The 57671-nt window shown below is 55.6% G+C and carries 46 protein-coding genes (2 of these 46 cut by a window edge); 30 read left to right on the top strand and 16 right to left on the bottom strand.

All coding sequences use genetic code 11. From position 1 onward, the window contains the following. The 7 genes from V6942_RS05310 to V6942_RS05280 all read left to right on the top strand — a co-directional run. Positions 1–58, top strand: partial view of a hypothetical protein gene (locus V6942_RS05310; RefSeq protein ID WP_333500887.1) — the end only. The gene continues 944 nt to the left of window position 1, outside the view; 58 of the gene's 1002 nt are visible here — the last part of the coding sequence; its start codon lies off the left edge, out of view; it ends in the stop codon at positions 56–58. Positions 59–63: 5 nt separating this feature from the next. Continuing rightward, the gene (locus V6942_RS05305) at positions 64–1182 is read left to right on the top strand and encodes an FAD-dependent oxidoreductase (protein WP_182929206.1); all 1119 of its coding nucleotides are present in this window, start codon (positions 64–66) and stop codon (positions 1180–1182) included. Position 1183: 1 nt separating this feature from the next. Next, positions 1184–2122, top strand: coding sequence for an alpha/beta hydrolase (locus V6942_RS05300; RefSeq protein ID WP_106924472.1), 939 nt, complete (start codon positions 1184–1186; stop codon positions 2120–2122). Further along, positions 2119–3057, top strand: coding sequence for an MBL fold metallo-hydrolase (locus V6942_RS05295; protein WP_182929205.1), 939 nt, complete (start codon positions 2119–2121; stop codon positions 3055–3057). Before V6942_RS05300 ends, V6942_RS05295 begins: the two co-directional genes overlap by 4 nt. Then, positions 3054–4790: a CocE/NonD family hydrolase gene (locus tag V6942_RS05290; RefSeq protein ID WP_333500886.1), complete on the top strand. Its 1737-nt coding sequence runs from the start codon at positions 3054–3056 to the stop codon at positions 4788–4790. Before V6942_RS05295 ends, V6942_RS05290 begins: the two co-directional genes overlap by 4 nt. 410 nt (positions 4791–5200) lie before the next feature. Continuing rightward, positions 5201–6370, top strand: coding sequence for an MFS transporter (locus V6942_RS05285; RefSeq protein WP_197974840.1), 1170 nt, complete (start codon positions 5201–5203; stop codon positions 6368–6370). A 156-nt stretch (positions 6371–6526) separates the two neighbouring features. Beyond that, the gene (locus V6942_RS05280) at positions 6527–7630 is read left to right on the top strand and encodes a hypothetical protein (RefSeq protein WP_106924469.1); all 1104 of its coding nucleotides are present in this window, start codon (positions 6527–6529) and stop codon (positions 7628–7630) included. Positions 7631–7695: 65 nt separating this feature from the next. Here V6942_RS05280 and hcr read toward each other — a convergent pair whose 3' ends face one another. The 4 genes from hcr to aqpZ form a co-directional block, all read right to left on the bottom strand. Next, entirely contained in the window at positions 7696–8664 is a 969-nt protein-coding gene (gene hcr / locus V6942_RS05275) for an NADH oxidoreductase (RefSeq protein ID WP_106924468.1), read from the bottom strand. Positions 8665–8674: 10 nt separating this feature from the next. Next, positions 8675–10327, bottom strand: coding sequence for a hydroxylamine reductase (gene hcp, locus V6942_RS05270; protein WP_106924467.1), 1653 nt, complete (start codon positions 10325–10327; stop codon positions 8675–8677). Between the two features lie 145 nt (positions 10328–10472). Next, complete coding sequence (locus tag V6942_RS05265) at positions 10473–11372, bottom strand: lysine exporter LysO family protein (RefSeq protein WP_182929201.1); 900 nt, start codon at positions 11370–11372, stop codon at positions 10473–10475. A 190-nt stretch (positions 11373–11562) separates the two neighbouring features. Continuing rightward, a complete protein-coding gene (gene aqpZ, locus V6942_RS05260; RefSeq protein ID WP_182929200.1) occupies positions 11563–12255 on the bottom strand; it encodes an aquaporin Z in 693 nt (230 codons plus the stop codon). Positions 12256–12629: 374 nt separating this feature from the next. Between aqpZ and V6942_RS05255 the strand changes: the two genes are divergently transcribed. Next, complete coding sequence (locus tag V6942_RS05255) at positions 12630–14288, top strand: ATP-dependent endonuclease (protein ID WP_106924464.1); 1659 nt, start codon at positions 12630–12632, stop codon at positions 14286–14288. On the opposite strand, the gene V6942_RS05250 is transcribed toward V6942_RS05255, so the two are convergent. Then, the gene (locus V6942_RS05250; protein WP_182929199.1) at positions 14285–15241 is read right to left on the bottom strand and encodes a VirK/YbjX family protein; all 957 of its coding nucleotides are present in this window, start codon (positions 15239–15241) and stop codon (positions 14285–14287) included. The genes V6942_RS05255 and V6942_RS05250 overlap by 4 nt on opposite strands. Positions 15242–15414: 173 nt before the next feature. Further along, positions 15415–16368: a VirK/YbjX family protein gene (locus tag V6942_RS05245; RefSeq protein ID WP_106924462.1), complete on the bottom strand. Its 954-nt coding sequence runs from the start codon at positions 16366–16368 to the stop codon at positions 15415–15417. 162 nt (positions 16369–16530) lie between these two features. On the opposite strand from V6942_RS05245, the gene macA reads away from it, so the two are divergent. After that, a complete protein-coding gene (gene macA / locus V6942_RS05240; RefSeq protein WP_106924461.1) occupies positions 16531–17646 on the top strand; it encodes a macrolide transporter subunit MacA in 1116 nt (371 codons plus the stop codon). Beyond that, on the top strand, positions 17643–19583 hold the full coding sequence (gene macB, locus V6942_RS05235) for a macrolide ABC transporter ATP-binding protein/permease MacB (protein WP_333500885.1): 1941 nt from the start codon (positions 17643–17645) through the stop codon (positions 19581–19583). The genes macA and macB overlap by 4 nt, the downstream gene beginning before the upstream one ends. A 77-nt stretch (positions 19584–19660) precedes the next feature. Here macB and cspD read toward each other — a convergent pair whose 3' ends face one another. Then, positions 19661–19882 carry a cold shock-like protein CspD gene (gene cspD / locus V6942_RS05230; RefSeq protein ID WP_064548719.1) on the bottom strand — a complete coding sequence of 74 codons (222 nt, stop codon included), beginning with the start codon at positions 19880–19882 and terminating at the stop codon, positions 19661–19663. A gap of 394 nt (positions 19883–20276) precedes the next feature. Here cspD and clpS point away from each other — a divergent pair, with 394 nt between their 5' ends. The 3 genes from clpS to V6942_RS05215 all read left to right on the top strand — a co-directional run bounded on the left by clpS (position 20277) and on the right by V6942_RS05215 (position 23317). Beyond that, positions 20277–20597 carry an ATP-dependent Clp protease adapter ClpS gene (gene clpS / locus V6942_RS05225; protein WP_035896358.1) on the top strand — a complete coding sequence of 107 codons (321 nt, stop codon included), beginning with the start codon at positions 20277–20279 and terminating at the stop codon, positions 20595–20597. A gap of 29 nt (positions 20598–20626) precedes the next feature. Then, positions 20627–22903 (top strand): ATP-dependent Clp protease ATP-binding subunit ClpA, encoded by a 2277-nt coding sequence (clpA, locus tag V6942_RS05220; protein WP_106924459.1) that lies wholly within the window; start codon positions 20627–20629, stop codon positions 22901–22903. A gap of 183 nt (positions 22904–23086) precedes the next feature. Beyond that, on the top strand, positions 23087–23317 hold the full coding sequence (locus V6942_RS05215) for a DUF2554 family protein (protein ID WP_106924458.1): 231 nt from the start codon (positions 23087–23089) through the stop codon (positions 23315–23317). A 110-nt stretch (positions 23318–23427) separates the two neighbouring features. Here the strand turns inward: V6942_RS05215 and infA are convergent, their stop codons facing one another. From infA to trxB, 5 genes are all read right to left on the bottom strand, one after another. Further along, positions 23428–23646, bottom strand: a complete 219-nt coding sequence (gene infA / locus V6942_RS05210) for a translation initiation factor IF-1 (protein WP_001040187.1) — start codon at positions 23644–23646, stop codon at positions 23428–23430. 284 nt (positions 23647–23930) lie between these two features. Beyond that, positions 23931–24635 carry a leucyl/phenylalanyl-tRNA--protein transferase gene (gene aat / locus V6942_RS05205; protein ID WP_182929195.1) on the bottom strand — a complete coding sequence of 235 codons (705 nt, stop codon included), beginning with the start codon at positions 24633–24635 and terminating at the stop codon, positions 23931–23933. Positions 24636–24676: 41 nt separating this feature from the next. Further along, positions 24677–26401 carry a heme ABC transporter ATP-binding protein/permease CydC gene (gene cydC, locus V6942_RS05200; protein WP_182929194.1) on the bottom strand — a complete coding sequence of 575 codons (1725 nt, stop codon included), beginning with the start codon at positions 26399–26401 and terminating at the stop codon, positions 24677–24679. After that, complete coding sequence (cydD, locus tag V6942_RS05195; RefSeq protein WP_106924454.1) at positions 26402–28168, bottom strand: heme ABC transporter permease/ATP-binding protein CydD; 1767 nt, start codon at positions 28166–28168, stop codon at positions 26402–26404. Between the two features lie 123 nt (positions 28169–28291). Then, the gene (trxB, locus tag V6942_RS05190; protein ID WP_106924453.1) at positions 28292–29257 is read right to left on the bottom strand and encodes a thioredoxin-disulfide reductase; all 966 of its coding nucleotides are present in this window, start codon (positions 29255–29257) and stop codon (positions 28292–28294) included. Positions 29258–29808: 551 nt separating this feature from the next. Here trxB and lrp point away from each other — a divergent pair. The 9 genes from lrp (at position 29809) to V6942_RS05145 (ending at position 43510) form a co-directional block, all read left to right on the top strand. Further along, on the top strand, positions 29809–30303 hold the full coding sequence (lrp, locus tag V6942_RS05185) for a leucine-responsive transcriptional regulator Lrp (RefSeq protein WP_000228469.1): 495 nt from the start codon (positions 29809–29811) through the stop codon (positions 30301–30303). 120 nt (positions 30304–30423) lie between these two features. Continuing rightward, on the top strand, positions 30424–34491 hold the full coding sequence (gene ftsK / locus V6942_RS05180) for a DNA translocase FtsK (RefSeq protein ID WP_333500884.1): 4068 nt from the start codon (positions 30424–30426) through the stop codon (positions 34489–34491). 123 nt (positions 34492–34614) lie between these two features. Beyond that, positions 34615–35226, top strand: a complete 612-nt coding sequence (gene lolA, locus V6942_RS05175; protein WP_106924451.1) for an outer membrane lipoprotein chaperone LolA — start codon at positions 34615–34617, stop codon at positions 35224–35226. A 9-nt stretch (positions 35227–35235) separates the two neighbouring features. Then, positions 35236–36579, top strand: coding sequence for a replication-associated recombination protein RarA (gene rarA / locus V6942_RS05170; RefSeq protein WP_182965746.1), 1344 nt, complete (start codon positions 35236–35238; stop codon positions 36577–36579). A gap of 92 nt (positions 36580–36671) precedes the next feature. After that, positions 36672–37964, top strand: a complete 1293-nt coding sequence (gene serS / locus V6942_RS05165; protein ID WP_106924449.1) for a serine--tRNA ligase — start codon at positions 36672–36674, stop codon at positions 37962–37964. Between the two features lie 197 nt (positions 37965–38161). Further along, positions 38162–40606, top strand: a complete 2445-nt coding sequence (gene dmsA, locus V6942_RS05160) for a dimethylsulfoxide reductase subunit A (RefSeq protein ID WP_333500883.1) — start codon at positions 38162–38164, stop codon at positions 40604–40606. A 10-nt stretch (positions 40607–40616) separates the two neighbouring features. Next, positions 40617–41234: a DMSO/selenate family reductase complex B subunit gene (locus V6942_RS05155; RefSeq protein WP_182929191.1), complete on the top strand. Its 618-nt coding sequence runs from the start codon at positions 40617–40619 to the stop codon at positions 41232–41234. A 1-nt stretch (position 41235) separates the two neighbouring features. After that, positions 41236–42099 carry a dimethyl sulfoxide reductase anchor subunit family protein gene (locus V6942_RS05150; RefSeq protein WP_106928851.1) on the top strand — a complete coding sequence of 288 codons (864 nt, stop codon included), beginning with the start codon at positions 41236–41238 and terminating at the stop codon, positions 42097–42099. Between the two features lie 259 nt (positions 42100–42358). After that, a complete protein-coding gene (locus tag V6942_RS05145; protein WP_333500882.1) occupies positions 42359–43510 on the top strand; it encodes an MFS transporter in 1152 nt (383 codons plus the stop codon). Between the two features lie 134 nt (positions 43511–43644). Here the strand turns inward: V6942_RS05145 and pflA are convergent, their stop codons facing one another. The 4 genes from pflA to ycaO form a co-directional block, all read right to left on the bottom strand. Next, positions 43645–44385, bottom strand: coding sequence for a pyruvate formate lyase 1-activating protein (gene pflA / locus V6942_RS05140; protein WP_106928848.1), 741 nt, complete (start codon positions 44383–44385; stop codon positions 43645–43647). A gap of 206 nt (positions 44386–44591) precedes the next feature. Further along, positions 44592–46874 carry a formate C-acetyltransferase gene (gene pflB, locus V6942_RS05135; RefSeq protein ID WP_106928846.1) on the bottom strand — a complete coding sequence of 761 codons (2283 nt, stop codon included), beginning with the start codon at positions 46872–46874 and terminating at the stop codon, positions 44592–44594. A 55-nt stretch (positions 46875–46929) separates the two neighbouring features. Beyond that, positions 46930–47787 (bottom strand): formate transporter FocA, encoded by an 858-nt coding sequence (focA, locus tag V6942_RS05130; RefSeq protein WP_106928845.1) that lies wholly within the window; start codon positions 47785–47787, stop codon positions 46930–46932. A 406-nt stretch (positions 47788–48193) separates the two neighbouring features. Beyond that, on the bottom strand, positions 48194–49954 hold the full coding sequence (gene ycaO, locus V6942_RS05125) for a 30S ribosomal protein S12 methylthiotransferase accessory factor YcaO (protein ID WP_106928843.1): 1761 nt from the start codon (positions 49952–49954) through the stop codon (positions 48194–48196). A 128-nt stretch (positions 49955–50082) separates the two neighbouring features. On the opposite strand from ycaO, the gene V6942_RS05120 reads away from it, so the two are divergent. The 8 genes from V6942_RS05120 to V6942_RS05085 form a co-directional block, all read left to right on the top strand. Then, positions 50083–50775: a DUF421 domain-containing protein gene (locus V6942_RS05120; RefSeq protein WP_182929189.1), complete on the top strand. Its 693-nt coding sequence runs from the start codon at positions 50083–50085 to the stop codon at positions 50773–50775. Between the two features lie 200 nt (positions 50776–50975). After that, a complete protein-coding gene (gene serC / locus V6942_RS05115; protein WP_106928840.1) occupies positions 50976–52064 on the top strand; it encodes a 3-phosphoserine/phosphohydroxythreonine transaminase in 1089 nt (362 codons plus the stop codon). 72 nt (positions 52065–52136) lie between these two features. Further along, positions 52137–53420: a 3-phosphoshikimate 1-carboxyvinyltransferase gene (aroA, locus tag V6942_RS05110; RefSeq protein ID WP_182965738.1), complete on the top strand. Its 1284-nt coding sequence runs from the start codon at positions 52137–52139 to the stop codon at positions 53418–53420. Positions 53421–53556: 136 nt separating this feature from the next. Then, positions 53557–54324: a M48 family metallopeptidase gene (locus V6942_RS05105; protein ID WP_333500881.1), complete on the top strand. Its 768-nt coding sequence runs from the start codon at positions 53557–53559 to the stop codon at positions 54322–54324. A 169-nt stretch (positions 54325–54493) separates the two neighbouring features. Next, complete coding sequence (gene cmk, locus V6942_RS05100) at positions 54494–55177, top strand: (d)CMP kinase (RefSeq protein ID WP_106928836.1); 684 nt, start codon at positions 54494–54496, stop codon at positions 55175–55177. A gap of 113 nt (positions 55178–55290) precedes the next feature. Continuing rightward, entirely contained in the window at positions 55291–56964 is a 1674-nt protein-coding gene (gene rpsA / locus V6942_RS05095) for a 30S ribosomal protein S1 (RefSeq protein WP_106928835.1), read from the top strand. Positions 56965–57116: 152 nt separating this feature from the next. Continuing rightward, positions 57117–57401: an integration host factor subunit beta gene (gene ihfB, locus V6942_RS05090; protein ID WP_015965094.1), complete on the top strand. Its 285-nt coding sequence runs from the start codon at positions 57117–57119 to the stop codon at positions 57399–57401. Positions 57402–57616: 215 nt separating this feature from the next. Further along, positions 57617–57671, top strand: partial view of a ComEC family protein gene (locus V6942_RS05085; protein ID WP_333500880.1) — the 5' end (the start) only. The gene runs 2207 nt beyond the window's last position; the window shows 55 of its 2262 coding nt (coding positions 1–55); it begins with the start codon at positions 57617–57619; its stop codon lies off the right edge, out of view.

Genomic DNA, 57671 nt, shown 5'->3' with positions numbered 1-57671 from the left:
GTTTCTTACCCTACAGCCGTTCAGCGATGCGACACCACAGCCACACCCGGGAGTGTAAACCTCATGACGCCACAAATAATAAAAAATCTGAACGTTGCCGTGATTGGCGCAGGCTATGCGGGCGCGACGGCGGCCCACGCGTTGAAGCTGCTGGGGGCCAACGTGACGGTCTATGAACAGGCGCAAGAGTCGCGAGAAGTGGGCGCGGGTATTGGCCTGCGGCCCTCCACGATGGCGCAATTTCAAAAGCTCGGCATTGTTGAGGTGATTAAGGCCGTCACCTCCGCAAGCGACTATTTCGAAATTTTAACCAAGGACGGGCAGCGTATTGCGATGGAAGAGTGGCCGGAAAAGCACACGTACGGCGCCTCAACGCATTTCGTGCATCGCGGTGACTTTATTCAGGCGCTGTTAAGCGTACTGCCGCCGGAGATGGTGAAGTTCGATCACCGCCTGACGCGTATTGTGGATAACGGCACGGGGGCTCGCGTGGAATTCGCCAACGGCGTCGCCATCGACGCTGATCTGGTGATCGCCGCCGACGGTATTCGTTCGCAGGTCCGCCAGCAGCTGTTCAGCGATAAACCGCCGGTATTCGCCGGTGAACATGCCTATCGCGTGGTGATCCCGGCGCGCGATACCTTCGGAATGGTGGACGACGGCAACCTGCGCATGTACGTGGGAATGGGCACCAAGATTTATCTGCTGCCGCTGCTGCACCGCCATGAAGTGTCGTTTGATGTGACCTGCCTGTCAGCGGATGCGTCGCCGGTGCCGGTTCTGAATAAAGCGGAGCTGCTCAGAGTCGTACAGGGGTTCGATCCGCGGCTTATTCACATCACCGAAGGGCTGGATATGGCGCAGGTGAACCTGCGCGCGGTGTATGACATCGACCCGGTGGATACCTGGAACAGCCGCTGCGTGGTGCTGATTGGCGATGCGGCGCACGCCATGTGCCATCACCAGGGGCAGGGGGCAAACTCGGCGGTGCTGGATGCCGGAATTCTGGCCGATTGCATTGCGCAGGAACCGTCCCTCGCCCAGGCGCTGGCGAACTTTACCGCGAAACGTAAACCGATGACCGATGAATTACAGCGCTTATCCCGCCAGGGGTGGAGCGAAGATGAAATTCAGAGCGTATTTCCAAATCAGCACGAAGGCGAGATTGCCACCTGGGGATAATATGACACTGCACACGACAATTGCCGATTTTCTCAGCACCCTCCCGCCGCCACCGCCGGGGCCGTTAAACCCACAGGCGATGCGCGCGGGGGAAGAGCAGCAGGCGGCGCGGCAGGAGAACCGTCTGCCCATGGCGTCGGTTGAGGACCGCACGCTGCCAACACAGGCCGGTGAAGTTAACGTACGTCTCTATACGCCAGACCACCAGGCGACGCACGGCGCAGTGGTTTATTTTCACGGCGGTGCCTTTTTCCTCGGTAGCCTGAATACCCACGATCACGTCGCCCGTGAGCTCGCCCGCGCCACGCAGTGCGTCGTCGTGGCCGTGGACTACCGGCTGGCGCCTGAACATGCTTTCCCTGCCGGTCTGCAAGACTGCTATGCGGTCGTAAAATGGCTGGCGCAATACGGCGCGCAGGCGGGAACGGGAATGGGCTGGGACGGTCAGACACTGGCCGTGGCGGGCGATAGCTCGGGCGGCAACTACGCCGCTGCGGTCGCCGCCATGGCGCTTGATGACGGACTGCAGTGTATTACGCATCAGGTGCTTTACTACCCGTCCGTCGATCTGGATTTCGATAGCACGCGTTATGCATCACGGATAACCAACGCGGTTGGCTATGGTCTGGAAACCGCCATGCTCAAACCGTTTAATGCGTTTTACCTCGATAGCGGGGCCGATCCGCAAAACCCGCTGGTCTCGCCAATCAAACGGCAGAATCTGGCCGGGCTGCCTGCGGCCCTGATTGTTACCGCGCAGTACGATCCTTTGCGCGATGAGGGGGAACGGTATGGGCAAAAGCTGGCGCAAGCGGGTGTGGCGGTGAAGGTGCATCGCTATGAAGGGGCTGGACACGGCTTTATTCAGCACTTTTCCTGGCTGCCTGAATTTCAGGGCGTTTACGCTGAAACGGCGGCGTTCCTGCGGGGGACGCGATGAGCAAGGCTGTGGACATTCATCCGCTGTACTCCGAGTGGGGGCGCTTTGGCCTGTACAGCTTTTTTATTGATAGCAGCGAACCGGTGATTATCGATACCGGGATCGCCAGTTCGCCTTCGGTCGGGATTGCGCCGGGCCTCAGCGCACTCGGGCGGCGGGTGGAAGATATTCGCTGGATCCTGCTGACGCATGGCCATATTGATCACATTGGCGGCGCCTGTGCGCTGTGGGAAATGACCGGCCGAAAAGCGAAGGTCGTGATTCATGAAGCCGATGTGCCGTTCCTGCGCTCGCGGCGGACCCACGTCGAGGAGTATCTGCAGGGACGAGGGCGCTATATCAACGATCCGCAGGGTGAGGCCAGGCTCTCGGCGGCCTGTCTGGCCGCCATTTCCGGTGAAATGGAGCCCGACGTGATCGTTCGCGATGGCGACGAGCTGTCGCTGGGGGCGGATTTGCGCATCAGAGTGCACTCCGTGCCCGGCCATTCGGCGGGCTCGGTGGCTTATGAAGTCATCGGGCAGGGGGATGTTTTTGTCGGTGATGCGGTGCAGATCCACGGGGCGGCTAACGGTTTTCCGGGCTATGTGGATCCGGACGCCTATCGCGTCAGCCTGCGGCATCTGCGCGATACCGTCCAGCCGGAACGTCTGTTCCTCGGGCATCCCTATCGCAGCCAGGGGGAAGCGCCGCTTGGCGTGGTGCTCAATCGACAGCAGGCGGCGGATAAAATCCAGGAAAGTCTCGATATTGAAGCCCGGGTGCGTCATGCCGTCGTCGAAGTCGGGGCGGACGCCGGGGATATTGCCCAGGCCCTATGTTCGCCGTACTGCTGCATCGCCGAAGCGCTGTTATATGAAGGCGACCCGCGGCTTGAACCTTCTCCTTTTTTCACTACGATGCACGGCTATTTTAACCAAGGATATCGCTCATGATTGTTTTGAAAGACTTACGTGTCCCTATGCGTGATGGCGTTCACCTGGCCGCAGACGCTTATCATGCGGAAGGTGATGAACCGCGTCCGGCGTTAATCGCGCTGAGCCCGTATGGCAAAGAGCTGCAGGCCCTGGCGTTGACTATTCCTCCACAAAAACGTCCCTCCCCGCTGTGGGACGGCTGTATTGAAGCGGGTGATATTACGCGGGTCGTGAAGGAGGGGTATGTCCATGTGATTGGTGATGTGCGAGGCTCCGGGGCGTCTGAAGGTGAACACATCGGTAATTACAACGCGGGCGGCGTACCGCTGGGTCAGGATGCCTACGATTTTATCGAATGGGTTGCCGCGCAGCCGTGGTGTAATGGTTGCGTCGGGATGATCGGTATTTCCTACTTTGGTTCCATGCAGGTGTTTGCCGCCTCTGAGCGGCCGCCAAGTCTGAAAGCCATTTTCGTCAGCGGCGGTCACTTTGATTTTTATGAAACCACCTACCATGGCGGCATTATGTGGCTGATGCCGCGCGCGGCTCGCGAAGGGCGCGGAGGCGATTCCGGCTGGGCCTTTACGCACCGTCATAAGTCGCGGATGCTGGAAACCTATACCCCGGAAGAAATCAAGTCGCGCGTTGCCGCACGGCTTGCGGACCCTGACGTCGCCGCCTGGCCCAATATGGTGCACATTCTTCATTACCCTATTCACCATGAATCCTGGTTCGATATCATCACCAATGAGGTCGACGGCGAATGGTATGAAGAACAGAATCCGATTAACCTGGCAAAAAACATAGATATTCCCGTTTATCTGCAAATCAATCAGGGGCGTGGCTGGACCGTTGACGGCACGATTGCGCTGTTTGACCAGTTACAGTGCCCCAAAAAGCTGGAGATCGGGCCCTACCCGCCGATGCAAACGCGGCCGTGGGTGGATGAGCATGACACCATGTTCCGCTGGTATGACTATTGGCTGAAAGGGATCGATAACGGCATTATGGATGAGCCCGCCGTCAAGGTGCACGTTGAGGGAACCCGCCGCTGGAGTACCGGCGAGCAGTGGCCGGTGAAAGCGGTCGGCTATCAACCGCTTTATCTGCGTACGCGCGGCAAGCTGAGCCCTGAGCCAGAGGCTTACGGCGCCGATATTTCTTACCCGGAAGGTTTTTTCCAGGCGCCGCTCACCATTACCGACAAAGTCGAGAAATTGACGTGGTCCACCGATCCTTTTGACGCGGTGACGTCGGTACATGGCGTGGGGGCTGCGCATCTGTTTGTCGAGATCGACCAGCCTGATACCAACTTAATTCTGCGACTGTGGGATGAAGCGCCATCCGGCAAGCGTCAACTAGTTTCAACCGGTTTTCTCAAGGCGTCGCACCGCGAGCTGGACGCCCGGACGACGGAAGGCAACCCGCATCATCCGCATACCCGCAGCGTGCCCGTGGAACCGGGAACCATCAACGAATATGTGGTGCGCATTTATCCTTTTGCCAATGATTTTTGTATCGGGCACAAGCTGGTGGTCGAGCTGATGTGCAATGAGCCGATGGTGGATGAGCACAATTCTCTGCTGCCGCCTGACGCCTATCATCTGCCGGTAGGGCAGCCGGTCACGCATATCATTTATCGGGATGCCGCACACCCGTCGCGTTTAGTCTTGCCGTTTGTTGCCCAGCCGAAGGCGAATCACAGACCGCACGATAGCGTCGTTAACGAATATCACTTACTGAGAAAATAATAAAAAAACGATCCGACTTTTATTAACAATAAATAGAGCCCGTCAGGCGTTAATGATTAACGTCAGGTGAATCGTTGTCTTCAAAAAAGGAGTGTGAATGAAAGCCGTCCTCTGAGAGAGATGTAAATTTCATTGTAGTCATATATAAAACGTTATAGCTCAGGGTTAATTGCCGCCAGCGAAGGCTTTTGATGTCTGAGTTATAATGGCTTTCTTTACAAGGAAAGTTAATTTCCTTGGTTTTGCTGTGCGCTGTTTTTACGCGCTGCAGGAATATTTATGACGGTGGCCTGAGATATCCATTTATTATCGTTAAATACAACGGTAATAAATGTCGGTATTCATTATGGCTGCCTGATGTATGAGAAAAGAGGTTTATTCTAACGGTCTTAAATAAAGAGGGTTATATCGTGACATCCAGAGTTCATGTCAATAAACGCGGCATTGCCGCCATTATGCTCGCGCACTGCGCCGGGATGGTCGATCTGGTCGCGCTGCCGGTTTGGGTGGGGACGCTGGTCGGGCTGTATGGTTTCGACCCGCAGGCTTCCGGTGGGCTGCCGACGTTATTTCTGCTCGGCGCGTCTTTAGCGAGCATTACGATTGCCCCGCGGCTCAATCAGTTAAACGGCCGGCGGGTGGTGGTGGCCGGTTTTGGCTGCGGTGCGCTGCTGCTGATGGCCAGCGCGCTGACGCGGGATTATAGCCTGCTGGTGGCCCTGCATTTTGTCTGTGGCCTGGCGGTAGGGGCCGCGCTGAGCGTGACGCACGGCACGGTTGGGCACTGCGCTAACCCGCACCGACTATTCGGGCTGGCAGGGCTGGCTATCGGTATTCTGGGGATCGTGTTTCTCGGCGTGGCGCCGGGGATGATTGCCCGGTTCGGCGGGCCAACTTTGTTTCTGATGTTAAGCGGCCTGATGGCGCTGGCCGCGGTGGCATCGCTGCTCTTTTTCCCTATCGCCTTCGCCGTCAGCGAGACAAAAAACGCCGCCACCACCGCGCCGCTTGGCCGGGAAGTGTGGTTCTGCATCGTCGGGATAGCGCTACTCTGTACCGCACAGGCTATGACGTTATCTTTCTACGAAAGGTTGGGCATTGCCAGAGGTTTCGGCGTTGAGCTGGTTACCCTGGCTTTGGTGGGGTACGGCATCGTTGCCATTTTCCCCTCGCCGATTGCCGCGCTGCTCGAAAAACGGCTCAGCGCCACGGTGGTTATCTGTATTGGTCCGCTATTTCAGGCATTTTTCGCGATGATGGCGACCCACAGCGATAACTATCTGCTGTATGCGCTGAGCGGAGGGGGAATGGCGTTTACTATTCTGTTTACCCATACCTTCGCGTTTGGTCTGCTCGCGCGCCTGGATTTATCCGGCCGCGCCGTGGCGGGAACGCCGGCAATGATGATGGCCGGCGCCGCAGTAGGCCCCTTCCTTGGCGGAACCTTAGTGAAACTCTTTAGCTTTGAGGCCATTGGTATTGCCGCATGTTTTATTGCCGCAGTACAGGTCATTTTATTTAATGCGACACGGCTACGCGTGCGCAGCAAAACAATAGCGCTGCCGGAACCCGTCGAATAAACGCTATTTTATTTTTCGATTTATTTTATTCAGGCGTAAACGATAAACACAGACGGTACTTTTTTCTGATATTTCAAAAACCCTACTAATAATATTAATAGATGGCGACGACGTCTTGATAAGACGACGTACGGCATCATAAACGGAAATAAACAGATGAAAACGAAAACAAACACGCTGCTGGCAGTTATTGTTCTGATGATAATAAATAGTAAAGGCGCCTATGCTGAGGGGGCGGGTATGCCGCCACTGAGTCAGGGTGAGGCGATTATCTATAATCTGGCGCAGGCCGGGTTAATGTACGAATTTAACAGCTATGAAGATTATGGCACCGTACAGGCGCGAATTGGCCAGGCGCGGGCGGAAATAGAGGACTCGCGGGCAACGGGGCGAACCTCTGGTTATAAAGATTCCGCCAATGTCGGCGTGTTACCGGTCGATCTGTTTTATTCTCTCCCGGGAGACAGCAGCCATGGATTCCTGAAGCTGGGCGGGTTTGCCAACGTTAACTATCGCGATAAGAACCAGACTCAGGTTTATTCGCGCGCAGGCCGTATTGAGCTTGAGTATCTGAACGCGCCCTCTCAGGACACGTTGCTTGGGATTGGGGTCTTTACGGAGAAGCAGATCATCAACTTTATTCACAACGATGGTCAGACCCGCGACCTCGGGTACGGCGTACGCGGCGATATCGTGCAGAAGTTTAACGCCTGGTGGGGGCTTGCTGCCCGCGCAGAGTACTTTTGGGCCGACGGTGAGACGCATATCCCTCTGGGTGGTGGTATGAAATATGGCTACGATCAGGACTGGAACCGGGTTTACGCCCAGCTTAGCCTCGTGGGGACGTTTACCCGGCAGTCGTTAGGCTTTCTGCCACAAGGGTGGGCATTCCATCCGACGTTAAAAGTGGCCTATCAGGATAACCATTACAATGATGTTGAAGATACGTTCGGCAACACGGTGAACGGTACGGAAGGGCCAAATGACGCTTACGCCATGATAACGGCCAACGCGCGATTTGAGGATACCGACCTTCGCCCGGGAAACATTGCACCCATGCTGGAACTGGGCGTTAACCAGGAGGTTAAAAACGATCTCAATACGGTGGTAAAAGACCCGACCAGTCTGCATACGTCAATCGGGGCATCGGTTAACTTCGGCCATGGCGCCATGATGAACGTGGCCTATTCACGCAATGACGGTCTGAAGGGGGAACGGCGCGATCAGGCGTTAACCCTGCATTTCGGACTGCTGTACTGACGCCAACGGGCATAAAAAAAGCCGCCCGGTATGCGCGGGCGGCTTGTGGGGAAGGGGGCGTAGAATTACGCCAGCACCAGATCGCCCTGCGGATGACAGGAGCAGGCCAGTACATACCCTTCGGCGATTTCCGCGTCGGTCAGCGTCATGGTGCTGCTGACCGTGTAATTACCGGAAACCACTTTGGTTTTACAGCAGCCGCAAACACCCGCACGGCAGGCGGCGACAACCGGGACTTTATTGCTTTCCAGCGCGTCCAGCAGCGTGGTGCCCACCGGCGCATAGAACTGTTGCGCTGGCTGCAGTTTGGTGAACTTCAGGCCGCTGGTGGCGGCTTCGGCAACAGGTGTGAAGAACTGCTCTTTAAAGAAGCGCGTCACGCCCAGCGCTTTCACTTCTTTCTCGACCAGATCCATATACGGCGCCGGGCCGCAGGTCATCACGGTACGCGAAGTCAGATCCGGCACGCTTTGCAGCAGTGCGGTAGTGAGTCGGCCAGAAACAAAGCCGTGGGTGGCGTTGTTTTCAGCGACTAATGTCACCGGATATTCACGCCATTCGTCAGCAAAAATGACATCCTGCGGCGAACGCACGTTAAAGATCACCTGCACATCGGCCTGCGGGCGGTATTTTGCCAACCAGCGACGCATTGACATGATGGGCGTCACGCCGCAGCCGGCGGCCAGCATCAGGAACTTGTCTTCTGTTTTATCTTCACAGGTGAATTCACCCATGGCATCGGACAGCCAGATATAGTCGCCGCGCTTCACGTCGCGGGTCAGCCACTGTGAACCTGCACCTTCGTCAATCCGACGGACGGTCAGCGTAATGTATTCGCTAACGCCCGGCGTTGAAGAAATCGTGTAGGCACGCAGCGTGTCCGCTGAATTACGTACGCTGACCAGTGCATACTGCCCGGCGCGGTACGGATAATAGTCGTGGCACAGCAACGAAATTGTCCATACATCCGGCGTTTCCTGATGGATGTGGTGAACCTGCATCCGCCACGGGCACTGATGAGTTGGCATTGTCATTCTTTACTCCTTACGCGCTCAGCAGCTGCTTCATATCTTCTTCAACGGTGGTCACGGAACGCAGACCGAATTTCTCGTTGAGCACAGCCAGCAGGTCCGGCGTGAAGAAGCCAGGCGCAGTCGGGCCAGTGACGATGTTTTTCACGCCCAGCGACAGCAGGGTCAGCAGAATCACAATCGCTTTCTGTTCGAACCAGGAGAGCACCAGAGACAGCGGCAGGTCGTTCACGCCACAGCCCAGTTTTTCCGCCAGGGTGACCGCCAGGATGATGGCAGAGTAAGCATCGTTACACTGACCGGCATCCACCAGACGCGGCAGACCTTCGATATCGCCGAATTCCAGTTTGTTGAAACGGTATTTACCGCAGGCCAGGGTCAGGATCAGGCAGTCGTCCGGTACGCTGGTGGCGAAATCGGTGAAGTAGTTACGTTCACCGCGCGCGCCGTCGCAGCCGCCGACCAGGAAGATGTGACGCAGTTTTTCGCGGCTGACCAGGTCAATCAGGGTATCCGCAGCGCCCAGCAGGGTCTGGCGACCGAAACCAACGGTGATCAGATGCGGAATTTCGCTGTACGGGAAGCCCGCCATTTGCTGAGCCTGAGCGATGACCGGACCGAAGTTGTCGCCTTCAAGGTGGCTCACACCTGGCCAACCGACGATGCTACGGGTCCAGATACGGTCGTCGTAGGCACCCACGGTCGGGTCGATGATGCAGTTAGAGGTCATCACGATTGGGCCCGGGAAGCGGGCGAATTCAACCTGCTGATTCTGCCAGCCGCTGCCGTAGTTACCGACCAGGTGTTTGAATTTACGCAGCTCCGGATAGCCGTGCGCTGGCAGCATTTCACCGTGGGTATAGACGTTCACGCCAGTCCCTTCGGTTTGCTCCAGCAGGTTGTACAGATCTTTCAGGTCGTGACCGGAGATCAGAATACATTTACCTTCGGTTGCTTTAACGTTGACCTGAGTCGGGGTCGGGTGACCGTATTTGGTGGTTTCACCGGCGTCCAGGATGCTCATCACTTTGAAGTTCATCTGGCCGATTTCCATTGAGCACTCCAGCAGAGCGTTCATATCGGCAGGCCAGGTACCCAGCCACGCCATGATTTTGTGGTACTGCGCATAGATATCGTTGTCGTACTGACCGAGAACGTGGGCGTGCTCCATGTAAGCTGCCGCACCTTTCAGGCCGTACAGGCACAGCAGACGCAGGCCGAGGATGTTCTCGCCGATGGTCGCTTTGTCTTTATTCGGGGTAAATTCCGCAGCCTGCTTTTGCAGAGCGCCCAGGTCGTCGCTGGCGAGCTGCAGCTCTGCCATCGGGTTATCAACGGTGGCGTTAGCATCAACGGCCAGGCACTGCGCTTTCAGCGCTTCACGCATGGCGATGGCTTGACGGGCATAGCCAACAATACGCGGGGAATCGAAGTTAACGTTAGTCAGGGTAGAGAAGAACGCGCGCGGGGCGAAGTTATCGACGTCATGGCTGATAATGCCGTATTCGCGAGCTTTCACCGCCCATGCGGACAGACCTTGCAGGGAGGCAATCAGCAGATCCTGCAGATCGGATGTTTCAGCGGTCTTACCGCACATACCCTGTGCATAAGAGCAGCCGTTCCCTGCCGGAGTACGGATGGTTTGTTCACATTGCACACAAAACATGGTCACACCTTTTAAAGTTATATTTAATATACATGTTTAAGGGTAAGCCTGGTGCTAAGCCTTGAAAAGGGCTTTTTCGTGCAACTTAAAGGGAGGTTGATTTAGCGCAATTTTGGCGGCAGCCGTCGCTACCGCCAAGGAGGTATCAGGCGGTGAAGAAGGCCATCATCAGCGGCACCAGCAGGCTCAGAATAAAGCCGTGGACGATCGCTGGCGGCACCATTTCGACGCCGCCGGAGCGCTGCAGAACGGGCAGCGTAAAGTCCATCGACGTTGCACCGCACAGGCCGAGGGCGGTAGAGCGGCTGCGGCGAACCAGACCGGGAATCAGCATAATCGCCAGCAGCTCGCGTGCCAGGTCGTTAAAGAAGGTCGCACTGCCGATAACCGGCCCGTAGGCGTCGGTCAGCAGAATGCCGGACAGCGAATACCAGCCGAAGCCGGAAGCCATGGCCAGGCCGGTCTTAAGCGGTAGCCCAAGCAGAAACGCGTTTATCACCCCGGCGACCATCGAACTGGCGACGACGACCAGCGCAATCACCATACCGCGGCGGTTGAGAATAATTTGTCGGAGCGTCATGCCGCTATTTCGTAGCTGGATGCCGACAAGGAACAGCAGGAAGATAAGCGTATATTCGCTGGCGTCGGTGGCATGCTGCAAAAAGGATAATCCGCTCAGCCCAAGGACGAACCCGGCAATAACCACAAAGCACAGCTTTAATGATTCCAGCGTCATCGCGAGACGCGAGGGTAATTTTTCCTGATGGTGTGGGTGACCCCAGGGCAACACTTTTTCCAGCCACATTAGCGCCGCGATATTGCAGCATAAAATAACCACAATGCTAATAGAGGAATAGTGGAAGATGGCTAAGAGATTGGTCGCCAGATTATCCAGAAAGGCCAGGCTGATCCCCATAAAAAACAGAATCAGATAAACAATCCAGCTCAGCAGACGGTTGATTAGCTGCAGCGCGCTGCGGTGGGTGAGGGGAATAAGGTAGCCAATAATGAGTGGCACCAGAATGATTAGCAATCCCGATAACATGGCGTGCTCAGTTCCTTGCAGTGTTGAAATAGCGCACAGACACTACCGAAAACCCCATTCTGAGTAAAGCCACGAAAAAAGAAAGACCCGACAGAGTCGGGTCTTTGGAGGCCGGGTAAGGCTATGCCGTTATCCGGCAATGTGCCTGATACTGCCTGATGGCGCTATGCCTATCAGACCGGCAGGCGGCTTATTTCTTTTCCAGCAGGGTGCGATAAATCACACCACCCAGGATACCGCCGATGATTGGCATGACCCAGAACAGCCACAGCTGGTCAAGCGCCCAGCCGCCCTGGAAGATAGCTACCGCGGTGCTACGCGCCGGGTTAACGGAGGTGTTGGTGACCGGGATGCTGATCAGGTGAATCAGGGTCAGTGCCAGGCCGATGGCGATCGGCGCAAAGCCTGCCGGCGCGTTTTTATCGGTTGCGCCGTGAATAACCAGCAGGAAGCCGCAGGTCAGAACAATTTCAATCACGATAGCGGACAGCATAGAGTAGCCGCCAGGGGAGTGTTCGCCGTAGCCGTTGGAAGCAAAACCGCTGGCTGCCGCATCGAAGCCCGCTTTACCGCTGGCAATTAAGTACAGTACGGCTGCCGCAATAATCCCGCCGACAACCTGTGCGACAATATAGCCAATCACCTCTTTCGCCGGGAAACGGCCGCCGGCCCACAGGCCCAGCGTGACCGCCGGGTTAAAATGGCCGCCTGAAATATGGCCCACGGCAAACGCCATGGTCAGAACGGTTAAACCGAACGCCAGCGCAACGCCCACAAAGCCAATCCCTAATTCTGGAAACGCTGCCGCCAGAACGGCGCTACCGCAGCCACCAAATACCAGCCAGAAGGTGCCGAAGCACTCTGCAGCCAATTTTCTAAACATAACCACCTCGAATTAAAAAATATTATCGTCATAAAGGGTGACGACTGAATATATCCCTACCAAAATGGGTGGCAGGCATAGTCCTCATTATTTTAAAAACGAACGTCATCCCTTCACCAGTTAAATAAGTACCTGAACTTTGATACAAAACAATGTGGTGTTATTCCTTAAGCAATTCATTCTTTGATTTTGAGTGTAGTGCATTATTTTCAGAATAATCGGGGAAGGTGATAGCGAGCGCACTTTATTACTTTCAGTGGTTAATAAAACATCAGTCCGTCAGAAAGTGGGGGCCGCGCCGGGTGTCAAGCGCCGCGCATGCCGCTATACTGCCGATAACGAAAGGATGACCGCTATCGTGTTACGGAGGAGTTATGCTTCTTGAGCGCACCGAGATTGCAGGGTTTCGCGGCATTAACCGTTTGTCGTTAATGCTGGAGGAGAATAACGTCTTAATCGGCGAAAACGCGTGGGGTAAATCGAGTTTACTCGACGCGCTGACGCTGCTGCTTTCGCCGCACGATGCGCTGTACCACTTTGTGCATAATGATTTCTGGTTCCCGCCCGGCGACGTCCAGGGCCGTGAACACCATCTGCATATTATTCTCACCTTCCGCGAAAATGAACCTGGCCGCTACCGGGGGCGACGCTATCGCGGGTTATCCGACTGCTGGTCGCTGTGCGATGACGGCTATCGGCGCATTTTTTACCGCCTGGAAGGCGAGCTGGCCGCCGACGGCAGCGTGCTGACGCTACGCAGCTTTATTGATAGCGACGGCCAGGCGCTGGACATTGCGGATATTGACGCCCAGGCCCGCGAGCTGATCCGGCTGATGCCGGTACTGCGCCTGCGCGATGCGCGCTTTATGCGACGCATTCGCAGCGGCACCGTGCCGGATGTTCCCGACGTGGAAATCACCGCTCGTCAGCTCGATTTCCTTTCCCGTGAGCTGGTCACCAGCCCGCAGAATCTCAGCGATGGCCAAATCCGTCAGGGGTTGGCGGCCATGGGGCAACTGCTGGAACACTACTTTTCTGAGCAAGGCTCTGGCCCGGCGATTCAGCGTTTGATGCGCCGCCGCTCGCACGATGAGCAGCGCAGCTGGCGTTATCTGGATCTGATCAATCGGATGATCGACAAACCCGGCGCGCGCAACCACCGGGTGATCCTTTTGGGCATGTTTGCCACGTTGCTGCAGGCCAAGGGAGCGGTCAAGCTCGATAGAGATGCGCGTCCGCTGCTGCTGGTGGAAGACCCGGAAACGCGGCTGCATCCGATTATGCTGTCGGTGGCCTGGAGCCTGCTGAACCTGCTGCCTTTACAGCGGGTGGCGACCACCAATTCCGGCGAGCTGCTGTCGCTGACGCCGATGCAAAACGTCTGCCGGTTGGTGCGCGAGTCGTCCCGCGTGTCTGCATGGCGTCTGGGGCCCGAGGGAATGAATGCCGAAGACAGCCGGCGAATTTCGTTTCATATCCGCTTTAACCGCGCCTCATCGCTCTTTGCACGCTGCTGGCTGCTGGTCGAAGGGGAAACGGAGACCTGGGTTATCAACGAACTGGCGCGCCAGTGTGGTCATCACTTTGATGCGGAGGGGGTGAAGGTCATTGAGTTTGCCCAGTCCGGGCTGAAGCCGTTGGTGAAATTTGCTCGCCGCATGGGCATTGAATGGCACGTGCTGGTCGACGGCGATGAGGCGGGGAAAAAGTATGCTGCAACGGTGCGCGGTCTGCTGAACAACGATCGCGAGGCGGAACATCATCATCTGACTACGCTGCCCGCGCCGGATATGGAACACTTTATGTATCGGCAGGGATTCGCCACCGTCTACCATCGCGTGGCGCAGCTGCCTGACAATGTGCCGATGAATATGCGTCGGGTCATCACCAAGGCGATTCACCGTTCATCAAAGCCGGATCTCGCCATTGAGGTGGCGATGGAAGCCGGGCGGCGCGGCGTGGAGGCGGTGCCGCCGTTGCTGAAGAAAATGTTTTCCCGCGTGGTCTGGCTGGCGCGCGGGAAAGCGGATTAAGGCTGAACGGTCTGTGCAACCTGCTGCTGGAGCGCGTCCAGCAGCTCGTAGCGGCGTCGATACTCGGCGCGTTTCTTACTGGCTATCTCTTCCATGGTTTTACGCGGCAGTGCCAGCGGTAAAACGTAATCCCCTTCGCCATCGGCCGCCGCGCCCAGCGACTCCCAGAAGCTGTTGTAATCCGCATGCAGTTTACCGCGTTTCTTACGGCGGTAGCGCAGGCTGCGATAGATATGCGTTTCGTTACTGACCGCACGTACGTGCTCGACCGACAGCAGCGTGCCCAGCGTTAACATGGCATCCACCACCAGCCGTTTCGGGAACAGGCCGTGACAGGCTTTGGTCGCACTCTGGATAAGCTGATGCGGAACATCGGCCTTCGCACCCTGCAGGCCGCCGACGAAGAACGTATTCACGCCGTTGTACTGGCACAGGGTAAACGTCAGCTCCGCCAGTATGGTCTGGTTCTGGTCGTGGAAGGTCAGCGTAGCTTCGCCTTCTTTGTCGAGCATTGCGTCGGCGCACAGGCGAATGCTGTACTGCTGTTCATCTTTGCCGGTGAGCGTGGCCAGCAGCGCACCGTGCGTTGACAGATAGTCGCTGGCGACGTTTTCCGGCAGCGTATCCAGCATCTGCCGATAGTGCCAGCAAAGGGCATTGATGGTTTGCTGATGGCTCATGTGCGTGCACAGCCAGGGGCGGTGCAGACGGCACGGGAGGCCGGGCTGTACGCGAAGGATCTCCATCAGATGCGGCTGTTTTGCCAGGCTCCCCAGCAGTTTGCCGGTCATGCGCGGCGTGCTCAGCGATCGCAGCAGGAATTTACGTCGGTACGCCGGGTTTTTCCACGCGCGGCCCGGCGTTAATGCGCCGGTCGACAGCAGCCGAAAAAGCTGCCAGCTGGATTCTGGTTGCGGAAGAGTGGAGTGTGGAATTGCGGCAATGCTCGACATAAGAAAAATCTCATTTGGAGGTTTTGCCCATTTAATCAGCGGGATCTTCAATGAAATTTCAACAAATGCAAAGATTGTGAAGTTTATGCTTTGTTTATGAATTGTTTAGGTTTGGTCGTGTTCATTTTTGTTCATTTCCCGCGCGCCATGTTATCAGCGCGCGGGAAGGGACATTAAGGCTGGCTAAAAAGCCCCGACATCTGGCTCTGAATGGCATCCAGAAGCTCATAGCGACGGCGGTACTCTGCGCGTTTTTTACTTGCGATTTCAGCAATATCTTTACGCGCGATGGCAACAGGAATATGGAAGTACCCTTCTTTATCGCATTCGCCGCCCACGGCCTCCCAGAAGGTGTCATAATCTGAAAGGATCTTTTTGTTCTTATCCTGGTAACGTTCGCCGCGGAAAATGTGCACCTCGTTGCTGACGGCCAGAATTTGCTCCACGTGCAGGCGCTCGGCAAAGCGGCAAACGGCTTCCATGACCAGGCGTTTCGGGAACAAGCCGTGGCAGGACTTGGTGGCATTCTGAATCGCTTCGTGCGGCAGATTGCGCTTACCGCCCTGCAGGCCGCCAATAAACAGCGTGCGCTGGTTGTGGTAATTCAGCAGGGTGAAGGTCATTTCGGCCAACACGTCGCCGTCAGCGTTGCGGATAAGAATGGTGCTATCACCCTCTTTATCCAGATTAATCTGCATAGTCAGCTCAAGGGTAAAGATGTCACCATTTTTACCTTCAATTTGCGCCAGCGGCAGGGCCTGTGTATTCAGGTAGGTGGCAAACTCTTCTGAGGACATGGCCTCGGACAGCAGGGTATAGTGATAGCGCAGCGCATCCAGCACCTGATGGCGGCTAAAGTTAACCGCCAGATACGGGCGATGCAGGCGCACCGGCAGACGCGGCTGGCGCGTAAGCAGGGTGCTCAGATGAGACCAATGGGACAGCTCATTCATCCATTCACGACTCAGGCGCGGCATCAGTAAAGAACGCAGCATAAACTTCCGCCGGAAGCTGCGCTGGTGCCAGAATTCACCTGGGCGCCATTGGCCGCTGAACAGGCTGAAAAAGAGGCCGAGGGCGGTAGGTTGGCGGGACGTCTCGAATGAATTATCGCTGAGCTGTGACATGGTTAACTATCCAGAATTACATATGAATGATGATTTTAACATCACTCAATTGAATCAATTAGCAATACGCCAGTTTTAGCCAGGACTTTTCATCAGCCGTTTAACCATTGTTGAAGTTGGTCTGCACATTTTGTCGAAATATTTCTGGAATTCAGGATTTTTATGAACATTAAGGGAAAATTCAAAAAGCGGTATGGGATAGCGATCGTCGTTGCGGCAGTGGCGCTGATTGCCGTCTGGAAAATGCTGAACGCGCCGTTGCCCAATTACCAAACGCTGATTGTGCGTAAAGGCGCGCTGGAGCAGAGCGTGCTCGCCACCGGTAAGCTTGATGCGCTGCGCAAAGTTGACGTTGGCGCGCAGGTGAGCGGGCAGTTAAAAACGCTGTCAGTCAATATCGGCGATAAAGTGGTGAAAGATCAGCTTCTGGGGGTTATCGATCCTGAACAGGCGGAAAACCAGATTCGAGAAGTCGACGCTACGCTGATGGAACTGCGCGCGCAGCGCAGGCAGGCGGAAGCCGAGTGGAAGCTGGCGAGCGTGACCTACGCTCGCCAGCAGCAACTGGCAAAAACGCAGGCCGTTTCGCGCCAGGATCTGGATACAGCCGCAACCAATATGGCCGTTAAACAGGCGCAAATTGGCACCATTGATGCCCAGATTAAACGTAACCAGGCCTCGCTTGATACGGCGAAAACTAACCTCGACTACACCCGCATCGTGGCACCGATGCGCGGTGAAGTGACGCAAATTACCACCTTACAGGGGCAAACGGTGATTGCCGCGCAGCAGGCACCGAACATTCTGACGCTGGCGGATCTCAGCACCATGCTGGTGAAAGCGCAGGTTTCCGAGGCTGATGTGATCCACCTTAAGCCGGGGCAGAAGGCCTGGTTTACGGTGCTTGGCGATCCGCTGACGCGCTATGAAGGGACGTTGAAAGACATCCTGCCAACGCCGGAAAAAGTGAACGATGCCATCTTCTACTATGCGCGTTTTGAAGTGCCGAACCCGAACGGCGTACTGCGCCTGGAAATGACCGCGCAGGTGCATATCCAACTGGGCGGCGTGAACGACGTGCTGACCATTCCGCTGTCGGCGCTGGGCGATAACGTGGGCGACAATCGCTACAACGTCCGCCTGCTGCGCAACGGTGAAGTCAAAACCCGTGAAGTGGTGATCGGCGCGCGTAATGATACCGATGTGGAGATTGCCAAAGGGCTGGAAGCGGGCGATGAAGTGATTATCGGTGAGGGTAAAGCCGGGGCGGCAAAATGACCGCACTGCTTGAACTGACCGATATTCGGCGCAGCTATCCCTCCGGTGACGGCAGCGTGGAAGTGCTGAAAGGCATTTCGCTACAGATTAACGCCGGGGAAATGGTGGCGATCGTCGGGGCCTCCGGCTCGGGCAAATCAACGCTGATGAACATTCTGGGCTGCCTGGATAAACCCACCGGCGGCACCTACCGCGTGGCGGGGACCGACGTGGCGACGCTTGACGGCGACGCGCTGGCGGCGCTGCGGCGTGAGCACTTTGGTTTTATCTTCCAGCGCTACCATCTGCTGTCGCACCTGACGGCGGCGCAGAACGTGGAGGTTCCGGCAGTGTATGCCGGGCAGGATCGTAAGGCGCGGCTTGAGCGGGCAAAGCAGTTGTTGCAGCGTCTGGGGCTGGCGGATCGCGTGGACTACGCGCCGTCGCAGCTTTCCGGCGGCCAGCAGCAGCGGGTGAGTATTGCCCGTGCGTTGATGAACGGCGGTCAGGTGATCCTGGCCGATGAACCCACCGGCGCGCTGGACAGCCGTTCGGGTGAAGAGGTCATGGCGATTCTGCATCAGCTTAAAGAGCAGGGGCACACCATTATTATCGTGACACACGATCCGCAGGTCGCCGCGCAGGCGGAACGGGTGATTGAGATTCGCGACGGTGAAATAATTCACAATCCACCGGCGCGGCCGACGTCGGTTACGGCACCTGCGCCACCGCGGCAGGATGCTTCCGGCTGGCGGCAGTTCAACAACAGCTTTCGCGAAGCGCTGTCGATGGCCTGGCTGGCGATGGTCGCCAACAAAATGCGGACGCTGCTGACCATGCTGGGGATCATTATCGGCATTGCATCGGTGGTCTCGATTGTGGTGGTGGGCGACGCGGCGAAACAGATGGTGCTGGCAGATATTCGCTCCATCGGGACCAATACGATTGACGTCTATCCAGGCAAAGATTTCGGCGATGATGACCCACAGTATCAGCAGTCGCTCAAATATGACGACCTGCTGGCGATTGAAAAGCAGTCCTGGGTCAGTTCGGTAACGCCGTCGGTATCAAAAAACCTGCGCATTCGCGCGGGCAATATCGACGTAGCCGCCAGCGTGCAGGGCATCGGGCAGCACTACTTTAACGTTTACGGCATGACCTTCAGCGAAGGGAATACCTTTAATGATGTGCAGGCGGCCGAGCGCTCGCAGGTGGTGGTGCTGGACAGCAATACGCGCCGCCAGCTGTTCCCTGACAAAGCCCGCGTGGTCGGAGAAGTGATTCTGGTGGGTAACACGCCCGCGACGGTGATTGGCGTGGCGGATGAGAAGCAGTCGATGTTTGGCAGCAGCAAAATTTTGCGCGTCTGGATGCCCTATTCAACGATGGCCGGGCGGGTGATGGGCCAGGCGTGGCTCAATTCGATTACCGTCAGAGTCAAAGAGGGCTACGACAGCGGAATAGCTGAAGAGCAGCTGACCCGACTCCTGACGCTGCGCCACGGAAAAAAAGATTTCTTCGTCTGGAACATGGACAGCGTCTTGAAAACGGCGGAACGCACCACACATACATTACAGCTGTTCTTAACGCTGGTCGCGGTGATCTCGTTGGTGGTCGGCGGTATCGGCGTGATGAATATTATGCTGGTGTCGGTGACGGAACGGACGCGTGAAATTGGTATTCGGATGGCGGTAGGTGCGCGGGCGAGTAACGTGCTGCAGCAGTTTTTAATCGAAGCCGTTCTGGTTTGTCTGGTCGGCGGTGCGCTGGGGGTGACCCTCTCACTGATGATTGCGCTGCTGCTTCAGCTGGTGCTGCCGGGCTGGGAGATAGGCTTCTCGCCGCTGGCGCTGCTGACGGCATTTATCTGCTCTACCTTAACCGGCGTACTCTTTGGCTGGCTGCCGGCACGTAACGCCGCGCGGCTCGATCCGGTGGATGCGCTGGCGCGGGAATAAGGGCGAAAATAAATGAAAAAATGCCAGTCAGAAGGACTGGCATTTTGACAGCGGGATGTACACAATGGGGCAGTAAACTAGGCGGCTGTTTCTGCTTCCACGGGGATAATCACGCTGGCATGATTACCTTTCGGCCCCTCGTGGACATCAAACTGGACGGCTTGCCCGGCTTTTAACGTTCTGTACCCATCCATCTGGATGGTGGAGTAATGGGCGAAGATGTCCTCGCCACCGCCTTCCGGGCAAATGAAACCGAACCCTTTGGCATTGTTGAACCACTTAACAGTACCCATTTCCATACTTCGACATCCTTCGTAACACTATTATACGTTTATAAGTAGATGGAATGAACCGGTGGTGGAGTCAGGAGTTGTTCAAAACCTCACCAACTCTCGCCAGTACAATTTAGATATTTCGTACAGTGCGTCAAGCGTTTGAGGAGGAGTGAAGGGGGAAAATGCGCCAAAATTTGAAGCAGTTAACGCTATTGACGGGAATGTGACAGAGTTCGCGAATGACAGCTATAGGTGATAGTTATCTATGATCTACAGTAAATTGAGAAGCTGTATACACATGAACGATGGGTAACGTGATAAACGAGGGATGTGTCATTAATTCCGGTGATAAAACGGGCCCTGAAGTGTACGCAGCCTCGTCAGCAGCAAGTGATGATACCGACGATGATGACTGACAATGAGTAAGACCAGAGACTGGCTGGACTTCGACCAGCTTTCGGCAGACAAACTTCAGGATGGGCTTAAACCCCCGTCAATGTATAAAGTGATATTGGTCAATGATGATTACACTCCGATGGAGTTTGTTATTGACGTGTTACAAAAATTCTTTTCTTATGATGTTGAACGCGCAACACAGCTGATGCTAACGGTTCACTATCAGGGTAAAGCCATTTGTGGTGTTTTCACGGCAGAAGTCGCCGAAACCAAAGTGGCCATGGTGAACCAGTACGCGAGGGAGAACGAGCATCCGCTGCTGTGTACGCTGGAACAAGCCTGATACAGGCATGAAAATTGGGGGAGGTGCCTATGCTCAATCAAGAACTGGAACTCAGTTTAAATATGGCTTTCGCCAGAGCGCGCGAGCACCGTCACGAGTTTATGACCGTCGAGCATCTGTTGCTGGCTCTGCTGAGCAACCCATCGGCCCGCGAAGCGCTGGAAGCGTGTTCGGTCGACCTGGTGGCGCTGCGTCAAGAACTCGAAGCCTTCATTGAACAAACCACGCCGGTGCTGCCGGTCAGTGAGGAAGAGCGCGAAACGCAACCTACGCTCAGCTTCCAGCGTGTTCTGCAGCGCGCGGTTTTCCACGTCCAGTCTTCCGGGCGCAGCGAAGTGACCGGCGCCAACGTACTTGTGGCGATTTTCAGCGAGCAGGAATCGCAGGCCGCCTATCTGCTGCGTAAGCATGAAGTCAGCCGCCTCGACGTGGTGAACTTCATTTCTCACGGTACGCGCAAAGACGAGCCGAGCCAGTCTTCCGACGCCGGAAATCAGCAGCCTAACGAAGAGCAAGCAGGCGGGGAGGAACGTATGGAAAACTTCACCACCAACCTTAATCAGCTTGCTCGCGTCGGGGGGATTGACCCGCTGATTGGTCGCGACAAAGAGCTGGAGCGCACCATTCAGGTACTGTGCCGCCGTCGTAAAAACAACCCGCTGCTGGTGGGGGAATCTGGCGTCGGTAAAACGGCCATTGCTGAAGGGCTGGCATGGCGTATCGTGCGCGGTGACGTGCCGGAAATTATGGCCGACTGCACAATTTATGCGCTGGATATTGGCTCGCTGCTGGCGGGGACTAAGTATCGCGGTGATTTCGAAAAACGCTTTAAAGCGCTGCTCAAGCAGCTCGAGCAGGATACCAACAGTATTCTGTTCATTGACGAGATCCACACCATTATCGGTGCGGGTGCGGCGTCCGGCGGCCAGGTCGATGCCGCCAACTTGATCAAACCGCTGCTGTCGAGCGGTAAGATTCGCGTGATGGGCTCAACCACCTATCAGGAATTCAGCAATATCTTTGAGAAGGACAGGGCGCTGGCGCGTCGTTTCCAGAAAATTGATATTACCGAGCCGTCGGTGGAAGAGACCGTGCAGATCCTCAACGGTCTGAAGCCGAAGTACGAAGCGCACCACGACGTTCGCTACACCGCGAAAGCGGTACGGGCAGCGGTGGAGCTGGCGGTAAAATACATCAACGATCGTCATCTGCCGGATAAGGCCATTGACGTCATTGATGAGGCTGGCGCGCGCGCCCGTCTGATGCCGGTGAGCAAGCGTAAGAAAACGATCAACGTGGCGGATATCGAATCTGTGGTGGCACGCATTGCGCGTATCCCGGAGAAAAGCGTCTCCCAGAGCGATCGCGATACGCTGAAAACGCTTGGCAACCGTCTGAAAATGCTGGTATTCGGCCAGGATAAAGCCATCGACGCGCTGACCGAAGCCATTAAGATGAGCCGCGCGGGTCTTGGCCACGAGCATCGCCCGGTGGGCTCTTTCCTGTTTGCGGGCCCGACCGGGGTGGGTAAAACGGAAGTGACTGTCCAACTGGCGAAAGCGATGGGCATTGAGCTGCTGCGTTTCGATATGTCCGAATATATGGAACGCCATACGGTGAGTCGCCTGATTGGCGCGCCTCCGGGATACGTAGGCTTCGATCAGGGCGGTCTGCTGACCGATGCGGTCATCAAGCATCCGCACGCGGTGCTGCTGCTGGACGAAATCGAGAAAGCGCATCCGGACGTCTTTAACCTGCTGCTGCAGGTGATGGACAACGGTACGCTGACCGATAACAACGGGCGTAAGGCTGATTTCCGCAACGTCGTGCTGGTGATGACCACCAACGCTGGCGTGCGTGAAACCGAGCGTAAATCGATTGGGCTTATCCAACAGGACAACAGCACCGACGCGATGGAAGAGATCAAAAAGATCTTTACGCCGGAGTTCCGTAACCGTCTGGACAACATTATCTGGTTCGATCACTTGTCTACCGATGTGATCCATCAGGTGGTGGATAAGTTCATCGTCGAGCTGCAGGTACAGCTGGATCAGAAAGGCGTGTCGCTGGAAGTGAGCCAGGAGGCCCGCAACTGGCTGGCCGATAAAGGCTACGACCGCGCGATGGGTGCGCGCCCGATGGCGCGTGTGATTCAGGATAACCTGAAGAAACCGCTGGCTAACGAGCTGCTGTTCGGTTCGCTGGTGGACGGCGGGCAGGTCACCGTGGCGCTCGATAAAGAGAAAAACGAGCTGACCTACGGTTTCCACAGCGCGCAGAAACATAAGCCGGAAGCGGCGCACTGACGATCTAATTAGTCATGAAATAAAAACCGAGCGCTTAGCCGCTCGGTTTTTTTATGCGGTTTCTCTCGGCATTATCTCTGTATTTATCACTGACAATCCGTTTGCGCTAATTTTAACTGCCGAATAATAACCCGACGTAGCGACTGGCATGATGGCGGAAGAATATAACCAAACGGTGGCATGATGTTGACGAAAGCGTTGTCGGTGATTTTACTCACCTGTGCGTTATTTTCAGGACAACTGATGGCGGGTCATAAAGGTCATCAGTATCTGTGGGTAAAAAATGCCGATCACCAGCTACGCCATGAAGCTGATAGCGATGAACTACGTGCAGTGGCGGAAGAGTCGGCGGAAGGCTTGCGTGAACACCATCACTGGCAAAAATCGCGCAAACCCGAAGCGGCGTTACGCTAGTCACGCTATACCGTTTTAATACATAAAAAAATGCCCCGCATAAGCAGGGCATCAGTTTTCGGCAAATAGCGCTCGGCGAATAGGGCGCCAACGCTCATTATCTGCGGCGATTAGCGACTACGGAAGACAATGCGGCCTTTGCTCAGGTCGTACGGGGTCAGCTCGACAGTCACTTTGTCGCCCGTCAGGATGCGGATATAGTTTTTGCGCATTTTACCGGAGATATGTGCAGTAACCACGTGCCCGTTTTCCAGTTCTACGCGGAACATGGTATTAGGTAACGTTTCAAGAACGGTACCCTGCATTTCAATATTGTCTTCTTTGGCCATCTAATCCTCTGGGGTATCACTACCGTAATTTGAACCGGCAAGATAATGCCGAAGTTCATCATGTAAGTAAAGAATTGTGCGTATTAATCGGCGAAAGTCGTTTTTGCGCATTACCCTTTCACCACACCAAAACAGCATGTGATGGGCGCGAACCAGGCCGGAAACAGCAGGATAAACGTGGGCGTTATCTGACTCGAATGATTCCCAAACGGCGGCGGGGCAAAAGGCAGAAGCGACTCTCGTCGGCAATTATATCATCCTGATGGAAATTGTGCTGAAAACATTTACGTCTGGGGCGAAAAGAGACGCCTTGGTACCCAGAATTTATCATCCAGCCGCTGCGTGCGCAGAACATTCAGCTGTTCAAGGTAGTCGCGGCGAGGTATCTCAATTGCGCCCAGAGAAGCCGTATGGCCGTTTAACACCTGGCAGTCAATGAGTTTGCCGCCTGCACGGCTGAACGCCTCACAGAAGACGTACAGGGCCGTTTTAGAGGCATTTTCCGCACGGCTGAACATTGACTCGCCGCAGAACAGCTCGCCCATCGCCACGCCGTACATACCGCCGACCAGCGTTTCGCCCTGCCAGACTTCAATGGAATGCGCATGGCCAAGCTCATGCAGGCGCTGATAGGCCAGGCTGATACCGGTGGTGATCCAGGTGCCTTCATGGCGATCCTGGGCGCAGCCTTCGATCACATCACTGAATGCGTAGTTGAGGGTAACATGATAGGGCGACTGGCGATGAAAACGCTTCATACTGCGGCTGAGGTGAAACTGCTCGGGCCACAAAACGGCACGGGGATCCGGCGACCACCAGAGGATCGGGTCGCCGGGTGAAAACCACGGGAAGATCCCGCGTTGATAGGCCATCAACAGGCGCGCCGGGCCGAGATCGCCGCCTAACGCCAGCAGTCCGTTTGGTTCACGTAATGCGCCCTCAGGTGAGGGAAAAGCAATCGAATGACGAGAAAGCTGCACAAGGCGCATATCGCGATAACCCCACGAGACAAAGTTTACTCAATCATAGTCTACAGACGCTGTTTAAACTGGTAGTAACGACCTTGTTTTGCCAGCAGTTCTGTATGATTACCTTGCTCAATAATTTGCCCGTTGTCCATGACAATTATCTGATTAAATCGCGCCAGACCACGCAGGCGATGGGTGACCATCAGTAGCGTTTTGTTCTGCATCACGTCCGCCAACAGTTCGAGAATCTGATTCTCCGTCGTGGCGTCCAGCCCTTCAGTGGGTTCATCCAGCAGCATCAGCGGCGCATCGTGCAGCAGCGCGCGGGCAATGCCCAGGCGGCGCAGCTCGCCGCCGGAAAGCTGACGGCCACCTTCGCCCAGCCAGCTGTTGAGCCCGGCGTCTTCCAGCAGCTTTTCCAGACCGGTGCGGCGCAGCACGTTTGCCAGCTTTTCATCGCTGGCATCGGGTCTGGCCAACAGCAGGTTGTCGCGCAGCGTTGCGCTGAACAGATGTACGCGCTGCGGCACCAGGCTAATGGTCTGGCGCAGCGTGTGTTCGTCCAACTGGTTGAGAGGCGTATCGTTCAGCTGAATACGGCCGCGCTGCGGATCCCAGGCTCGGGTCAGTAGCTGCAGCAGGGTCGATTTACCGCAGCCGGTCCGGCCAAGGATAGCAATATGTTCACCGGCCGCGACGTGCAGCGTCAGATTATCCAGCGCCGGCTGCGACTGCTCCGGATAGGTAAAGGTAATCTGTTCAAGGGTGAGCGCCACCTGTTGATGAGGCGCGGCGGCGGCCTGCTGTGGGAAGGTGACTTCCGGCTGCTGTTCGATAATCTGGCTGACGCGCAGCGCCGAGGCGATAACCTGCCCCAGATGCTGGAAGGCGCCGGTCACCGGGGCGAGCGCTTCGAAGGCCGCCAGCGCACAGAAGACGAAGAGCGCGATCAGCGCGCCCGGCTGGGCATTATCGCCAACGCCGCCTGCTGCCAGCCACAGCATCGAGACGACCGCCACGGCACCGATCAGCAGCATCAACGCCTGAGAAAGCGCGGTCAGTTCTGACTGGCGACGCTGGGCATCGTGCCAGTTCAGCTCGGTTTGTTCCATTTGCTTACGGTAGCGGTCGCTGGCGTTGAAAATGGTCAGCTCGGCCTGGCCCTGGAGCCAGCCGGTTAACTGCTGACGGTACTGACCGCGCAGCGCCGTGAGCTGCTCGCCGGTTGGTTTACCTGCGCGATAAAACAGCGGCGGCAGAATCAGCAGCGTGGCAAGCATAATCCCGCCGAGCGTTAGCGCCAGGCTGACGTCCAGCAGGCTCAGACCGGCGGTGACCACCAGAATGACCACCAGCGCGCCCACCAGCGGCGAAATGACCCGCAGGTACAAATGGTCCAGAGTATCGACGTCTGCCACCATACGGTTGAGCAGCTCGCCCTGACGAAAGCGCGCCAGCCCCGCAGGAGAAAGCGGAAGCAGCTTGCTAAAGGTGAATACCCGCAGATGCGCTAACACCCGGAAGGTTGCATCGTGGCTGACCAGACGCTCAAAATAGCGCCCGGCGGTACGGATGATAGCCGCGCCGCGCACACCGGCAGCAGGCAGCATGTAGTTAAAACTGTAGGCGCCGGCAAAGCCGACCACCGCCGAGGCAGAAAGGAACCAGCCTGACAGCGTCAGCAGGCCAATGCTCGCGAGTAAGGTAACGATCGCCAGAACCACGCCGAGGCTTAAGAGCCATTTATGGCGTTTATAGAGCGCCAGATAAGGCAACAGTGCGCGCATTTAGATCTCCTCCTGACGATGGGCCAGCAGGCTGGCAAACACGCCCTGCATGTCCAGCAGTTGCTGATACGTCCCTTGTTCGATAATCTGGCCGTTTTCCATGACCCAGATGGCATCCCATTCAGCAAGGCCTTCCAGCTGGTGAGTGACCATCAGCGTGGTTTGCTGGGTAGAGGCATCGGTCAGCGCCTGCATCACGCGCCTTTCGCTGTGCGCGTCCAGGCTGGCGGCCGGTTCATCCAACAGCAGCAGGCGGCAAGGCGCGAGTAGCGCACGGGCGACGGCAACGCGCTGCGCCTGGCCGACAGACAGACGCGCCGCCTGTTCGCCAACGGCGGTGTCGATACCCTCGGGCAACTGCGGCAGAAACTCGTTAACCCACGCTTTTTCCAGCGCCTGATGCAGCTGCTGTTCACTCGCGTCGGGGTTGCCCAGCAGCACGTTCTCGCGCAGCGTGGCGGCCGGAAGCTGCGGGTTTTGGCCCACCCAGCTCATCAGCTGACGCCAGCCTTCCGGCTGAAGATGGCGCAGTTCGACGCCGTTAACCTTGAGCGAGCCGCGGTAGGGCAGGAATCCGGCCAGGACGTTAAGCAACGAGCTTTTCCCTGAACCACTTTGCCCGACCAGCACCGCACGTTGCCCGGCATGGAGCGTGAAATTGAGCGGGCCGACGAGCATTTTGCCTTCCGGCGAGGTGATAAACAGATCCTGCGCGCTTAACGAAACCGGCTCGCTGGTATCCAGTATCTGGTCTCCCTGCTCCGGGTGCGCCAGCGGCGCTTCAAGGAAGGTCTTCAGGCTATCGGCGGCACCCACCGCCTGCGCTTTAGCATGGTAAAATGTGCCTAAATCGCGCAGCGGTTGAAAGAATTCTGGTGCCAGAATCAGCGCCAGGAAGCCGGAGGAAAGCGTTACCGCGGCGCCGTAGCTGCCGAAGTTCAGCTCGCCCAGGTAGGAGAAACCGAAGTACACCGCCACCAGCGCAATCGATAGCGACGTAAAGAACTCCAGCACGCCAGAGGAGAGAAACGCCAGGCGCAGGACTTCCATGGTGCGCTGGCGGAAATCCTGCGAGGCTTCGCGAATGCTGTCGGTCTCGGCTTCGCCGCGGCCGAAAATACGTAAGGTGTCCATCCCCCGCAGGCGGTCCAGGAAGTGGCCACTCAGGCGCGCCAGGGCAAGGAAGTTTCGGCGGTTAGCATCGGCGGCGCCCATCCCTACCAGCGCCATAAACAGCGGGATTAACGGGGCCGTGACCAGCAGAATGAGTGCGGCAGCCCAGTTCGAAGGGAAAATCGCCACGACGATCAGCAGCGGCACGCAGACGGCCAGCGCCATTTGCGGCAGATAGCGGGCGTAGTAGTCATGCATGTCGTCAATCTGCTCAAGGATAAGCGTTGCCCAGCTGCCGGCAGGTTTGCCCTGAATCCATGCCGGGCCAGCCTGCTGCAATCGGTCCAGCACCTGACGACGGATCTCAAAGCGAATTTGCTGCCCGGCATGGAAGCCCACACGCTCGCGCAGCCACACGACCCAGGCTCGCAGCACAAACACCAGCACAAGCTGAATAAACGGCATCAGCAGCGCCTCGCGCGGAATACTCTCCATGATCATGTGATGGAGTATGCGGGCCAGCAGCCAGGCCTGCGCAATAATCAGTACCCCACTGGCGAAACCGAGCAGGCGGGAGAGCATCAACCAGCGGCGCGACAGGACGCTTTGCTGTTTGAGCCAGCGGGTGAGTTCGTGTTGGCGACTTTTATTCATTGGGCGCTTAGCAGGTGGCTTATGGATAATGGTTTCTGTTATAGGCGCGGCAATGTTACATCGCAGAAAAAATAAAGGCGACTTATCGTCGCCTTTTTTACTTTTGTTACTGACTTGTAAAGATTATTTGCAGGCGTCAGCCAGACCGTCGAGGTAGCGTTCTGCGTCCAGCGCTGCCATACAGCCGGTGCCCGCAGAGGTAATTGCCTGACGGTAAATGTGGTCCATGACGTCGCCCGCGGCGAACACGCCAGGTACGCTGGTCTGGGTGGCGTTGCCGTGGATCCCGGACTGCACTTTGATGTAGCCGTTCTCCAGTTCTAACTGACCTTCGAAAATCGCGGTATTCGGGCTATGGCCGATAGCGACAAACAGGCCCGCGACGTCCAGCGACTCAATGTCATCGCTTTCCGTGTGACGCAAACGCAGGCCGCTCACGCCCATCTGATCGCCGGTGACTTCTTCCAGCGTGCGGTGGGTGTGCAGCACGATATTGCCGCTTTCCACTTTATCCATCAGACGCTTGATCAGGATTTTTTCCGCACGGAAAGCATCACGACGGTGAATCAGGTGTACTTCCGACGCAATGTTGGACAGATACAGCGCTTCTTCAACGGCGGTATTGCCGCCGCCGATGACCGCCACTTTCTGGTTGCGGTAGAAGAAACCATCGCAGGTGGCACAGGCGGAAACGCCGCGCCCTTTGAACGCTTCTTCTGACGGCAGGCCCAGATAGCGGGCAGACGCGCCGGTCGCGACGATCAGCGCGTCGCAGGTGTACTCGCCGCTGTCGCCGGTCAGGCGGAACGGACGGTTTTGCAGATCGACGCTGTGGATATGATCGAAAATAATTTCGGTATCAAATTTGGTCGCATGCTCATGCATCCGTTCCATCAGCAGCGGACCCGTCAGATCGTTTGGATCGCCGGGCCAGTTTTCCACTTCTGTGGTGGTGGTCAGCTGACCGCCTTTTTCCAGCCCGGTAATCAGAACCGGTTGCAGGTTTGCGCGTGCAGCATAGACCGCAGCGGTGTATCCCGCAGGTCCAGAACCAAGGATAAGCAGTTTACTGTGTTTGGCCGTGCCCATGAGATCCCCATAATTGTTTGGCAGACATGGTTTGGGATTGTAGGGAATTTGTAGACGTAAAAAAAGAGCACAGCGGTTTTGTTAACGATATGTGCAATAGAGTGAACCGATTGATTGCTTATTTTAACATCAAAAAATATAACTCTTTCTACTGTCCGCTGCCTAATTATAAGACGATTACATGTGAATCAGGCCCCGGTGATAATGAATATCTGGCATGTTGTACTAAAAAAAGATGTTTTGCTTTGACAATCCCCTGTGCTTTTGCGACAACATTCAAGGAAGAAGAAAAGCAGTGTTTCGCGTGCGGTGAATTTTCATGCACGCAAATGCCATTTTTACCCGGATCACTGAAATCTACGTATGGTGTGGACAGACACCATACGTGATGTCGGAGAGTTGCCGCGAGGCGCCGGGGCTTCTCATACGCAAACCCTGGGATATACGTCGTTGCAGCAACAATGGCGTATTGAAATCGGGAGAAGGCTCTGAACAGTGAAGTGCACAGAGTCAAGACAGGAGTAGGGAAGGAATACAGAGAGACAATAATAATGGTAGATAGTAAAAAACGCCCTGGCAAAGATCTCGACCGCATCGACCGCAACATTCTCAATGAGCTGCAAAAAGATGGGCGTATTTCGAACGTCGAGCTTTCCAAAAGAGTAGGACTTTCTCCGACCCCGTGCCTTGAGCGCGTACGTCGTCTGGAACGACAAGGGTTTATTCAGGGCTATACCGCGCTGTTGAACCCGCATTATCTGGATGCATCGCTGCTGGTTTTTGTTGAGATTACTCTGAATCGCGGTGCGCCGGACGTGTTTGAACAATTTAACGCCGCCGTGCAAAAACTTGAAGAAATTCAAGAGTGTCACCTGGTATCCGGTGATTTCGACTACCTGTTGAAAACCCGCGTACCGGATATGTCGGCTTACCGTAAGCTTCTTGGCGAGACCCTGCTGCGCCTGCCGGGCGTCAACGACACCCGTACCTACGTCGTGATGGAAGAGGTCAAGCAGAGTAATCGTCTGGTAATTAAGACCCGCTAAAACGGAACAGGTGCAAAATCAGCGTAGTTTGATTACACTCCTGTTAATCCATACAGCAACAGTGTCGGCGCAATCTGACACTGTTGTCCGTTTTAGCATTTGGCACCTGGAGAGCCTTTCTTGAGCCAGGAATATACAGAAGACAAAGAAGTCAAACTCACTAAACTCAGCAGCGGACGCCGGCTCCTTGAGGCGTTACTTCTCCTATGCGCCATTTTTGCCGTTTGGTTAATGGCAGCACTACTGAGCTTCAATCCTTCCGATCCCAGCTGGTCGCAAACGGCCTGGCATGAACCTATCCATAATCTGTGCGGCGCATCCGGCGCATGGCTTGCCGATACGCTGTTCTTTATCTTCGGCGTGATGGCCTACACCATCCCGGTGATTATCGTGGGCGGCTGTTGGTTTGCCTGGCGACACCGTGCCAGCGAAGATTACATCGACTATTTCGCCGTCTCCCTGCGCCTGATTGGCGTGCTGGCGATTATTCTGACCTCCTGCGGCCTGGCCGCTATCAACGCCGATGATATCTGGTACTTTGCTTCCGGAGGCGTGATTGGCAGCCTGCTAAGCACGGCGCTACAGCCGATGCTGCACAGCAGCGGCGGCACCATTGCGCTGTTGTGTATCTGGGCTGCGGGTCTGACGCTGTTTACCGGCTGGTCATGGGTGAGCATTGCCGAGAAAATGGGCAGCTGGATACTGAATATCCTCACCTTTGCCAGTAACCGTACGCGTCGCGATGATACCTGGGTTGATGAAGACGAATACGACGACGAAGACGAGTACGAGGATGAAGGTGAGCCTGCGCGCAAAGCCGTGCATGAATCCCGCCGCGCTCGTATCCTGCGCGGTGCGCTGGCCCGCCGTAAACGCATAGCCGAAAAATTCTCTAATCCGATGGGGCGCAAGACCGACGAAGCGCTCTTTTCCGGCCGCAGAATGGATGAGCCGGAAGCGGCGTCGCACTATGTCGCCGCAGCGGATCCTGATGACGTTCTTTTCTCCGGCGCCAGCGCAGCACGCGCTACGGAGTACGATGAATACGACCCGCTGCTGAACGGACATTCAGTGGCCGATCCGCTGTCTGCCGCAGCCGCTGCGGCATCGACACCTGCATGGGCCGCTGACCCGATGCAGACTGCAGCGCCTGCTGCCGAGCAACCTGGCGTTGAGTGGCAGTCTGTTCCCCATCCCGTTGCCGCGGAGCCGGTGATTGCGCCCGCGCCAGAGGGTTGGCCGCCAGCGCAGCAGCCTGTTTATGCCGACCCGCTGTTGGCACAACCGCAGCAGCCTGTTTATGCCGACCCGCAGTACGCGCAGCCGCAGCAGCCTGTTTATGCAGAATCGCAGTACGCGCAGCCGCAGCAGCATGATTATGTGGACCCGCTTTTCGCGCAGCCGCAGCAGCCCGCTTATGCAGAACCGCAGTACGCGCAGCCGCAGCAGCCTGCTTATGCAGAACCGCAGTACGCGCAGCCGCAGCAGCCTGTTTATGCAGAGCCACAGTACGCGCAGCCGCCTCAGCCCGCTTATGTCGAGCCACAGTACGCGCAGCCGCCGCAGCCCGCTTATGTCGAGCCGCAGTACGCACAGCCGCAGCAGCCGGTTTACGAGGAGCCGCAGTATATCGCTCAGCCTGAGCCGACACCTGTCGCTGAGCCAGAGCCGGTTGTGGAAGAAGAGGTTAAACCCGCACATCGCCCACCGCTTTACTACTTCGAAGAAGTGGAAGAAAAACGTGCGCGCGAGCGTGAGCAACTGGCGGCATGGTATCAGCCTATCCCTGAGCCTTTAGCGCCGGTAGAAGCGCGCGCGGCGTCAATGCCTGCTGCCTCAACGCCAGTGTCGATCCCTGAGCCAACAGCGCCGGTTGCCCCGGTGGCGGCGAGCGTTCGCCATGCGGCCGTTGCTGCGGGTGCCGCTGCGACAGCCGCGGCCTCAGCGCCGCTGTTTAGCCCGGCAGAAGGCCCGCGCCCGCAGGTGAAAGAGGGCATTGGCCCGAAACTGCCGCGTCCGAATCGCGTTCGCGTGCCGACTCGCCGTGAACTGGCATCCTACGGAATTAAGCTGCCTTCGCAGCGGATGGCCGAAGAGCGCGCCGCGCGTGAAGCCGAGCGCTATCAGCATGACGATCATACCCCGCTCAGCGATGAAGAAGCCGATGCGCTCGAGCAGGATGCGCTGGCACGCCAGTTTGCTGCCTCCCAGCAACAACGCTACGGCGAAGCGCACGTCGAAGAGGATGTCGTCGCGGAAGAGGATGCTGACGCGGTCGCTGAAGCCGAGCTGGCGCGCCAGTTTGCGGCTTCGCAACAGACTCGCTATGCCAGCGAACAGCCGGAAGGCGCTCATCCGTTCTCCCTCGATGATTTCGAATTTTCGCCAATGAAAACGCTGGTGGACGATACGCCAAAAGCGCCGCTCTTTACCCCTGGCGTGATGCCGGAGCCTGCGACACCGCAGCCTCAGCAATACGCGCAGCCGCAGGCGACGCAGCATGCGCAGAGCGTCCATCAGCCTCGGTATGGGCAGCCGCAGACGCCGCAGTATGCTCAGCCGCAGCAGGCACCTCAATATGCAGCGCAGCAGCCGCAGGTTCAGCAGCCGCAGTACGTGCCGCCGCAGCCGGCAACACCGCCGCAGGAAAGCCTGATTCACCCGCTGCTGATGCGTAACGGCGACGACCGTCCTCTGCAAAAGCCGACGACACCGCTGCCGTCGCTGGATCTCTTGACCCCACCGCCGACGGAAGTCGAGCCGGTAGACACCTTTGCGCTGGAGCAGATGGCGCGCCTGGTCGAAACTCGCCTGGCGGATTACCGTATTAAGGCCGATGTAGTGAACTACTCGCCGGGCCCGGTTATCACCCGCTTCGAGCTGAACCTGGCGCCTGGCGTGAAGGCGGCACGAATTTCTAACCTGTCTCGTGACCTGGCGCGATCGCTGTCGACCGTGGCGGTGCGCGTGGTGGAAGTGATCCCTGGCAAGCCTTATGTTGGCCTGGAACTGCCGAACAAAAAGCGTCAGACCGTGTACCTGCGTGAAGTGCTGGACTGCGATAAATTCCGCGATAACCCGTCGCCGCTGACCGTGGTGCTGGGTAAAGACATCGCCGGGGAGCCGGTGGTGGCCGATCTGGCGAAAATGCCGCACCTGCTGGTGGCCGGTACGACCGGTTCCGGTAAGTCGGTCGGCGTCAACGCCATGATCCTCAGTATGCTCTATAAAGCGCAGCCGGAAGACGTGCGTTTCATCATGATCGACCCGAAAATGCTGGAGCTGTCGGTCTATGAGGGGATTCCGCACCTGCTGACGGAAGTGGTCACGGATATGAAAGACGCCGCAAACGCCCTGCGCTGGAGCGTCAATGAGATGGAACGTCGCTACAAGCTGATGTCGGCGCTGGGTGTGCGAAACCTTGCTGGTTATAACGAAAAAATTGCCGAAGCCGCTCGTATGGGGCGTCCGATTCCGGATCCTTACTGGAAGCCGGGTGACAGTATGGACGCCACCCATCCGGTGCTGGAAAAACTGCCGTACATCGTGGTGCTGGTTGATGAATTTGCCGACCTGATGATGACCGTCGGTAAAAAAGTGGAAGAGCTGATCGCACGTCTGGCACAGAAAGCACGTGCGGCAGGTATCCATCTCGTTCTGGCGACCCAGCGTCCGTCGGTGGATGTGATCACCGGCCTTATCAAAGCTAACATTCCGACGCGTATTGCGTTTACCGTGTCCAGTAAAATCGACTCCCGTACCATCCTCGATCAGGGCGGTGCGGAATCTCTGTTGGGGATGGGCGATATGCTATACGCCGCGCCTAACTCAAACACGCCGATTCGCGTTCACGGCGCGTTTGTTCGCGACCAGGAAGTGCATGCGGTGGTTCAGGACTGGAAAGCACGCGGTCGTCCGCAGTATATCGACGGCATCACCTCCGACAGCGAAAGCGAAGGCGGCGGCGGTGGCTTTGACGGCGGCGAGGAGTTAGATCCGCTGTTCGATCAGGCGGTCAACTTTGTTACCCAGAAACGTAAAGCGTCTATCTCTGGCGTTCAGCGCCAGTTCCGTATTGGCTACAACCGTGCGGCGCGCATTATCGAACAGATGGAAGCACAGGGGATCGTCAGCGAACAGGGGCACAACGGCAACCGTGAGGTGCTTGCGCCGCCGCCGTTCGATTGATTGCAAAGATGGGTAAATAAGTCAAAATTCAGTATTTTCTTCTGTCGCCGCTCATAATGACGTTTTAGAGTGAGTGACAGAAGCTCTCCTGGCGGGAGCATGAGGCTATTTAAGGAAATAACAATGAAAAAGATCGCGATCACGTGTGCATTACTTTCCAGCTTTGTTGTCAGCAGCGTATGGGCTGATGCCGCCGGTGACCTGAAAAGCCGTCTGGATAAAGTCAGCAGCTTCCACGCCAGCTTCACGCAAAAAGTCACCGATGGCAGCGGTAATGCGGTGCAGGATGGTCAGGGCGATCTGTGGGTGAAACGCCCGAATCTGTTCAACTGGCATATGACGCAGCCGGATGAAAGCATTCTGGTTTCTGACGGTAAAACCCTGTGGTTCTACAACCCGTTCGTCGAGCAGGCGACCGCGACCTGGCTGAAAGACGCTACCGGCAATACGCCGTTTATGCTGATTGCCCGTAACCAGGCCAGCGACTGGCAGCAATATAACATTCAGCAAAATGGCGATGATTTTGTGTTAACGCCGCGCGGCAACAACGGTAACCTGAAGAAATTCACCATCAACGTTGGCCGCGATGGCACCATCCATCAGTTCAGCGCCATCGAGCAGGACGATCAGCGTAGCAGTTATCAGCTGAAATCGCAGCAGAACGGCTCGGTGGATGCCTCCAAATTCACCTTTACGCCGCCGCAGGGCGTGACGGTGGACGATCAGCGTAAGTAAGAGGTCGGCGTGAGCAACCTGTCGCTCGATTTTTCAGAGAATACGTTTCAACCTCTGGCCGCGCGTATGCGGCCAGAGAACTTAGCGCAGTACATCGGCCAGCAGCACCTGCTGGCTGCCGGTAAGCCGCTGCCGCGAGCCATTGAGGCGGGGCATCTGCACTCGATGATCCTCTGGGGGCCGCCTGGCACCGGCAAAACCACGCTGGCGGAAGTGATTGCTCGCTACGCTAATGCCGACGTCGAGCGAATTTCTGCCGTTACCTCCGGGGTGAAAGAGATCCGTGAAGCGATTGAACGCGCGCGGCAGAACCGCAATGCCGGGCGTCGCACTATTCTGTTCGTTGACGAAGTTCACCGCTTCAATAAAAGCCAGCAGGATGCGTTTCTGCCGCATATTGAGGACGGCACCATCACCTTCATTGGTGCAACCACGGAAAACCCCTCGTTTGAACTGAACTCGGCGCTGCTTTCCCGGGCGCGCGTTTATCTGCTGAAATCGCTCACCACCGAGGATATTGAGCAAGTGCTCACTCAGGCGATGGAAGACAAGGCGCGCGGCTACGGCGGGCAGGATATTGTCCTGCCGGACGAAACCCGGCGGGCGATTGCGGAGCTGGTTAACGGTGATGCGCGTAGAGCGCTGAATACGCTGGAAATGATGGCCGATATGGCCGAGCTTGACGAGGCGGGTAAGCGCGTACTCCAGCCGCAGCTACTGACCGAAATTGCTGGCGAACGCAGCGCCCGTTTTGATAACAAAGGCGACCGTTTCTACGATCTGATTTCCGCGCTGCACAAGTCGGTGCGCGGCAGCGCGCCGGATGCGGCGCTGTATTGGTATGCGCGCATTATCAGCGCCGGAGGCGATCCGCTGTACGTTGCGCGCCGCTGCCTGGCGATTGCTTCCGAAGATGTCGGCAACGCCGATCCGCGCGCGATGCAGGTTGCGATTTCAGCCTGGGACTGCTTCACCCGCGTTGGCCCGGCCGAAGGCGAAAGAGCCATTGCGCAGGCCATTGTTTACCTTGCCTGTGCGCCGAAAAGCAACGCCGTGTACACCGCGTTTAAAGCAGCGATGGCCGATGCGCGTGAACGCCCGGATTACGACGTACCGGTGCATCTGCGCAATGCGCCGACCAAACTGATGAAAGAGATGGGCTACGGGCAAGAGTATCGCTACGCCCACGATGAACCGAACGCCTACGCCGCCGGTGAAGAGTATTTCCCCAGCGAAATGGCGCAAACTCGCTACTATCACCCGACCAATCGGGGTCTTGAAGGCAAGATTGGCGAAAAGCTCGCCTGGCTCGCTGAACAGGATCAAAATAGCCGCACAAAACGCTACCGCTAGCGCAGGCGTTGCGGTAATGTTGTCAACGTACCTCTGCGACCGCGGGCTGTGGTCGCATACTCCACTTTCAATTCGATAAGCATAGGATAAGCATGCTCGATCCCAATCTGCTGCGTACAGAGCCAGACGCAGTCGCAGAAAAACTGGCACGCCGGGGCTTTAAGCTGGATGTAGATAAACTTCGCGCTCTCGAAGAGCGTCGTAAAGTGCTGCAGGTAGAAACTGAAAATCTGCAGGCAGAGCGTAACTCGCGATCGAAATCCATCGGCCAGGCGAAAGCACGCGGGGAAGATATTGAGCCTTTACGCCTGGAAGTGAACAAGCTCGGCGAACAGCTGGATGCCGCGAAATCCGAACTGGACGTTCTGCTGGCAGAGATTCGCGATATCGCGCTGACCATCCCGAATATCCCGCACGACGACGCACCGATCGGTCGAGACGAAAACGACAACGTTGAAGTCTCCCGTTGGGGCACGCCGCGTGAATTCGATTTCGAGATCCGCGATCATGTGACGCTGGGTGAAATGCACAGCGGCCTCGACTTTGCTGCCGCCGTTAAGCTGACCGGTTCACGTTTCGTCGTGATGAAAGGCCAGATCGCCCGTATGCACCGCGCGCTGTCGCAGTTCATGCTGGATCTGCACACCGAACAGCATGGCTATAGCGAAAACTATGTGCCTTACCTGGTCAACCAGGACACCCTGTACGGTACCGGGCAACTGCCGAAATTTGCCGGTGACCTGTTCCATACTCGTCCGCTGGAAGAAGAAGCTGACAGCAGCAACTATGCGCTGATCCCAACGGCGGAAGTGCCGCTGACTAACCTCGTTCGCGATGAAATCATCGACGAAGACGATCTGCCGATCAAAATGACCGCACACACGCCGTGCTTCCGCTCTGAAGCGGGTTCCTACGGTCGTGACACGCGTGGTCTGATCCGTATGCACCAGTTCGACAAAGTTGAAATGGTACAGATCGTTCGTCCGGAAGATTCTATGGCGGCGCTGGAAGAAATGACCGGTCACGCAGAAAAAGTCCTGCAGCTGCTGGGTCTGCCATACCGTAAAATCATCCTGTGTACCGGTGACATGGGCTTCGGTGCCTGCAAAACCTATGACCTCGAAGTCTGGGTTCCGGCGCAGAATACCTACCGCGAGATTTCCTCTTGCTCTAACGTCTGGGATTTCCAGGCGCGCCGCATGCAGGCTCGCTGCCGCAGCAAGTCCGATAAGAAAACCCGTCTGGTCCATACCCTCAACGGTTCTGGGCTGGCGGTAGGGCGTACGCTGGTTGCCGTGCTGGAAAACTACCAGCAGGCTGATGGCCGCATTGAAGTACCAGAGGTGCTGCGTCCATATATGAACGGTCTGGAATTTATCGGTTAATCCTCGACTGTTTCACAAAAAAAGCGCCGCAAGGCGCTTTTTTTATATCCCTATTGATACCGAACAATACCTCTCCTGGTAGAACGTTTAATACTCCCTTCGAACTAGCAATAGCATAAAACACTATAATAATAGCAATTCGCTATATAAGAATCTATATAGCGAAACTTTCAATGTCAGCAACGAAGTGAGTATCCATGAAAACTGAAACCCCCGATGCTTTACTGGCAGCCGAGGTCAGCCGTCGTGGTTTAATGAAAACCACGGCCATTAGCGGCCTGGCGATGGCCAGCGGTGCTTTTACGCTCCCGTTTAGCCGTATCGTTAATGCTGCCGAAGCGCTGGACCCGGCAACGGCAGCGGAACGCGTCACCTGGAGTGCGTGCACGGTAAACTGTGGAAGCCGCTGCCCGCTGCGCATGCATGTTGTCGATGGCGAGATTAAGTACGTAGAAACCGATAATACCGGCGATGATAACTACGACGGGCTGCACCAGGTTCGTGCCTGCCTGCGCGGGCGTTCAATGCGTCGCCGCGTCTACAACCCGGATCGCCTGAAATACCCAATGAAGCGGGTAGGCAAACGTGGTGAAGGTAAATTCGAGCGTATTAGCTGGGAAGAAGCCTTCGATACTATTGCCGATAATATGAAACGCCTGATCAAAGATTACGGCAATGAATCGATTTATCTCAACTATGGCACCGGTACCCTGGGAGGAACGTTAACCCGCTCCTGGCCGCCGGGCAAAACGCTGATTGCGCGCCTGATGAACTGCTGCGGCGGATATCTGAACCATTACGGCGACTACTCCTCTGCGCAGATTGCTGCGGGCCTGAACTATACCTACGGCGGCTGGGCTGACGGCAACAGCCCGTCCGATATCGAAAACAGCCAACTGGTGGTGCTGTTTGGTAACAACCCTGGCGAAACGCGCATGAGCGGCGGCGGGGTGACTTACTATCTGGAGCAGGCGCGGCAGAAATCGAATGCGCGCATGATCATTGTCGATCCGCGCTATACCGATACCGGGGCAGGCCGCGAAGATGAATGGATCCCGATTCGTCCGGGTACCGATGCGGCGCTGGTTTCCGCGCTGGCGTGGGTGATGATCACCGAAAATCTGGTCGATCAGCCGTTCCTCGATAAATACTGCGTGGGTTACGACGAAAAAACGCTGCCGGAAGGCGCGCCGGCCAATGGCCACTACAAGGCTTATATTCTGGGTCGGGGTAGTGATGGCACGGCAAAAACGCCGGAATGGGCATCGACGATTACCGGTATTCCGGCCGAGCGCATTGTCAAACTAGCGCGTGAAATCGCCACCGCAAAGCCCGCTTATATCTCTCAGGGATGGGGGCCGCAGCGTCACGCGAACGGCGAAATCGTGACCCGTGCCATTTCTATGCTGTCCATTCTGACCGGCAACGTGGGTATTCACGGCGGTAACAGCGGGGCGCGTGAAGGCTCCTATGAAGTGCCGTTTGAGCGTATGCCAACGCTGGAAAACCCCGTTCAAACCAGCATCTCCATGTTCATGTGGACTGATGCGATCGTTCGCGGCCCGGAAATGACGGCCCTGCGTGACGGCGTGCGTGGCAAAGATAAGCTGGACGTACCGATCAAAATGATCTGGAACTATGCCGGTAACTGCCTGATTAACCAGCACTCTGAGATAAACCGCACCCATGAAATCCTGCAGGATGACAAGAAGTGCGAAATGATAGTGGTCATCGACTGCCACATGACCTCGTCGGCGAAGTATGCCGATATCCTGCTGCCGGACTGCACGGCATCCGAACAGATGGACTTCGCGCTGGATGCATCCTGCGGCAACATGTCTTACGTCATCTTCACCGATCAGGTGATTAAGCCGCGCTTCGAGTGTAAGACGATTTACGACATGACGACCGAGCTGGCTAAACGCATGGGCGTTGAGCAGCAGTTTACCGAAGGGCGCACGCAGGAAGGATGGATGCGTCATCTGCACGAACTTTCCCGCCAGGCAGTGCCTGAGCTGCCGGACTTCGATACGTTCCGCAAGCAGGGCATCTTCAAGCAGCGCGATCCGGAAGGGCATCACGTGGCGTATAAAGCGTTCCGTGAAGACCCACAGGCCAATCCGCTAACTACGCCGTCGGGCAAAATTGAGATCTACTCGCAGGAGCTGGCGAAAATCGCTGCCACCTGGGAACTGGCGGAAGGTGATGTTATCGATCCGTTACCGATCTACACACCGGGCTTTGAAAACTACAACGATCCGCTAGCTGAGAAGTATCCGCTGCAGATGACCGGCTTCCACTATAAAGCACGCGTTCACTCCACCTATGGCAACGTTGACGTGCTGAAGGCGGCCTGCCGTCAGGAAATGTGGATTAATCCGCTGGATGCGAAAAAACGCGGCATCGCCAACGGCGATCGCGTGCGCATCTTTAACGATCGTGGGGAAGTGCATATTGAAGCTAAGGTCACACCGCGCATGATGCCGGGTATCGTGGCGCTGGGCGAGGGGGCATGGTATGACCCGGATGCCAAGCGTATTGACCAGGCGGGCAGCATTAACGTGCTGACCACGCAGCGCCCGTCGCCGCTGGCGAAAGGCAATCCATCGCACACGAACCTTGTTCAGGTCGAGAAGGTGTAAGGAGTAACCGATGACCACCCAATATGGCTTTTTTATTGATTCGGCACGCTGCACCGGCTGTAAAACCTGTGAACTGGCGTGTAAAGATTACAAAGACTTAACCCCGGACGTCAGCTTCCGCCGTATTTATGAATACGCCGGCGGCGACTGGCAGGAAGATAACGGCGTCTGGCATCAGAACGTCTTTGCCTATTACCTGTCCATCGCCTGCAACCACTGTGAAGATCCGGCCTGTACTAAAGTGTGTCCGAGCGGCGCGATGCATAAACGAGAAGACGGCTTTGTGGTCGTTGACGAAGACGTCTGCATCGGCTGTCGCTACTGCCATATGGCCTGCCCGTACGGTGCCCCACAGTACAATGCGGCAAAAGGCCACATGACCAAGTGCGACGGCTGCCACGAACGCGTGGCGGAAGGCAAAAAACCGATCTGCGTCGAGTCCTGCCCGCTGCGCGCGCTGGACTTCGGGCCGATTGAAGAGCTTCGCCAGAAGCACGGGCAGCTGGCGGCCGTTGCGCCGCTGCCGTCGGCGCACTTTACCAAGCCGAGCATTGTGATTAAACCTAACGCCAATGCACGTCCGTGCGGCGATACCACTGGCTACCTGGCCAACCCGAAGGAGGTGTGAGATGGGAAGTGGATGGCATGAATGGCCGCTGATGATCTTCACGGTCTTTGGGCAGTGCGTTGCCGGCGGATTTATCGTCCTGGCGCTGGCGCTGATGAAAGGGCAGCTGGCGCGCGAGCAGCAGCAGCGCGTGGTGCTGAGTATGTTCGCTTTGTGGGTGCTGATGGGCATTGGTTTTATCGCCTCGACGCTGCACCTCGGCTCGCCGATGCGCGCATTTAACTCGCTTAACCGCGTGGGGGCCTCGTCGTTGAGCAACGAGATTGCCAGCGGCGCGATTTTCTTCGCCGTGGGGGGCATTGGCTGGCTGCTGGCCGTCACCAATAAGCTCTCCTGCGCGCTGCGTAGCGTCTGGCTGGTGGTGACGATGGTGCTGGGTGTGGTCTTCGTGTGGATGATGGTGCGCGTGTATAACACCATCGATACCGTACCGACCTGGTATAGCATCTGGACGCCGCTGAGCTTCTTCCTGACGCTGTTTATCGGCGGTCCGCTGCTCGGCTATCTGCTGCTGCGCTGGGCGGGTGTCGAAGGCTGGGCGCTGCGTCTGCTGCCGGTGGTGAGCCTGGCTGCGCTGGGCGTTAGCGCGGTTGTTTCGCTGATGCAGGGCGTTGAGCTGGCTTCAATCCATAGCTCAATCCAGCAGGCTTCCGCACTGGTCCCGAACTACGGCTCCCTGATGGCGTGGCGCGTTGCGGCCATTGCGCTGGCGCTGGTGTGCTGGGTGGTGCCGCAACTTAAGGGCTACCAGCCGGCGCTGCCGCTGTTGAGTCTGGCATTTGTGCTGGTGCTGGTCGGTGAACTGATCGGCCGTGGCGTCTTCTACGGTCTGCATATGACCGTCGGGATGGCGGTCGCCAGCTAAATAAAACGTGCCGGGGCTGCCTCGCCCTGGCACTTTTTGTTCATGAATTTTTTCAACTGAACCCTTTCCATTTATTCCTTTCATTTTCAGTAAAAACAATCAGATAGATTTGATGAATGTCGTTATGCCGCTGCGCTGAATAAGAAACATCAATCGTGGTGCCAGAAAGCCGCTTCCGACACAAATCAGGTGGATTGACAATGTTTTTAGCAGTGGCATGATGCGCTCGAAATCTGTCTATCCTCACGGTTTTTAGCCCATGTCCACCTATACCCGCCCAGTGCTGTTATTGCTCTGTGGCCTTTTGTTATTGACGCTGGCGATCGCGGTACTCAACACGCTCGTCCCGCTCTGGCTCGCCCATGAAAATCTGCCAACCTGGCAGGTTGGGATGGTTGGTTCATCCTATTTCACCGGTAACCTGGTGGGTACGATGCTGACCGGGCGTCTGATTAAGTGTCTTGGCTTTAACTTCAGCTACTATATTGCGTCGCTTATCTTCGCCTCGGGCTGCGTGGGGCTGGGCTTTATGGTGGGCTTCTGGAGCTGGATGTTCTGGCGTTTTATCGCCGGCGTCGGCTGCGCCATGATTTGGGTGGTGGTGGAAAGCGCGCTGATGTGCAGCGGTACTTCGCGCAATCGCGGGCGTCTGCTGGCGGCCTACATGATGATGTATTACATCGGTACCGTGCTCGGCCAGCTTATCGTGAGTAAACTACCGACCGATTTGCCGACCATTCTGCCGCTGATGACCGGCGTTATCCTGGCCGGTATTCTGCCGCTGCTGTTTACCCGTATCCTGAACCAGAAAGATGAACAGCAGGACGCCAACGCGCGCGTCTGGCCAATGTTCAAGCTGCGTCAGGCGCGACTAGGGGTGAATGGCTGTATTATTTCCGGCATCGTGCTGGGCTCGCTGTACGGGCTGATGCCGCTGTATTTAAACCATCGTGGCGTCAGCGATTCCGGTATCGGTTTTTGGATGGCGGTGATGGTCAGCGCCGGTATTTTGGGTCAATGGCCAATAGGCCGTCTGGCGGATCGCTTTGGTCGTTTGCTGGTACTGCGCGTGCAGGTATTTGTGGTGATTGTCGGCTGTTTGGGGATGCTAAGCCAGGCAATGATGGCACCGGCGCTGTTTATCCTTGGTGCCGCCGGTTTTACGCTCTATCCGGTGGCGATGGCCTGGGCCTGTGAGAAGGTCGAGCACCACCAGTTGGTGTCAATGAATCAGGCGCTGCTGCTAAGCTACACCATAGGCAGCCTGGTAGGGCCTACGCTGACCGCCATGCTGATGCAAAGCTACTCAGATAACCTGCTGTTTATCATGATTGCCGGGGTGTCGTTCGTCTACCTGATGATGCTGCTGCGCAAAGCCGGGCATCATCCAACCCCGGTTGCCCACGCCTGATGCGCTGGCGCGAGCGCGCCTCTTGATTTTTTCGTCGCCTGTCGTGCCGAGACAGACAACAAAAAACCCGACTTAGCGTCGGGTTTTTCGTCATCAGCATTGTCAGGCCAGGTATAGCTACTGGCCAGAAGGGATCAGTACATCACCTTGTGACCGTACTGCTCGAGAATGCCTTTTACGCGTTCCATGGTCTCTTTCTTCGGCGGCTTCACCCCGTCGAGCTTGTACTCTTCGCCCATGGCTACCCATTTGTGTTTGCCCAGCTCGTGGTACGGCAGCAGTTCGATTTTCTCGACGTTGCCCATATCGCGGGTGAACTCGCCCAGGCGGTGCGCGGAGTCATCGTCATCTGACCAGCCCGGGACCACCACATAGCGGATCCAGACCTTCACGTCTTTCTTCGACAGGTACTGCGCAAACTCGAGCGTGCGGTGGTTAGATACGCCAACCAGATTCTGATGGATATCGTCGTTCATCTGCTTGAGGTCGAGCATCACCAGGTCGGTGACTTCCAGCAGCTCATCAATGACCGGGTCGTAACGACGCACAAAGCCGTTGGTGTCCAGACAGGTATGAATACCTTCTTTCTTGCACGCTCGGAACCAGTCGCGCACGAACTCAGCCTGTAAAATGGCTTCGCCGCCGGATGCGGTGACGCCGCCGCCGGACGCGTTCATAAAGTGGCGATAGGTCACCACTTCTTTCATTAGTTCTTCAACGGTGACTTCTTTGCCACCGTGGGTATCCCATGTATCGCGGTTATGGCAGTACAGGCAGCGCATCAGGCAGCCCTGGAAGAAGGTAATAAAACGGATGCCTGGGCCATCGACGGTGCCACAGGATTCAAAGGAGTGAATGCGACCAGTTACAGACATTGCAGTATTATCTCCAGTTCTTCCCCGCGTCCGGCAGGGTGACGATCATTATTTCAGGCCGTCTTGAGTTTATTTTGCTTGTTAACCTGATTATAGAAGTTAGCAGGCAAAATAGGCTCGGAGAGAGTAGGGCAGTTATAAGAAAGGCCCCACTGACGTGGAGCCTTTATTGTACGCTTTTTAAATCGCGATTTCAGTCAAATCCATTACATGGACTGAGTGAAGGTACGGGTAATAACGTCCTGCTGCTGTTCTTTAGTCAGGGAGTTAAAACGTACTGCGTAGCCAGATACGCGGATGGTCAGCTGCGGATATTTTTCCGGGTTTTCCATCGCGTCGAGCAGCATTTCGCGGTTCATTACGTTAACGTTCAGGTGTTGACCGCCTTCGATAGACGCTTCGTGGTGGAAGTAACCGTCCATCAGACCAGCCAGGTTGGTTTTACGAACGTCGTCGTCTTTACCCAGTGCGTTCGGAACGATAGAGAAGGTGTAAGAGATACCATCTTTAGCGTAAGCAAACGGCAGTTTAGCAACGGAAGTCAGAGAGGCAACAGCACCTTTCTGGTCACGACCGTGCATTGGGTTAGCACCTGGGCCGAATGGCGCGCCAGCGCGACGACCGTCTGGGGTGTTACCGGTTTTCTTACCATAAACCACGTTAGAGGTGATGGTCAGAACAGACTGAGTCGGGATAGCGTTACGGTAAGTCGTCAGTTTCTGAATTTTCTTCATGAAACGTTCAACCAGGTCAACCGCCATGTCATCGACGCGAGCGTCGTTGTTACCAAACTGCGGGTATTCGCCTTCGATTTCGAAGTCAACAGCCAGACCGTTTTCATCACGAATCGGTTTAACTTTCGCATATTTGATTGCAGACAGGGAGTCAGCAGCAACGGACAGACCAGCGATACCGCAAGCCATAGTACGGATAACGTCGCGGTCATGCAGCGCCATCAGAGAAGCTTCGTAGCTGTATTTGTCGTGCATGTAGTGGATGACGTTCAGCGCGGTGACGTACTGTTTAGCCAGCCAATCCATAAAGTGGTCCATACGATCCATAACTTCGTCGTAGTTCAGAACGTCGCCTTTCATTGGCTCAGTTTTAGGACCAACCTGCATTTTCAGTTTTTCATCAACGCCGCCGTTGATTGCGTACAGCATGGTTTTCGCCAGGTTTGCACGCGCACCGAAGAACTGCATTTGTTTACCAACGATCATCGGGCTTACGCAGCAAGCGATAGCGTAGTCATCGTTGTTGAAGTCCGGACGCATCAGGTCATCGTTCTCATACTGCAGAGAAGAGGTATCGATGGACACTTTTGCGGCGAATTTTTTGAACGCCAGCGGCAGTTTTTCAGACCACAGGATAGTGATGTTCGGTTCCGGAGACGGGCCCATGGTGTACAGGGTGTTCAGGAAACGGAAGCTGTTTTTGGTGACCAGAGTACGGCCATCAACGCCCATACCACCGACGGATTCAGTTGCCCAAATCGGGTCACCGGAGAACAGTTCATCATACTCAGGGGTACGCAGGAAGCGAACCATACGCAGTTTCATGACCAGGTGGTCAATCATTTCCTGAGCTTCTTGTTCAGTGATTTTGCCTGCTTTCAGGTCACGTTCGATGTAGATATCCAGGAAGCTGGAGGTACGACCGAAGGACATTGCAGCGCCGTTCTGGGATTTAACAGCGGCCAGGTAGCCGAAGTAAGTCCACTGAATAGCTTCCTGAGCGTTGGTAGCCGGACCAGAGATGTCGTAGCCGTATTTAGCAGCCATCTCTTTGATCTGACCCAGCGCACGGTGCTGTTCGGAGATTTCTTCACGCAGACGGATAGTCGCTTCCAGGTTTACACCGTTTTCCAGGTCAGACTGGAGAGAGGTGAACTGAGCGAATTTGTCTTTCATCAGGTAGTCGATACCGTATACGGCGATACGACGGTAGTCACCGATGATACGACCACGGCCGTAGGCGTCTGGCAGACCGGTCAGAACACCGGATTTACGGCAGCGCAGGATGTCCGGAGTATAAACGTCGAACACGCCCTGGTTGTGCGTTTTACGGTATTCGGTGAAGATTTTTTTGATCATCGGGTCCAGTTCGCGGTTATACGCTTTGCAGGAACCTTCGATCATTTTGATGCCACCGAACGGGATAAGAGCACGTTTCAGCGGAGCTTCAGTTTGCAGACCAACAATTTTTTCCAGCGCTTTGTTGATGTAACCAGCGTCGTGGGAAGTAATGGTGGAAGCAACGGCGGTGTCAAAGTCAACTGGCGCGTGAGTGCGGTTTTCCAGTTTAACGCCTTCCATAACGTTGTCCCACAGAGCTGTGGTCGCGTCAGTAGCACCAGCCAGGAAGGACTCGTCACCCTCATACGGAGTGTAGTTTTTCTGGATGAAGTCACGTACGTTTACTTCATTCTGCCAGTCACCTTTCGCAAAACCTTCCCAGGCTGTGGCTAACTTTTCATTAAGTTCGGACATGTAACACCTACCTTCTTAAGTGGACTTTTTATTTACTGCCTGGAGCAACCATCAGTTAATGACGGTCACCGCCACGCAGGTAAATGACCCAGTATGTCAACCCAACCAATAAACCGCCGCCGATGATGTTCCCGATGGTTACCGGAATCAGGTTATCGGTGATGAAATTCATCACGGTCAGGTGAGAAAAACTTTCCGGAGTTGAACCGATTGCGGTCCAGAATTCCGGGCTAGCAAAGTGACGTATTACGATACCCATCGGAATCATAAACATGTTTGCAATGCTGTGCTCAAAGCCGCTGGCGACGAACATGGCAACCGGTAAAACCATAATCATGGCTTTGTCCATCAGGCTGCGGCCAGAGTAGCTCATCCAGACTGCCAGGCAGACCATCAGGTTCGCCAGGATGCCGAGAGCGACGGCTTCAATGAATGTGTGGTGCATTTTGTGGTCAGCAGTTTGCAGGACGTTTAGCCCCCATCCGCCGTTGGCCGTCATGTATTCGCCGGACAGCCACATCAACAGCACGAAGAGCAGCGCGCCGATCAGGTTACCAACATAGACGTTGAGCCAGTTTTTTGCCAGTTGACCCCAGGTAATTCGCCCGCTGGCTTTCGCTACAACGATAAGCACGGTCGAGGTAAAGAGGTCAGCGCCACAAATAACGCAAAGGATTAAGCCTAGTGAGAAGCAGATACCGCCAATCAGCTTCGCGATGCCAAATGGCATACCCGCGGTGCCCGTCGTTGCGGTAATGTAAAAAACAAAAGCAATCGAGATAAAGACGCCCGCAGTAATCGCCAGATAAAAGGTTTTCAGCGGATGCTTGGTTGCTTTATAGACGCCTGCTTCTTCGGCAACTTTGGCCATCGCAGCAGGAAGGAGTAGATCAAAAGGGTTGTCAGCTTTCACACTAACTCTCTCTTTTTATTTAATCGGCGACGAGATACTAACAAAGCATTATAGATGAGAATTTGATATAGATCATATCTCACCTGGCTTATAGGCCTGAATAACGAATGGTTTTTCAACAATCCTTTGCTAACAATATGAATATTAAGATAAAAATAAATTTTAAGATTTACAAAATCAGTTGAATTTTTTCTTTATCCTTCATTTTATTGGTTAATTAAAATGGAGTAATGATCGGTAAAATTAACAATAAAAGTAAGCTACCAATTATAGTGTTTACTTATATTTAACTTTATTTTCACATGCCCGTGAAGCGAAGCGTTGAAATATAAAAAAGGGGCCAACAAGTGGCCCCGTAATATAGCGTAGGTCTGGCATTAAGCCTACTTTTTCTATGGTGAAGAAATTACTTCGCCCAGAAAGCCGCTTTCGCGCGCTGCAGTTTTTCGTAGGCCTCTAACAGCGACTGATGCGCCGGGAAGGCTTCCAGCGTGCCGTCCGCTGGCTGCAGGCCGTAGAAGGCCTCTTCGCCGCTCAGCGCCGCGCTGGCCGCTTCGACGGCGTCTGCGCCGTACATGCGGACAAACGCGTTCAGATACTGCAACGGTTCACGCTCTTCTTCCTGAGAAAGCAGCAGCAGCGTTTGCAGACAGCGGTAGTAGTTGGCGCGCTCGGCGCTGAACACGGACGCGTTAAACTCCATGGTCCATTCGGTCCAGATTAACGCCTGCTCAAGGTCGCCGCCGGCTAATGCCAGCATTGCTTTCAGTTCGCCAACGCGCAGGGTGTACCAGCCGTTGTTCGGGCCGGTCGCCAGACCCAGCAGCTCGCGCACGCGAGTAAAGTCGTCGAGGCCTTCGTCGTCAATCTGCTCGATAAGATTCAGGTACTCTTCTTTTTCCCACTCGCTGCCCGGCAGGGAAAGAATGGTTTCGCGCAGGTGGCTGCCCATATTGTTATTCGCCAGCCACAGATCTTCCGCTGGATAGATATCAGACATGCCGGGCACGATGATACGACAGGCGTAAACGCCCAGATGTTCGTAATCGGCGATGTACACTTCTTTATCTTCTTCTTTGAAGATAGCCATCAGAGTTGCGAACTCTTCTTCGGTGGTGCCGGAGAAGTTCCAGTCTGCAAACGGATAGTCTGCATCCTGTTTGAACATATCCCAGGAGATAAGACCGCTGGAATCGATAAAGTGGGTTTCGAGGTTGGTGTGCTCGGCCACTTCTTCATCGTCAAAGGTCGGCGGCGTGAACACATCAAGATCTTTAAGACCGCGACCCTGCAGCAGTTCGGTTACCGTACGCTCCAGCGCAACACCGAAGTCCGGATGTGCACCGAAGGAAGCAAAGCAGGTGCCGTTCGCCGGGTTGAACAGCACCACGCAGATAACCGGGTATTTGCCGCCCAGTGAACCGTCGTAGGCAAAGATAGGGAAACCTTCCGCTTCCAGCGTTTTGATGGATTCCACTACGCCAGGATAGCGTGCCAGCACCTCGGCCGGGATTTCCGGCAGGCTGATGCTTTCGGCAATAATGCGGTTCTTCACGTGACGTTCGAACACTTCCGACAGCCCCTGTACGCGGGCTTCGTTACGGGTATTGCCCGCAGACATGCCGTTGGAAACGTACAGGTTCGCGACGATGTTCATCGGAATGTAGATGGTTTCGCCGTCGGACTGACGGGTAAACGGCAGCCCGCACACGCCGCGATCGTCGTTGCCGGACTGCAGATCGACCAGCATGCTGGCGGTCAGCTGATCGTCAGGATCGTAGAATGCGCGCAGGCGCGCGTCGAGCAGACCTTCCGGCACTTCGTCGTCGTCGGTCAGCGGGAACCATTTCTCATTCGGGTAGTGAACGAACGGGCCGTTGGCGATTTTGTCACCCAGCCAGAAGTCAGCGAAGAAATAGTTGGTCGACAGACGCTCGAAGTATTCACCCAGCGCGGATGCCAGCGCCGCTTTTTTGGTCGCGCCTTTACCGTTGGTAAAGCACAGCGAGCAGGCTTTATCACGGATATGTACCGACCAGACGTTAGGAACCGGGTTCAACCAGGAAGCTTCTTCAATATCGAAGCCTAGGTCGAGCAGCTTTTGCTGGAAGCGAGCGATGGAATCTTCCAGTGCGGCATCTTTGCCGGGGATATAGGTTTGCGTCATAGCAATCTCTTTTGTCGTACGGAAAGCGCGCAATGATACGGGTTTTGCGTGACGGGTGCTATCTTCGGCGAAAATAAAAGAGACGGCTATGCTTACAGGCAATAACCGACTGTTACGGCGCAGAAAAAATGAAAGCGTTTGATCTTCAGAGAATGGCATTTGACAACGTTCCGCCAGAATTTTTAGGCGAGGTGGCGCTGAGATGCGTGTTTACCTTCGCGCTGGTGTTTCTGTTTCTCAAAATGACCGGACGTCGCGGCGTGCGGCAGATGTCGCTGTTTGAAGTGCTGATTATCCTCACGCTGGGATCGGCGGCGGGCGATGTTGCTTTCTATGATGATGTCCCGCTGGTGCCGGTTTTTGTGGTTTTCATTTCGCTGGCGCTGCTGTATCGGCTGGTGATGTGGTTGATGGCGAAAAGTGAAAAGTTACAGGGCTTACTGGAAGGTAAAGCGATCGTCATCGTTAAAGAAGGGCAACTGGCCTGGGAAAACGTGCGCGCGGCAAATCTGACGGAGCTGGATTTTTTTATGGAACTGCGGTTGAACAGCGTGGAGCAGCTTGGGCAGGTCCGGCTGGCGATTATGGAAACCGACGGTCAGATTAGCGTGTTTTATTATGCTGACGAGCAGGTGAAGCCGGGGTTATGCATTTTGCCCGACAGCCTCACTCAGCGTTTTAAGGCAGTTCCTGCGCCAGGTGAGTACGCGTGTGTGCGCTGTAGCTACGTCGTTAGCATGCGGGCGGGGGAGCGACAATTATGTCCGCGCTGTGCAAATCCGGCCTGGACGAAGGTGAGCCGCGCGAAACGGATTGCCTGATAGCCATTTTGTCGGTTTTCACACGGCAAGACGGTAGAATCTATTGTGTGACGGAGGGCGCATTTCGCTGACGAAAGGTTTTAGACATTGCGGCGCGTGTCACTGAATGATAAAACCAATAGCCACAGGAATAACTTATGCCCACGCGTTGATGACGCGCGAGGCATGCGGTCAGACAACATTGCAATGTGGTGAGGGTTATGGCTCAGGTCTTTAATTTCAGTTCAGGTCCGGCGATGCTTCCGGCAGATGTCCTTAAACTGGCGCAGAAGGAACTCTGCGACTGGAACGGATTAGGCACGTCGGTAATGGAAGTTAGCCACCGTGGTAAAGAGTTTATCCACGTGGCGGAGGAAGCAGAAAAAGATTTTCGTGACCTGCTTAACATCCCATCCAACTACAAAGTGCTGTTTTGCCACGGCGGCGGGCGCGGTCAGTTTGCCGGCGTACCGCTGAACATCCTCGGTGATAAAACCACCGCTGACTACGTTGACGCCGGCTACTGGGCAGCGAGCGCGGTGAAAGAAGCTAAAAAATACTGCACGCCAAACGTGATTGACGCGAAGATTACCGTCGACGGTCAGCGCGCGGTAAAACCCATGCGCGACTGGCAGCTTTCCGATAACGCGGCGTATTTGCACTATTGCCCGAACGAAACTATCGACGGTATTGCTATTGATGAGACGCCTGACTTTGGCAACGAGGTTGTTGTTGCCGCTGACTTCTCCTCAACCATTCTGTCCCGCCCGATCGACGTGAGCCGCTTTGGCGTTATCTACGCCGGTGCGCAGAAAAACATTGGTCCTGCCGGCTTAACGCTGGTTATCGTGCGCGAAGACCTGCTGGGTAAAGCACATGTTGCCTGCCCATCTATCCTTGATTACAGCGTGCTCAACGACAACGACTCCATGTTCAACACCCCGCCGACCTTTGCCTGGTATCTGTCCGGTCTGGTCTTCAAATGGCTGAAAGAGCAGGGTGGCCTGGCCGTAATGGATCGTATTAATCAGCAGAAGGCCGATCTTCTGTATAGCACCATCGATAGCAGCGATTTCTACCGTAACGATGTGGCGAGCGCCAACCGTTCCCGTATGAACGTTCCGTTCCAGCTGGCAGACAGCGCGCTGGACAAAGTCTTCCTGGATGAATCGTTTGCCGCCGGTCTGCACGCGCTGAAAGGCCACCGCGTAGTCGGCGGGATGCGCGCCTCCATCTATAACGCCATGCCGCTGGCGGGCGTACAGGCGCTGACGGAATTTATGCAGGACTTCGAGCGTCGTCACGGCTAATCGATTTTTGACCTATCCTCCCCATGGCCGCGTCATGGGGTTTTTTCTTTTGTTTTTTGAGAGTTGAGTTTCATGGAATCCCTGACGTTACAACCTATCGCGCGCGTAGACGGCACGATTAATCTGCCTGGTTCTAAAAGCGTGTCGAACCGTGCGCTGCTGCTGGCGGCGCTGGCAAGCGGCACCACCATCCTGACTAATCTGCTGGACAGCGATGATGTTCGCCACATGCTGAACGCGTTGAAAGCGCTGGGAATTCACTACACCCTGTCTGACGATCGCACGCGCTGTGAAGTCACCGGCAACGCGGGCCCGCTGCAGGGCTCTGGCGAACTGGAACTGTTCCTCGGCAACGCGGGCACCGCTATGCGCCCACTGGCCGCCGCGCTGTGCCTGGGGGCAAATGATATTGTCTTGACCGGTGAGCCGCGCATGAAAGAACGCCCAATCGGCCACCTGGTGGATGCCCTGCGTCAGGGCGGCGCGCAGATTACCTATTTAGAGCAGGAAAATTATCCACCGCTGCGCCTGAATGGTGGGTTTATCGGCGGTAGCGTTGAAGTAGACGGTAGCGTCTCCAGCCAGTTCCTGACCGCGCTGCTGATGACGGCGCCGCTGGCACCGCAGGACACAGTCATTACCATCAAGGGCGATCTGGTGTCCAAGCCGTATATCGACATCACGCTGCATTTGATGAAAACTTTCGGTGTTGAAGTTGAAAACCAGAACTATCAGCGTTTTGTTGTGCGTGGTAACCAGCAGTATGTCTCGCCGGGCCAGTATCTGGTTGAAGGCGATGCGTCATCGGCTTCCTACTTCCTGGCCGCTGGCGCGATTAAAGGCGGCACCGTGAAGGTGACCGGCATTGGCCGTCACAGCGTACAGGGCGATATTCGCTTCGCTGACGTGCTGGAAAAAATGGGCGCGACCATCACCTGGGGCGATGATTTTATTGCCTGCACTCATGGTGAACTGAATGCCATCGATATGGACATGAACCATATCCCTGATGCCGCTATGACCATTGCCACCGCCGCGCTGTTTGCCAAAGGCACCACCACGCTGCGTAATATATACAACTGGCGCGTTAAAGAGACAGACCGTCTGTTCGCCATGGCAACCGAGCTGCGCAAAGTGGGCGCGATCGTGGAAGAGGGCGAAGATTATATTCGCGTGACGCCGCCGACGACGCTGAATTTTGCTGAGATTGCGACCTACAACGATCATCGTATGGCGATGTGCTTCTCTCTGGTTGCGCTATCGGATACGCCGGTCACAATCCTTGACCCGAAATGTACGGCGAAAACCTTCCCGGATTATTTCGAGCAGCTGGCGCGTATTAGTACTCTGGCCTAATCCTTTCCTACCGCCAAAACGCCGACTTGATGTCGGCGTTTTTTTTCGGACTTTTTTGCCCTTGCGATGCAGTGTTACCCTTTTGTGTGAAATAACTTATTGATATTTAATAGTAATCAATCAATGGATGATTCATATGAAGAATGCAAAGGTGATGCTGACGCTGGCGATTTCCGCCACGTTACTGGTTGGCTGTAAAAATATGCAGGGTATGGATACCAATGCATTGGTGGGGTCCGGCATGACGGCTTATAAAGCGGCAACGCTGTCCGATGCTGACATGAAGGCCCTATCTGACGATGCCTGTCAGCAGATGGACGGCGAAAACCAGCTTGCGAGCGCGTCCAGTCAATACACCAAACGGCTGAACAAAATTGCCAAAGCGCTGGGCAATAACATCAACGGCACGCCGGTGAATTATAAAGTCTACATGACCGCTGACGTTAACGCGTGGGCAATGGCTAACGGCTGCGTGCGCGTCTACAGCGGTCTGATGGACTTGATGAACGACAATGAAGTCGAGGGCGTGCTGGGCCACGAGCTGGGCCACGTTGCGCTGGGCCACTCGCGTAAAGCGATGCAAACCGCCTATGCGACCGTTGCGGCGCGCGACGCGATTTCAGCCACCAGCGGCGCGGCGGCGCAGCTGTCAAAATCACAGCTCGGCGATATTGCCGAAGGCGTGATTAACTCGGCGTTTTCTCGTTCCCAGGAGTCTGAGGCCGATGATTTCTCCTACGATCTGCTGAAAAAACGCGGCGTCAGCACCCAGGGATTGGTGGGTAGCTTTGACAAGCTGGCCAGCCTTGACGCGGGTCATACGAAATCGTTGTTTGACTCTCACCCTCCTTCAGCCGAGCGCGCGCAGCACATTCGCGACCGCATTGCGGCGGATAAAAAGTAAATCATCATCATTTTCGGGTCGGCGCTTTGCCGGCCCACTATACTTATTTATTCTCCTGCAGTGAGCGCGTCTCATTCTGTCATTCGCAGACAAAAGTAACCGTCTGGCGCAGAGATGCGTATAATGCGCGGCGTTTACGTTGTGTATGCCTTTTATTAAGGAGAGAAAAATGACGGCAATTGCCCCGGTAATTACCATTGATGGTCCAAGCGGCGCGGGTAAAGGCACGCTGTGCAAAGCGATGGCCGAAGCGCTGCAATGGCATTTGCTGGACTCTGGCGCGATCTATCGCGTGCTGGCGCTTGCGGCTTTGCATCACCATGTTGATGTGAACTCAGAAGATGCCCTGGTCCCGCTGGCGGCCCATCTGGACGTACGTTTTGTCTCTACCGACGGCGCGCTGGAGGTGATCCTTGAAGGGGAAGACGTCAGCGGTGAAATCCGCACCCAGGAAGTGGCCAATGCCGCTTCGCAGGTCGCTGCGTTCCCGCGCGTGCGTGAAGCGCTGCTGCGCCGTCAGCGGGCTTTCCGCGAAGCGCCGGGCCTGATTGCCGACGGCCGCGATATGGGCACGGTGGTGTTCCCGGATGCGCCGGTCAAAATCTTCCTCGACGCGTCATCGGAAGAACGTGCGCAGCGTCGCATGCTACAGTTGCAGGAAAAGGGCTTTAGTGTTAACTTTGAGCGCCTTTTGGCAGAGATAAAGGAGCGTGACGATCGCGATCGTAATCGTGCTGTTGCGCCGCTGGTTCCTGCCGCCGATGCTTTAGTGTTGGATTCCACCACCTTAAGCATTGAGCAAGTAATTGAAAAAGCGTTAAACTATGCGCGCCAGAAATTGGCAATCGCGTAAAACGCGACCGAATTTGCAGTACCCCCGTTGCAATGGACTGACAGCGGGTATGTGAAACAACCCCATCCGACAAGGTGTCAGGTGGACGTTAATACTTAACCTGAAGATTAAACATGACTGAATCTTTTGCTCAACTGTTTGAAGAATCCTTAAAAGAAATCGAAACCCGCCCGGGTTCCATCGTTCGTGGTGTTGTTGTTGCTATCGACAAAGACGTAGTACTGGTTGACGCCGGTCTGAAATCTGAGTCCGCCATTCCGGCAGAGCAGTTCAAAAACGCCCAGGGCGAGCTGGAAATCCAGGTTGGTGACGAAGTTGACGTTGCTCTGGATGCAGTAGAAGACGGCTTCGGTGAAACCCTGCTGTCCCGTGAGAAAGCTAAACGTCACGAAGCTTGGATCACGCTGGAAAAAGCTTACGAAGACGCTGAAACTGTAGTTGGTGTTATCAACGGCAAAGTTAAAGGTGGCTTCACTGTTGAGCTGAACGGTATTCGTGCGTTCCTGCCGGGTTCCCTGGTAGACGTTCGTCCGGTGCGTGATACTCTGCACCTGGAAGGCAAAGAGCTTGAGTTCAAAGTAATCAAGCTGGACCAGAAGCGTAACAACGTTGTTGTTTCTCGTCGTGCCGTTATCGAATCCGAAAACAGCGCAGAGCGCGATCAGCTGCTGGAAAACCTGCAGGAAGGCATGGAAGTTAAAGGTATCGTTAAGAACCTCACTGACTACGGTGCATTCGTTGATCTGGGCGGCGTTGACGGCCTGCTGCACATCACTGATATGGCATGGAAACGCGTTAAGCATCCGAGCGAAATCGTGAACGTTGGTGACGAAATCAACGTTAAAGTGCTGAAATTCGACCGCGAGCGTACTCGTGTATCTCTGGGCCTGAAACAGCTGGGCGAAGATCCATGGGTAGCTATCGCTAAGCGTTATCCGGAAGGTACCAAACTGACCGGTCGCGTGACCAACCTGACCGACTACGGCTGCTTCGTTGAAATCGAAGAAGGCGTTGAAGGCCTGGTTCACGTTTCCGAAATGGATTGGACCAACAAAAACATCCACCCGTCCAAAGTTGTTAACGTTGGCGACGTAGTGGAAGTTATGGTTCTGGATATCGACGAAGAACGTCGTCGTATCTCCCTGGGTCTGAAGCAGTGCAAATCTAACCCATGGCAGCAGTTCGCAGAAACCCACAACAAGGGCGACCGCGTTGAAGGTAAAATCAAGTCTATCACTGACTTCGGTATCTTCATCGGCCTGGACGGCGGCATCGACGGCCTGGTTCACCTGTCTGACATCTCCTGGAACGTTGCAGGCGAAGAAGCAGTTCGTGAATACAAAAAAGGCGACGAAATCGCTGCAGTTGTTCTGCAGGTTGACGCAGAACGTGAACGTATCTCCCTGGGCGTTAAACAGCTCGCAGAAGATCCGTTCAACAACTGGGTTGCTCTGAACAAGAAAGGCGCTATCGTTAACGGTAAAGTGACTGCAGTTGACGCGAAAGGCGCAACCGTAGAACTGGCTGACGGCGTTGAAGGTTACCTGCGCGCTTCTGAAGCTTCCCGTGACCGCGTTGAAGATGCAACTCTGGTTCTGAGCGTTGGCGACGACGTTGAAGCTAAATTCACCGGCGTTGATCGCAAAAACCGCGCAATTAGCCTGTCTGTTCGTGCGAAAGACGAAGCTGACGAGAAAGATGCAATCGCTACTGTTAACAACAAACAGGAAGACGGCAACTTCTCCAACGCTATGGCTGAAGCATTCAAAGCAGCTAAAGGCGAGTAATCTTACGCATTTGGGTTTAACAACCTGAATTGTGATGAGTTTACTTGACAGATTGCAGGTTTCGGCCTGTAATCTAGCACAAAGGGCGGCTACGGCCGCCCTTGTTTAATAAGCTGTTAGCTAATTTTCCTTAAAAGGAAACCGGAGGAATCATGACCAAGTCAGAATTGATTGAAAGACTTGCCAGCCAGCAATCCCATATCCCTGCAAAAGCAGTGGAAGATGCGGTAAAAGAAATGCTGGAGCATATGGCCTCGACCCTGGCACAGGGTGAGCGCATTGAAATCCGCGGTTTCGGCAGCTTCTCTCTGCACTATCGAGCACCACGTACCGGGCGTAACCCGAAGACTGGCGACAAAGTGGAACTGGAAGGCAAATACGTGCCGCACTTCAAGCCGGGCAAAGAACTGCGCGATCGCGCCAACATTTACGATTGAGTTTCTGGCGCTAGCTTGCGCTAAACTTGATTGAGAGAAAAGCACCTACGGGTGCTTTTTTCATTTCTGCACGCCGATTGTGGAATCGTCCTTCCAACGTTTTCTCAATGCCTGTACGCAGCGAATTCATGCTGCGAGCCGCCACGCAAACTGACTTTTCTGATCATGGCGTAGACGTTGTCGCGCGCGATACTCCTTGCAACAAGGAGGTATCGATGCGCTTGCCACTGCTGGCCTGCTACGTGCTGGCCGGAATATTACCGCTGGCCG

Origin of the sequence: Kluyvera genomosp. 2, from assembly GCF_036759865.1 — a bacterium.
Lineage (GTDB): Bacteria > Pseudomonadota > Gammaproteobacteria > Enterobacterales > Enterobacteriaceae > Kluyvera > Kluyvera ascorbata_B.
Note: the sequence above shows the minus strand (reverse complement) of the source record. Positions and strands in the feature narration are given on the sequence as shown.

Bases quoted from the DNA above. Each gene is read 5' to 3' on its own strand.
- V6942_RS05305 (WP_182929206.1), top strand. From the start codon at position 64: ATGACGCCACAAATAATAAAAAATCTGAACGTTGCCGTGATTGGCGCA.
- V6942_RS05300 (WP_106924472.1), top strand. From the start codon at position 1,184: ATGACACTGCACACGACAATTGCCGATTTTCTCAGCACCCTCCCGCCG.
- V6942_RS05295 (WP_182929205.1), top strand. From the start codon at position 2,119: ATGAGCAAGGCTGTGGACATTCATCCGCTGTACTCCGAGTGGGGGCGC.
- V6942_RS05290 (WP_333500886.1), top strand. From the start codon at position 3,054: ATGATTGTTTTGAAAGACTTACGTGTCCCTATGCGTGATGGCGTTCAC.
- V6942_RS05280 (WP_106924469.1), top strand. From the start codon at position 6,527: ATGAAAACGAAAACAAACACGCTGCTGGCAGTTATTGTTCTGATGATA.
- hcr (WP_106924468.1), bottom strand. From the start codon at position 8,664: ATGACAATGCCAACTCATCAGTGCCCGTGGCGGATGCAGGTTCACCAC.
- hcp (WP_106924467.1), bottom strand. From the start codon at position 10,327: ATGTTTTGTGTGCAATGTGAACAAACCATCCGTACTCCGGCAGGGAAC.
- V6942_RS05265 (WP_182929201.1), bottom strand. From the start codon at position 11,372: ATGTTATCGGGATTGCTAATCATTCTGGTGCCACTCATTATTGGCTAC.
- aqpZ (WP_182929200.1), bottom strand. From the start codon at position 12,255: ATGTTTAGAAAATTGGCTGCAGAGTGCTTCGGCACCTTCTGGCTGGTA.
- V6942_RS05255 (WP_106924464.1), top strand. From the start codon at position 12,630: ATGCTTCTTGAGCGCACCGAGATTGCAGGGTTTCGCGGCATTAACCGT.
- V6942_RS05250 (WP_182929199.1), bottom strand. From the start codon at position 15,241: ATGTCGAGCATTGCCGCAATTCCACACTCCACTCTTCCGCAACCAGAA.
- V6942_RS05245 (WP_106924462.1), bottom strand. From the start codon at position 16,368: ATGTCACAGCTCAGCGATAATTCATTCGAGACGTCCCGCCAACCTACC.
- macA (WP_106924461.1), top strand. From the start codon at position 16,531: ATGAACATTAAGGGAAAATTCAAAAAGCGGTATGGGATAGCGATCGTC.
- macB (WP_333500885.1), top strand. From the start codon at position 17,643: ATGACCGCACTGCTTGAACTGACCGATATTCGGCGCAGCTATCCCTCC.
- cspD (WP_064548719.1), bottom strand. From the start codon at position 19,882: ATGGAAATGGGTACTGTTAAGTGGTTCAACAATGCCAAAGGGTTCGGT.
- clpS (WP_035896358.1), top strand. From the start codon at position 20,277: ATGAGTAAGACCAGAGACTGGCTGGACTTCGACCAGCTTTCGGCAGAC.
- clpA (WP_106924459.1), top strand. From the start codon at position 20,627: ATGCTCAATCAAGAACTGGAACTCAGTTTAAATATGGCTTTCGCCAGA.
- V6942_RS05215 (WP_106924458.1), top strand. From the start codon at position 23,087: ATGTTGACGAAAGCGTTGTCGGTGATTTTACTCACCTGTGCGTTATTT.
- infA (WP_001040187.1), bottom strand. From the start codon at position 23,646: ATGGCCAAAGAAGACAATATTGAAATGCAGGGTACCGTTCTTGAAACG.
- aat (WP_182929195.1), bottom strand. From the start codon at position 24,635: ATGCGCCTTGTGCAGCTTTCTCGTCATTCGATTGCTTTTCCCTCACCT.
- cydC (WP_182929194.1), bottom strand. From the start codon at position 26,401: ATGCGCGCACTGTTGCCTTATCTGGCGCTCTATAAACGCCATAAATGG.
- cydD (WP_106924454.1), bottom strand. From the start codon at position 28,168: ATGAATAAAAGTCGCCAACACGAACTCACCCGCTGGCTCAAACAGCAA.
- trxB (WP_106924453.1), bottom strand. From the start codon at position 29,257: ATGGGCACGGCCAAACACAGTAAACTGCTTATCCTTGGTTCTGGACCT.
- lrp (WP_000228469.1), top strand. From the start codon at position 29,809: ATGGTAGATAGTAAAAAACGCCCTGGCAAAGATCTCGACCGCATCGAC.
- lolA (WP_106924451.1), top strand. From the start codon at position 34,615: ATGAAAAAGATCGCGATCACGTGTGCATTACTTTCCAGCTTTGTTGTC.
- serS (WP_106924449.1), top strand. From the start codon at position 36,672: ATGCTCGATCCCAATCTGCTGCGTACAGAGCCAGACGCAGTCGCAGAA.
- dmsA (WP_333500883.1), top strand. From the start codon at position 38,162: ATGAAAACTGAAACCCCCGATGCTTTACTGGCAGCCGAGGTCAGCCGT.
- V6942_RS05155 (WP_182929191.1), top strand. From the start codon at position 40,617: ATGACCACCCAATATGGCTTTTTTATTGATTCGGCACGCTGCACCGGC.
- V6942_RS05150 (WP_106928851.1), top strand. From the start codon at position 41,236: ATGGGAAGTGGATGGCATGAATGGCCGCTGATGATCTTCACGGTCTTT.
- V6942_RS05145 (WP_333500882.1), top strand. From the start codon at position 42,359: ATGTCCACCTATACCCGCCCAGTGCTGTTATTGCTCTGTGGCCTTTTG.
- pflA (WP_106928848.1), bottom strand. From the start codon at position 44,385: ATGTCTGTAACTGGTCGCATTCACTCCTTTGAATCCTGTGGCACCGTC.
- pflB (WP_106928846.1), bottom strand. From the start codon at position 46,874: ATGTCCGAACTTAATGAAAAGTTAGCCACAGCCTGGGAAGGTTTTGCG.
- ycaO (WP_106928843.1), bottom strand. From the start codon at position 49,954: ATGACGCAAACCTATATCCCCGGCAAAGATGCCGCACTGGAAGATTCC.
- V6942_RS05120 (WP_182929189.1), top strand. From the start codon at position 50,083: ATGAAAGCGTTTGATCTTCAGAGAATGGCATTTGACAACGTTCCGCCA.
- serC (WP_106928840.1), top strand. From the start codon at position 50,976: ATGGCTCAGGTCTTTAATTTCAGTTCAGGTCCGGCGATGCTTCCGGCA.
- aroA (WP_182965738.1), top strand. From the start codon at position 52,137: ATGGAATCCCTGACGTTACAACCTATCGCGCGCGTAGACGGCACGATT.
- V6942_RS05105 (WP_333500881.1), top strand. From the start codon at position 53,557: ATGAAGAATGCAAAGGTGATGCTGACGCTGGCGATTTCCGCCACGTTA.
- cmk (WP_106928836.1), top strand. From the start codon at position 54,494: ATGACGGCAATTGCCCCGGTAATTACCATTGATGGTCCAAGCGGCGCG.
- rpsA (WP_106928835.1), top strand. From the start codon at position 55,291: ATGACTGAATCTTTTGCTCAACTGTTTGAAGAATCCTTAAAAGAAATC.
- ihfB (WP_015965094.1), top strand. From the start codon at position 57,117: ATGACCAAGTCAGAATTGATTGAAAGACTTGCCAGCCAGCAATCCCAT.